The organism is Enterobacter sp. AG326, assembly GCF_004362415.1.
Classification (GTDB): Bacteria; Pseudomonadota; Gammaproteobacteria; order Enterobacterales; family Enterobacteriaceae; genus Enterobacter; species Enterobacter asburiae.
In genome coordinates, this window is record NZ_SNXG01000002.1 from 456,963 (window position 1) to 514,633 (window position 57,671).

A 57,671-nucleotide genomic window follows, 5' to 3' on the forward strand; every position below is an offset into this window, starting at 1 on the left:
CATCCACCCATCCAAAGTTGTTAACGTTGGTGATGTAGTGGAAGTGATGGTTCTGGATATCGACGAAGAACGTCGTCGTATCTCCCTGGGCCTGAAACAGTGCAAAAACAACCCATGGCAGCAGTTCGCGGAAACCCACAACAAGGGCGACCGTGTTGAAGGTAAAATCAAGTCTATCACTGACTTCGGTATCTTCATCGGCCTGGACGGCGGCATCGATGGCCTGGTTCACCTGTCTGACATCTCCTGGAACGTTGCAGGCGAAGAAGCAGTTCGTGAATACAAAAAAGGCGACGAAATCGCTGCAGTTGTTCTGCAGGTTGACGCAGAGCGTGAGCGTATCTCTCTGGGCGTTAAACAGCTCGCAGAAGATCCGTTCAACAACTGGGTTGCACTGAACAAGAAAGGCGCAATCGTAAACGGTAAAGTGACTGCAGTTGACGCTAAAGGCGCAACCGTAGAACTGGCTGACGGCGTTGAAGGTTACCTGCGCGCTTCTGAAGCTTCACGTGACCGCGTTGAAGATGCCACTCTGGTTCTGAACGTAGGCGACGACGTTGAAGCTAAGTTCACCGGTGTTGACCGTAAGAACCGTGCAATCAGCCTGTCTGTTCGTGCTAAAGACGAAGCTGATGAGAAAGATGCAATCGCAACTGTTAACAAACAGGAAGATGCAAACTTCTCTAACAACGCAATGGCTGAAGCTTTCAAAGCAGCTAAAGGCGAGTAATATCAGGTTCTCAGCATCATTTGCGCTGTAACGCATTTACAGCGTGAAGGATGAGGAGCAAACTTGACAGATTGCAGGATTCGTCCTGTAATCAATAACAAAGGGCGGCTACGGCCGCCCTTGTTTAATGAGCTGTTCAGCTAATTGGTTTGAAAGGAACCGGAGGAATCATGACCAAGTCAGAATTGATTGAAAGACTTGCCAGTCAGCAACCGCATATCCCTGCCAAGGCAGTGGAAGATGCCGTAAAAGAGATGCTGGAGCATATGGCCTCCACTCTTGCCCAGGGCGAGCGCATTGAAATCCGCGGTTTCGGTAGTTTTTCTCTGCACTATCGTGCTCCACGTACCGGGCGTAACCCGAAAACTGGCGATAAAGTCGAGCTGGAAGGCAAGTACGTTCCACACTTTAAGCCGGGTAAAGAACTGCGCGATCGCGCCAATATTTACGGCAACTGAGTTTAGCCAGCCGGTTAAACTGGGTTCGAAAGAAAGCACCTGCGGGTGCTTTTTTTGTCTCTGTCGCTTTCATTCTGAAGATACCCCGCATTTTCCGTTTCGTTTTCTGCAAACCGATAAAAACAGCACAGCGCGCGCTGTAAAATGTACTTTTCCCATCTGACAATTCGCTCAGCCTGATTACATACTGCCCCTCTGAAACAGGGAGGTAGCAATGGGAATTCCCGCGCTTAGCATCTGCGCCATTCTGGCGATAGCCCCGTTACTCTGGTTACCTGAACTGCCATCACGTCATACCTTGTGGATAATGATTGTTGGCGGGATCGTGCTGGCCGCACGGCGAAACGTACGACTGAAGTATGCGGGTATCACGCTGTTATGTTGCGTTTGGGGTATTCTGGCTGCGAAGGAGAGCGTCTGGCCGATGCAGCATTTAACCACGGGGGCTGTGCAGGCTGAGGTAGCGATCACCGCCACAGATGGCGCAACGCTGCATCAGGGAAACATTCTCAGCGTAGAGGGCAAGCGCTGGTGGGCCTCCACCGGCGTAACGCTGTATGGCAATTATCTGCCACAGAAAGCGTGTGCCGGTCAGCGCTGGAGCATGACGCTCAGGCTCAGGCCTGTCCATGGCGAACTGAACGACGGCGGATATGATTCTCAGCGCAGCGCCTTTGCCCGTCATCAAACGCTGAGCGGTCACTTCACCCATGCTGAACTCGTCGATGGGCGCTGCAGCCTGCGAGCGCAATACCTGACGTCACTGCAAAACCGACTTTCTGCTTACCGCTGGGGGGCGGTTATCCTCGGACTGGGAATGGGTGAACGTCTGGATGTACCCCAGGAAATAAAAGACCTGATGCGTGAAACCGGGACGCTACATTTGATGGCGATTTCGGGTCTGCATATCGCGCTGGCGGCATCCCTCGCCTGGTTACTCGCGCGTGGGCTTCAGTTTCTATTACCCAGCCACCGGGTCCACTGGCAAATGCCTCTTCTGGCCGGGTTATGCTTTGCCGCTTTCTACGCCTGGCTTACCGGTTTGCAACCACCTGCGCTACGAACGGTCATCGCGCTTGCTGTGCTTGCAATGTTGCGGATCGCTGCCCGGCAATGGTCTCCATGGCAGGTATGGGGTTGCTGTATCGCGGCGATCCTGATAAGCGATCCCTTAGCCATACTCTCGCAGAGTCTGCTTTTGTCTGCATTTGCTGTCGCCGCGCTGATTTTCTGGTTTCAGTGGCTGCCTCTTCCTGGCTGGCACCGGGCACGACGTATACGGCCGCTGCTGAACCTGATCTATCTGCAGGTCGGTATGCTGATGCTGCTGATGCCGCTACAGGTTCTGATTTTCCATGGCTTCAGCATCTCCTCCCTGGTCGCGAATCTCTTTGCCGTTCCCCTGGTGACGTTTGTCTCCGTGCCGCTGATCCTGCTCGGCATGCTGCTTCATCTCCTACCGCTGGCGGCACCGGAAAGCGTGGTCTGGTTCGCAGCCAATAAGTCACTTGCGGGGCTGTTCTGGCTCCTCATGCGCTTGCCTGACGGCTGGCAAAATATCGACCAACGCTGGCAGTACATGACATTACTGCCCTGGCTTATCATCATCGGCTGGCGCTTTCGTGCCTGGAAAATCCTTCCTGCCGTTTGCCTTGCAGGAAGTGTTTTACTCACATTTCCTCTCTGGAGAACGGAAAAAAACGAGAGCTGGACGCTGCATATGCTGGATGTAGGGCAGGGGCTGGCGATGGTCGTTGAACGGCAGGGGAAAGCCATTCTCTATGATACCGGGCTTGCCTGGCCGGGCGGGGATAGCGCTCAGCGGTTAATTATCCCGTGGCTTCGCTGGCATCACCTGCGGCCTGAAGGCGTTATTCTCAGTCATGAACACCTCGACCATGTGGGAGGACTCGCATCGTTGCAAAAAGCGTGGCCGGACGTGTGGGTAAGAAGCCCCCTGCACCAGGCGGGACATCGCCCCTGTTTTCGCGGGCAGAGATGGCGATGGCAGGGACTTACCTTCACCGCCCACTGGCCCCCTGAAAATTACCCGGCTCAGGGGAACAACCATTCCTGTGTGGTAAAGGTGGATGACGGTGAGCAGAGCGTTCTGCTAACGGGGGACATTGAAGCGCAAGCGGAACAGGCTATGCTTAGCCATTACTGGCGTTATCTCACGTCCACGCTCATACAGGTGCCCCATCATGGCAGCAATACTTCTTCTTCATTGCCGCTGGTGCAGCGGGTGGAAGGTCAGATCGCCCTGGATTCAGCGGCCCGCTATAACGCATGGCGATTCCCGTCGGCAAAAGTTGTTCGACGTTATCGAAAAGAGGGGTATATCTGGCACGATACCCCTCATTCTGGACAAATATCGGTGACATTCTCGCAACATCACTGGCAAATCCGGCGCTTGCGAGAGCAATTTTTACCCGTTTGGTATCATCAGTGGTTTGGCGCGCCCGTCGATAACGGGTAGAATATGCGGCTATTTCAACGAATGCTGGTTTTTTGAATGCATAACGACAAAGATCTCTCCACGTGGCAAACCTTCCGCCGACTCTGGCCGATGATTGCGCCCTTTAAAACAGGCCTGATCGTGGCGGGAGTAGCGTTAATCCTCAACGCAGCCAGCGATACTTTTATGCTATCGCTTCTCAAACCGTTACTGGACGACGGTTTTGGTAAAACGGATCGCTCAGTGTTGCTATGGATGCCTCTGGTGGTTATCGGACTGATGATCTTACGCGGCATCACCAGCTATATCTCCAGCTACTGTATTTCCTGGGTATCAGGAAAAGTGGTGATGACCATGCGCCGTCGCCTGTTTAGCCACATGATGGGCATGCCGGTTTCGTTCTTTGACAAGCAGTCTACCGGGACGCTGCTGTCCCGTATTACCTACGACTCAGAGCAGGTTGCCTCCTCGTCCTCAAGCGCGCTGATCACCGTTGTGCGTGAGGGTGCGTCAATCATCGGCCTGTTCGCGATGATGTTCTATTACAGCTGGCAGCTGTCGATCATCCTTATCGTTCTGGCGCCGATAGTTTCTATTGCCATCCGCGTCGTCTCAAAGCGCTTCCGCAATATCAGTAAGAATATGCAGAACACGATGGGGCAGGTGACGACCAGCGCGGAACAGATGCTGAAAGGGCATAAAGAAGTTCTGATTTTTGGCGGTCAGGACGTCGAAACCAAACGCTTTGATAAAGTCAGCAACAAAATGCGTCTTCAGGGGATGAAAATGGTCTCGGCCTCTTCCATCTCTGATCCAATTATTCAGCTGATTGCCTCCCTGGCGCTGGCATTCGTCCTCTATGCGGCAAGCTTCCCGAGCGTGATGGAGACGCTGACGGCGGGTACCATCACCGTGGTCTTCTCCTCGATGATTGCACTGATGCGTCCGCTGAAATCCCTGACGAACGTGAACGCCCAGTTCCAGCGCGGGATGGCCGCCTGTCAGACGCTGTTCAGCATTCTGGATTCCGAACAGGAAAAAGATGAAGGTACACGCGAGATTGAGCGCGCCCGTGGCGACGTTGAATTCCGCAATGTCACTTTCTCCTATCCTGGACGTGAAACGCCGGCGCTGCGTAATATCAACCTGTCCATTCCGGCGGGTAAAACCGTTGCGCTGGTGGGCCGCTCCGGCTCGGGTAAATCGACTATTGCCAGCCTGATGACCCGTTTCTACGACATTAACGAAGGTGAGATCCTGTTAGACGGTCATGACCTACGGGAGTATACCCTGCAGTCGCTGCGTAACCAGGTTGCGCTGGTCTCTCAGAACGTACATCTGTTTAACGATACGGTCGCCAACAACATCGCTTACGCACGCACTGATGAATACAGCCGCGAACAGATTGAGAACGCCGCGCGTATGGCCTACGCGATGGACTTTATCAACAAGATGGATAACGGTCTGGATACGATAATCGGTGAGAACGGGGTACTGCTCTCCGGCGGTCAGCGACAGCGTATCGCCATTGCGCGTGCGCTGCTGCGCGATAGCCCGATTCTGATCCTGGACGAAGCGACCTCTGCGCTGGATACGGAATCTGAACGCGCGATTCAGTCCGCGCTGGATGAGCTGCAAAAGAACCGTACCTCGCTGGTGATTGCGCACCGACTGTCGACTATCGAGCAGGCTGATGAAATCGTCGTGGTTGAGGATGGCGTCATTGTTGAACGCGGAAGCCATGCCGATTTGCTGGAACACCGCGGCGTTTACGCTCAGCTTCATAAGATGCAGTTTGGCCAACAATGATTGCACGCATCTGGTCCGGTGAATCTCCGCTGTGGCTGCTGCTTTTGCCGCTCTCCTGGCTTTACGGCCTGGTGAGCGGCACTATCCGTCTGCTTTACCGTCTGGGGCTGAAGCGTGCCTGGCGTGCGCCGGTTCCGGTTGTGGTTGTCGGTAATCTTACGGCGGGCGGCAACGGTAAAACGCCGGTGGTGATCTGGCTGGTGGAGCAATTGCAAAAACGCGGTATCCGCCCGGGGGTGGTATCGCGCGGATATGGTGGTAAAGCGGCGCGTTATCCGCTGCTGCTGACGGCGGAAACCACGACCGCCGAAGCGGGTGATGAACCGGTATTGATTTTCCAGCGTACCGGCGCACCGGTTGCGGTCTCCCCGGTGCGCAGCGACGCCGTTCAGGCACTGCTTGCCGAACACGCGGTACAAATCATTATCACTGACGATGGCCTGCAGCATTACGCCCTGGCGCGTGATAAAGAGATTGTGGTCATCGACGGTGTTCGCCGTTTCGGTAACGGCTGGTGGCTGCCGGCCGGACCCATGCGCGAACGCGCTTCGCGTCTTAAGTCCGTTGATGCGGTGATTGTTAACGGCGGTGAGGCAAACGCGGGTGAAATCCCGATGTACCTGCAGCCGGGCCTGGCGATCAACCTGGTGACGGGTGAACGCCGGTCGGTTGCTGAGCTGCCTTCACCGGTGGCGATGGCGGGGATTGGCCATCCGCCGCGCTTCTTTGCGACTCTGGAACTGTGTGGTGCCCGACTGGAAAAACGCGTTCCGCTGGCCGACCACCAGGCGCTGGTGGAAGGGCAGGTAGACGCCCTGACCGTACCCGGGCAGTCGCTGATCATGACCGAAAAAGATGCGGTGAAATGCCGTGCCTTCGCGAAAGAAAACTGGTGGTATCTGCCGGTTGACGCTGAACTCAGCGGCGAGCAGCCGGAACGTTTGCTCCAGGAACTGATTGCGTTGGTGAAATAAACGCTTACGCGGTTCTGGTGGTGCTTTGACTGACAGGAAAACGCATGTCTTTACCGCAACTCTCACTTTCAGCCGCACGTCATTTACACCTTGCCGCGCAGGGGCTGCTTAAAAAGCCCCGCCGCCGCGCGCAGCCTGCCGATATTCTCTCGACCGTTCAGCGCATGTCGCTGCTTCAAATCGACACCATTAACATTGTTGCCCGTAGCCCTTACCTGGTCCTGTTTAGCCGTCTGGGAAATTATCCTTCGCAGTGGCTGGATGAGGCGCTCAGCAAAGGGGCGTTAATGGAGTACTGGGCGCACGAAGCCTGCTTCCTGCCCCGCAGCGATTTTGCCCTGGTTCGCCACCGTATGCTTGCCCCGGAAAAGATGGGCTGGAAATACCGTCAGGCGTGGATGCTGGAACATGCGACCGAAATTGAGCAGCTTATCGCGCATATTCAGGATAACGGTCCCGTACGCTCCGCCGATTTTGAACACCCGCGCAAAGGCACCAGCGGCTGGTGGGAGTGGAAGCCGCATAAACGTCATCTCGAAGGGCTGTTTACCTCTGGCAAAGTCATGGTGATTGAGCGGCGTAATTTTCAGCGCGTCTACGACCTGACGCATCGCGTGATGCCGCACTGGGACGACGAGCGTGACCTGCTTACCCAGGAGGCGGCCGAGGCCATCATGCTGGAGAACAGCGCACGCAGCCTGGGGATTTTCCGCACGCAATGGCTGGCAGACTATTACCGCCTTCGCCAGCCCGCGCTGAAACCGCTGCTGGACATCTGGCAACGCGAACAGCGCGTCATTCCCGTCACGGTGGAAACGCTGGGCGAAATGTGGCTGCATGCGGATCTTCTCCCGCTACTGCCTCAGGCCCTGGAGGGGAAACTTCAGGCAACCCACAGTGCGGTGTTGTCGCCTTTCGACCCGGTCATCTGGGACAGAAAACGCGCCGAGCAGCTGTTCGATTTTAGCTACCGGCTGGAATGTTATACCCCGGCCCCAAAGCGCCAGTATGGTTACTTTGTTCTCCCGCTGCTGCATAAGGGGCAACTGGTCGGGCGCATGGACGCCAAAATGCACCGCAAGACCGGCACGCTTGAAATCATTGCGCTTTATCTGGAAGAGGGCATCAGGGTGACGGCGAGCCTGGAAAAAGGGTTAACGTTCGCCATTAGCGAATTCGCGCGCTGGCAGGGTGCCCGCGACGTGACGCTGGGCCGGGTACCCGACGGGCTGTTTACATCCTGTCGAAGTGGCTGGGAAACAGGCACTCCCTGAAAAGGGAATGTGTTAAGCTTTAGCGATTACCCATACGGAGGAACTATGGATCACCGTTTACTTGAAATTATTGCCTGCCCGGTATGCAACGGCAAACTCTACTACAGCCAGGACAAACAGGAGCTGATCTGCAAGCTGGACAGCCTGGCTTTCCCGCTGCGTGACGGCATTCCGGTACTGCTGGAAAATGAAGCTCGTTCCCTGGTGGCAGAAGAGAGCAAACCATGAGTTTTGTTGTCATTATTCCTGCGCGTTATGCCTCAACGCGTCTGCCGGGTAAACCGCTGGTGGATATCAACGGCAAGCCGATGATTGTGCATGTCCTTGAGCGTGCGCGTGAATCCGGTGCCGATCGCGTGATTGTTGCTACCGATCATCCTGACGTCGCCCGTGCGGTTGAGGCGGCAGGCGGTGAGGTGTGTATGACCCGCGCCGATCACCAGTCTGGCACCGAGCGTCTGGCGGAAGTGGTTGAGAAATGTGGTTTCAGTGATGATACGGTCATCGTTAACGTGCAGGGTGACGAGCCGATGATCCCGGCGGTGATTATCCGTCAGGTGGCAGAAAACCTGGCTCAGCGTCAGGTTGGTATGGCAACGCTCGCGGTGCCTATTCACCACGCTGAAGAGGCATTCAATCCGAATGCCGTGAAGGTGGTCATGGATGCCGAAGGCTATGCGCTCTATTTCTCACGCGCCACCATCCCGTGGGATCGCGATCGCTTTGCGCTCTCTAAAGAGACCATCGGCGATACTTTCCTGCGTCATATTGGGATCTACGGCTATCGGGCCGGTTTTATTCGTCGGTATGTTACCTGGGCGCCGAGTCCGCTGGAGCATATCGAAATGCTGGAGCAGCTTCGCGTGCTCTGGTACGGCGAAAAAATTCACGTTGCCGTTGCCAGCGAAGTGCCTGGAACGGGCGTTGATACGCCGGAAGATCTTGAGCGCGTTCGCGCCGAGTTGCGCTGATATCGCCTGCATCCCTCCTGACGGGGGGATGTCCTCTCCCCGTTAATTCCCCTTTCTTTTTCCTAATTGTTCTCTTCCGGGTGACATATCCCTTCAGGACGCTCATTATAAAAGCAGTAGTCTTAATGGGGGTAATCTCATATGGAACAGCTGCGTGCCGAACTTAGCCATCTGCTGGGTGAGAAATTAAGTCGGATCGAATGCGTGAGTGAAAAGGCCGATACCGCGCTTTGGTCGTTGTATGACGGTCAGGGCAACCCAATGCCGCTGATGGCCAGAAGTTTCACCTCGCCGGGCGTTGCCAGGCAGCTTGCATGGAAAATGTCGATGCTGGCGCGGGAGGGAACCGTCCGGATGCCGACGGTGTACGGCGTGATGACCCACGAGGAACATCCCGGCCCGGACGTGCTGCTGATTGAGCGTTTACGCGGCGTGCCCGTTGAAGCGCCCGCGCGCACGCCGGAACGCTGGGAGCAGTTAAAAGACCAGATTGTCGAGGCGCTGCTGGCCTGGCATCGTCAGGATAGCCGCGGGCTTATCGGTCCGGTCGACAGCACTCAGGAAAACCTGTGGCCGCTGTGGTATCGCCAGCGGGTGGAAGTGCTGTGGGGAACGCTTAACCAGTTCAACAATACCGGTTTAACCATGCAGGACAAACGTATTCTGTTTCGCACCCGCGAGTGCTTACCGGCGCTGTTCGACGGTTTTAATGACAACTGCGTGCTGATCCACGGTAATTTCACCCTGCGAAGCATGCTCAAAGACTCCCGTAGCGATCAGCTTCTGGCGATGTTGGGGCCGGGGATCATGCTCTGGGCTCCGCGCGAATATGAGCTGTTCAGGCTCAGCGACAGCGGGGCGGCGGAAGGTTTACTGTGGCACTACCTTCAACGCGCGCCCGTTGCAGAAGCGTTTCTCTGGAGGCGCTGGCTATACCTGCTCTGGGACGAAGTCGCGCAGCTGGTGAATACCGGACGTTTTAATCGCGCAAACTTCGATCTGGCAACAAAATCACTCCTGCCCTGGCTCGCCTGACGATCCTTTCAGCCACTGCCAGAGGCGTCCGAGCGTCTCATAACCGACGCGATCGCTATGCATCAGCCACGCCGGGGATGGGATCGCCCGTTCCCACGGGTTGAGCGGCGCGTCGATGGCCATCTGGTTTGCCGGTGCGGGAAGCGGGTGCAGGCCTTGCTTCTGGAAGAAAATCATCGCGCGCGGCAGGTGTGAGGCGGAGGTCACCAGTAAGAACGGGACATCGCCAATTGCCTGCTTCACTGCGGCAGCCTCTTCTTCGGTATCTTTTGGACTGTCCAGGGTGATAATCGAGGAACGCGGCACGCCGAGTGATTCTGCGACCCTGGCGCCCGCTTCAGCCGTACTCACCGGGTTCGTTTTGGCTGCCGCGCCGGTGAAGATCATTTTTGATCCCGGATTTGCCAGCCAGAGGCGAATGCCTTCGTTTAGCCGTGGCAGGCTGTTGTTGATCAGGTTTGAACTGGGCGCCCAGTCAGGATCCCAGGTATAACCACCGCCCAGCACCACGATGTACGCCACTTTCTGATTTCCCTGCCATGTTGGGTACTTGTTTTCGATGGGTCGTAGCAGACCATCCGCGACCGGCTGCAGGCTCAACAGCAGCATAACAAACCAGCCGAGCGTAATAAGCGTTTTGCCACTCTTCTGAAAGCGACTGAACCACACCAGCGCCAGCCCCAGCGCGATGATGATGAGCAGCAGCGGAAGGGGAAGCATCATCCCTCCAATGTATTTCTTAAGGGTAAAAAGCATCCTTTTTGGTTCCTTTTTTGACCATATAGCAGGTGATTACCCGTGATATTACACCAGAGAGGTTCATTCTCCGCGCGGGTGTGACAAAATAGCGGTTTTGCAGTTAGCGAGTGGAACTCTCCCAATGCGGGATCGCAATTTTGATGACATCGCGGAAAAGTTTTCGCGCAACATTTATGGCACCACGAAAGGGCAGCTCCGTCAGACGATCCTCTGGCAGGATCTGGACACCATCCTGGCTACCTTTGGCGGGCAAACGTTGCGCGTGCTGGACGCCGGTGGCGGTGAAGGGCAGACGGCGATAAAAATGGCCGAGCGCGGTCATCACGTCACGCTTTGCGATCTTTCTGCTGAAATGGTCTCCCGCGCGACGCGTGCAGCAGAAGAGAAAGGTGTGAGCGACAACATGCATTTTATACAATGCGCCGCTCAGGACATCGCGCAGCATTTGGAAACCCAGGTTGATCTGATATTGTTTCATGCGGTGCTGGAGTGGGTTGCCGATCCGCAAAGCGTGTTACAAACCCTGTGGTCGATGTTGCGCCCGGGCGGCACGCTGTCGCTGATGTTCTACAATGCTAACGGCTTCCTGATGCACAACATGGTTGCAGGAAACTTCGACTATGTGCAGGTCGGGATGCCCAAAAAGAAAAAGCGCACGCTTTCCCCGGACTATCCGCGCGATCCACAGCAGGTTTATGGCTGGCTGGAAGCGATTGGCTGGCAGATCGTTGGGAAGACGGGCGTCAGGGTGTTTCATGATTATCTGCGTGAAAAACACAAACAGCGTGACTGTTTTGACACCTTAACAGAATTAGAAACGCGGTATTGCCGTCAGGAGCCTTTTATCAGCCTTGGCCGCTATATTCACGTCACCGCGCACAAGCCGCAGATGCAAGGATAACCTATGAGTGAATTTTCCCAGACAGTCCCCGAACTGGTTGCCTGGGCCAGGAAAAACGATTTCTCCATCTCGCTGCCGGTAGACAGACTCTCTTTCCTGCTGGCGGTTGCCACGCTGAACGGCGAACGGCTGGACGGTGAAATGAGCGAGGGTGAACTGGTGGATGCGTTCCGCCATGTCAGTGATGCGTTTGAGCAAACCAGCGAAACCATTAGCGTGCGTGCCAACAACGCGATCAACGATATGGTGCGTCAACGTCTGCTGAACCGCTTTACCAGCGAGCAGGCGGAAGGAAACGCCATCTATCGCCTGACGCCGCTGGGCATCGGCATTACCGATTACTACATCCGCCAGCGTGAATTTTCCACGCTGCGTCTTTCCATGCAGCTCTCGATCGTGGCGGGTGAGCTTAAGCGCGCCGCCGACGCGGCGGATGAAAACGGTGACGAATTCCACTGGCACCGTAACGTCTACGCGCCGCTGAAATATTCGGTGGCCGAGATTTTCGACAGTATCGATCTCACCCAGCGCCTGATGGACGAACAGCAGCAGCAGGTGAAAGACGATATCGCGCAGCTGCTTAATAAAGACTGGCGAGCGGCCATCTCCAGCTGTGAACTTCTGCTGTCAGAAACCTCCGGCACGCTGCGCGAACTCCAGGATACGCTGGAAGCCGCAGGGGACAAGCTGCAGGCTAACCTGCTGCGCATCCAGGACGCGACGCTGGCGCATGACGATCTGCATTTTATCGACCGCCTGGTGTTCGATCTGCAGAGCAAGCTTGACCGCATTATCAGCTGGGGCCAGCAGTCGATCGACCTGTGGATCGGCTACGACCGACACGTGCATAAATTTATCCGTACCGCGATTGATATGGATAAAAACCGCGTCTTTGCTCAGCGTCTGCGTCAGTCGGTGCAGACCTATTTCGATGCGCCGTGGGCTCTGACCTACGCCAATGCCGATCGTCTGCTGGATATGCGCGACGAAGAGATGGCGCTGCGCGATGAAGAAGTGACCGGTGAACTGCCGCCGGATCTGGAATACGAAGAATTTAACGAAATTCGCGAGCAGCTTGCGGCGATGATCGAAGAACAGCTCGCTGTCTACAAAACCAGACAAGTGCCGCTGGATCTTGGTCTCGTGGTGCGCGACTATCTGGCGCAATATCCACGCGCGCGCCACTTCGACATTGCCCGCATTGTGGTAGACCAGGCGGTGCGCCTGGGCGTCGCGCAAGCAGATTTCACCGGACTGCCGCCGAAGTGGCAGCCAATTAACGATTACGGAGCCAAGGTACAGGCGCATGTCATTGACAAATATTGAACAAGTGATGCCCGTTAAGCTGGCACAGGCGCTGGCGAATCCGTTATTTCCGGCGCTGGACAGCCAGCTGCGTGCCGGTCGTCACATTGGCTTAGACGAGCTGGATAATCACGCCTTTTTGATGGACTTTCAGGAGTACCTGGAAGAGTTTTACGCACGCTACAACGTGGAGCTTATCCGCGCGCCGGAAGGGTTTTTCTACCTGCGCCCGCGCTCCACGACGCTGATTCCGCGTTCCGTGCTCTCCGAGCTGGATATGATGGTCGGCAAAATTCTCTGCTACCTCTACCTCAGCCCGGAACGTCTGGCGAATGAAGGGATCTTCACCCAGCAGGAACTTTACGACGAGCTGTTGACGCTGGCAGATGAAGGCAAGCTGCTCAAGCTGGTGAACAACCGCTCCACGGGGTCGGACCTTGACCGTCAGAAATTACAGGAAAAGGTTCGCTCTTCCCTGAACCGTCTGCGTCGTCTGGGGATGGTCTGGTTTATGGGCCACGACAGCAGCAAATTCCGCATTACGGAATCTGTCTTCCGCTTCGGCGCCGACGTGCGTGCGGGCGATGACGCGCGTGAAGCGCAGCTTCGCATGATCCGCGACGGTGAAGCGATGCCGGTGGAAAACCATTTGCAGCTCAATGACGAGCATGAAGAGAATCTGCCGGATAGCGGGGAGGAAGAGTAATGATTGAACGCGGTAAATTTCGCTCACTGACGCTGATTAACTGGAACGGCTTCTTCGCCCGAACGTTCGATCTGGATGAGCTGGTCACGACGCTCTCCGGCGGTAACGGTGCGGGTAAATCCACCACCATGGCGGCCTTTGTTACGGCGCTGATCCCTGACCTGACGCTGCTTCACTTCCGTAACACCACCGAAGCGGGGGCAACAAGCGGCTCTCGTGATAAAGGTCTGCACGGTAAGCTGAAGGCCGGCGTCTGTTATTCGGTTCTGGACGTCATTAACTCCCGTCATCAGCGCGTGGTAGTGGGTGTGCGCCTGCAGCAGGTCGCCGGTCGCGACCGTAAAGTGGATATCAAACCGTTTGCGATCCAGGGGCTGCCGACCTCCGTGCAGCCGACGGCGCTGCTGACGGAAACCCTGAACGAACGTCAGGCGCGCGTGCTGACGCTGCAGGAGCTGAAAGACAAGCTTGAAGCCATCGAAGGCGTACAGTTCAAGCAGTTCAACTCGATTACCGACTACCACTCGCTGATGTTCGATCTGGGCGTGGTGGCGCGTCGTCTGCGCACCGCATCAGACCGTAGCAAATACTACCGCCTGATCGAAGCGTCTCTGTACGGCGGTATCTCCAGCGCGATTACCCGCTCCCTGCGCGACTACCTGCTGCCGGAAAACAGCGGCGTGCGTAAGGCCTTCCAGGATATGGAAGCGGCGCTGCGCGAAAACCGCATGACGCTGGAAGCGATTCGCGTTACCCAGTCTGACCGCGACCTGTTTAAACACCTGATCAGCGAAGCCACCAACTACGTGGCGGCGGACTACATGCGCCACGCCAACGAGCGCCGGGTGCATCTCGATCAGGCATTAGAATACCGCCGCGAGCTGTTTACCTCCCGTAAACAGCTGGTGGCCGAACAGTACAAGCACGTCGAAATGGCGCGCGAGCTGGGCGAGCACAACGGTGCTGAAGGCGACCTGGAAGCCGATTATCAGGCCGCCAGCGATCACCTGAACCTGGTGCAGACCGCGCTGCGTCAGCAGGAAAAAATCGAGCGCTATGAAGCGGACCTCGATGAGCTGCAGATTCGTCTCGAAGAGCAGAATGAAGTGGTGGCCGAAGCCGCCGACATGCAGGAAGAGAACGAAGCCCGCGCCGAAGCGGCCGAGCTGGAAGTGGATGAGCTGAAAAGCCAGCTTGCCGATTACCAGCAGGCACTTGACGTGCAGCAGACGCGAGCGATTCAGTACACCCAGGCACTGCAGGCATTACAGCGTGCGAAAGAGCTGTGCCATCTGCCTGACCTGACGCCGGACAGTGCCGACGAGTGGCTGGATACCTTCCAGGCCAAAGAGCAGGAAGCCACCGAGAAACTGCTGTCCCTGGAACAGAAAATGAGCGTTGCGCAAACGGCGCACAGCCAGTTTGAACAGGCTTATCAGCTGGTAGTCGCGATTAACGGCCCGCTGGCGCGTAACGAAGCCTGGGACGTTGCCCGTGAACTGCTGCGCGACGGTGTGAACCAGCGCCATCTGGCCGAGCAGGTTCAGCCGCTGCGTATGCGTCTGAACGAGCTGGAGCAGCGCCTGCGCGAGCAGCAGGAAGCCGAGCGTCTGCTGGCGGAATTCTGCAAGCGTCAGGGAAAAAATTACGATTTCGACGAGCTTGAGGCACTGCATCAGGAGCTGGAAGCGCGTATTGCGGCCCTGTCCGATACCGTATCAAACGCCAGCGAACAGCGTATGACCCTGCGTCAGGAGCTGGAGCAGATTCAGTCCCGTTCGAAGACGCTCCTGGAGCGAGCGCCGGTCTGGCTGGCGGCTCAAAGCAGCCTGAACCAGCTCAGCGAGCAGTGCGGCGAGCAGTTCGAATCCAGTCAGGAAGTGACCGAATACCTGCAGCAGCTGCTGGAGCGCGAGCGCGAAGCCATCGTTGAGCGTGACGAAGTGGGCGCCCGCAAGCGCGACGTCGATGAAGAAATTGAGCGTTTAAGCCAGCCGGGCGGGTCAGAAGATCCGCGCCTGAATGCGCTAGCCGAGCGTTTTGGCGGCGTGCTGCTGTCCGAGATTTATGACGATGTTGGCCTTGACGATGCCCCGTACTTCTCCGCGCTGTACGGTCCATCCCGCAACGCGATTGTTGTCCCGGATCTGTCGCTGATTTCTGATCAGCTTGCCGGCCTGGAAGATTGCCCGGAAGATCTCTATCTGATCGAAGGAGATCCGCAGTCGTTCGATGACAGCGTATTCAGCGTCGACGAGCTGGAAAAAGCGGTGGTGGTGAAAATTGCCGACCGTCAGTGGCGTTACTCCCGCTTCCCTGAGCTGCCGCTGTTTGGCCGCGCCGCGCGCGAAAGCCGCATCGAGAGCCTGCACGCCGAGCGTGAAACGCTGTCTGAACGTTTTGCGACACTGTCGTTTGACGTGCAGAAAACCCAGCGTCTGCATCAGTCGTTCAGCCGCTTTATCGGCAGCCATCTCGCCGTTGCGTTTGACGCGGATCCGGAAGCCGAAATCCGCAAGCTAAATACCCGCCGTGGCGAGCTGGAACGTGCGATTGCAAGTCATGAAAGTGATAACCAGCAAAGTCGCGTTCAGTTTGAACAGGCGAAAGAGGGCGTCTCTGCCCTTAACCGCATTCTGCCGCGCCTGAATCTGCTGGCGGATGACACGCTGGCTGACCGCGTGGATGAGATCCAGGAGCGTCTGGATGAAGCGCAGGAAGCCGCGCGTTTCGTTCAGCAGCATGGCAATCAGCTTGCGAAGCTGGAGCCCGTCGTGTCTGTCCTGCAGAGCGACCCGGAACAGTTCGAGCAGTTAAAAGAAGATTATGCCTGGTCGCAGCAGGTGCAGCGCGAAGCGCGTCAGCAGGCGTTTGCCCTGACGGAAGTGGTGCAGCGTCGCGCGCACTTTGGCTACTCCGATTCGGCTGAAATGCTGAGCGGTAACAGCGACCTGAACGAAAAACTGCGTCAGCGCCTTGAGCAGGCGGAAGCGGAACGTACTCGCGCCCGCGAAGCAATGCGCAGCCATTCCGCTCAGCTAAACCAGTACAACCAGGTGCTGGCCTCGCTGAAAAGCTCCTTCGATACCAAGAAAGAGCTGTTAAACGATCTGCAGAAAGAGCTTCAGGACATCGGCGTTCGCGCCGACAGCGGGGCAGAAGAGCGCGCGCGTATTCGTCGTGACGAGCTGCATTCGCAGCTCAGCAATAACCGCGCGCGTCGTAATCAGCTGGAAAAAGCGCTGACCTTCTGCGAAGCCGAAATGGATAACCTGACCCGTCGCCTGCGCAAGCTGGAACGCGACTATCACGAAATGCGCGAGCAGGTCGTGACCGCCAAGGCGGGCTGGTGCGCGGTGATGCGCATGGTGAAAGACAACAACGTTGAGCGTCGTCTGCACCGTCGTGAACTGGCGTACCTCTCTGCCGATGAGCTGCGCTCCATGTCGGATAAGGCGTTGGGTGCGCTGCGTCTGGCGGTGGCGGATAACGAACACCTGCGCGACGTGCTGCGCATGTCGGAGGATCCGAAACGTCCGGAACGTAAAATTCAGTTCTTCGTGGCGGTTTACCAGCACCTGCGAGAGCGTATTCGTCAGGACATCATCCGTACCGACGATCCGGTTGAAGCCATCGAACAGATGGAAATCGAGCTGGGTCGCCTGACGGAGGAGCTGACCTCCCGCGAGCAGAAGCTGGCGATCAGCTCCCGCAGCGTGGCGAACATCATTCGCAAAACCATTCAGCGCGAGCAGAACCGTATCCGCCAGCTGAACCAGGGTCTGCAAAGCGTATCGTTTGGCCAGGTGAACAGCGTGCGCCTCAACGTCAACGTGCGTGAGGCCCACGCGACGCTGCTGGAAGTGCTCTCAGAGCAGCACGAGCAGCATCAGGATCTGTTCAACAGCAACCGTCTGACCTTCTCCGAAGCGCTTGCGAAGCTGTATCAGCGCCTGAACCCGCAGATTGATATGGGGCAACGTACGCCGCAAACCATCGGTGAAGAGCTGCTCGACTACCGTAACTACCTGGAAATGGAAGTTGAGGTAAACCGTGGCTCAGACGGCTGGCTACGTGCGGAATCCGGGGCGCTCTCTACCGGTGAAGCGATCGGTACCGGGATGTCAATTCTGGTGATGGTCGTACAGAGCTGGGAAGATGAAGCGCGTCGCCTGCGCGGCAAAGACATCTCGCCGTGCCGACTGCTGTTCCTGGATGAGGCGGCGCGTCTTGATGCCCGCTCGATTGCCACGCTGTTCGAGCTTTGCGAACGTCTCGATATGCAGCTCATTATTGCGGCGCCGGAGAACATCAGCCCCGAGAAGGGCACCACCTACAAACTGGTGCGTAAAGTGTTCCAGAACAGCGAACACGTTCACGTTGTCGGTCTGCGTGGCTTTGCGCCGCAGCCGCCGGAGTCATTGCCGGAAACCACGGCGGACGCTTCCTGAAGCATGTTCTGACCCGAAGCGGCGCACTGGCGCCGCTTTTTTTTTAAACTTAACTTGTGCTTGGGGCTGCGTTATCTTTAAACTTCTTTACATAAGGTAAGGCAACAGCTTAGCCGTCTACCTATAATGAAAGAAAGCCCCAACGTGATGGGCATGTCGTGAAAACAGGGGGCAAGGGATGTTGCTAAAGAAAGAATGTGGTCGTCAGCTGTCTGCGCTGAGTTTATGCCTGGCAGTGATGTTTGCTCCACTGTTAACCGCCCAGGCCGACGAGCCTGAAATTGTGCCGACTGACAGCTCGGCAACGACAGGCGCGCAGCCAACCTCGTTGTCCCAGCCGCTGGACCAGTCTCCGGCGACGGCTATCATGGCCGGAATTAAACCGCTGCCGGAAGGCATCGACGCGGAATCGCTCAGCCAGCAGCTGCAGTCGGGGCTGCCGTCAGGCTACACGCCTGTCTATATTAATCAGCTCACGCTCCTCTATGCCGCCCGCGATATGAAACCGATGTGGGAAAACCGCGATGCCGTGCGCGCCTTCCAGCAGCAGCTGGCGGAAGTCGCGATTGCAGGGTTTCAGCCGCAGTTTACAAAGTGGGTTGAGCTGTTAACCGATCCTGCCGTCACCGGGCAGGCGCGGGATGTGGTGCTTTCCGATGCCATGATGGGCTACCTGCAGTTCGTGGCGGGTATTCCGGTCAATGGCAACCGCTGGCTGTACAGCGATAAGCCGTACAAGCTGGCGACGCCGGCGCTGTCGGTGATTAACCAGTGGCAGCTAGCGCTGGATAACGGCGAACTGCCGCGCTTTATCGCCAGCCTCGCACCGGCGCACCCACAATATGCCACTCTGCACCAGTCGCTCCTCGCGCTGGTGGGGGACACGCGTCCATGGCCGCAAATGCGCGGTACCGCGACGCTGCGTCCGGGGCAGTGGAGCAGCGATGTTCATGCCCTGCGCGAGATCCTGACGCGTTCCGGTCTTCTTGACGGCGGGCCAAAGATTGCTCTTCCGGGGGATGATCAACAAAACGTCGCCGTCAGACCATCAGCGCCAGTAAAAGAGAAGAAAGCCGTTGTCCTGAGCGACAAACCCGCGGCTTACGATCGCGAGCTGGTTGCGGCCGTTAAACAGTTCCAGGCCGCTCAGGGACTGGGGGCCGATGGCGTCATTGGCCAGACAACGCGCGACTGGCTGAACGTATCGCCTGCGCAGCGGGCAGGGGTGCTGGCGCTCAATATTCAGCGTTTGCGCTTGCTGCCGGGAACGCTCTCTACCGGGATTATGGTTAACATCCCGGCGTATTCCCTGGTCTATTATCAGGATGGTAGCGAAAAACTGGCGTCGCGCGTGATTGTCGGGCGTCCGGATCGTAAAACGCCGATGATGAGCAGCGCGCTGAATAACGTGGTGGTTAACCCGCCGTGGAACGTACCGCCGACCCTGGCGCGAAAAGACATTCTGCCGAAGGTCTGGAACGATCCGGGTTATCTGGAACGCCATGGCTATACGGTGATGCGTGGCTGGAACAGCAAAGAGGCCATCGATCCTTATATGGTCGACTGGTCGACGATCACCGCGTCGAATCTGCCATTCCGTTTCCAGCAGGCTCCAGGGGCGCACAACTCTTTAGGGCGCTACAAATTCAATATGCCGAGTTCGGAAGCTATCTACCTGCACGATACACCGAACCACAACCTGTTCCAGAAAGATACTCGCGCGCTGAGTTCTGGCTGCGTGCGCGTGAACAAAGCCTCGGAGCTGGCCAATATGCTGCTGCAGGATGCGGGCTGGAACGATACTCGCATCTCGGATGCCCTGAAACAGGGGGACACGCGTTACGTTAATATTCGCCACAATATTCCGGTCAATCTTTACTATCTGACGGCGTTTGTGGGCGAAGACGGGCGTACCCAGTATCGTACAGATATTTACAATTATGATCTCACCGCGCGATCCGGCGCACAAATTTTGCCAAAAGCGGAACAATTAATCAGGTAAATGAAGTAGTTCGGGAAAAATGATTGTCGTAAGTTATGGTGAATAAGGGGCTATATCGCTGCAAGCCGCGTATTCACTGGGGTTGGGCGCCTTGACGTACCTGGTTTTGCCAGTTAAGGTGCCCTTCGTGCGCTAAGCATATTACGATTTCTTTTACCTGTAGACCTGATTATCATGGACAAATTTGACGCTAATCGCCGCAAACTGCTGGCGTTAGGTGGCGTTGCGCTTGGCGCAGCTGCCATCCTGCCGACGCCAGCATTTGCCACCCTCTCGACACCTCGTCCGCGAGTTTTAACGCTCAACAATCTTCATACCGGTGAGTCGCTAAAAGCGGAGTTTTTTGATGGCAGAGGCTATATTCAGGATGAATTAGCAAGACTTAACCATTTTTTCCGTGATTTCCGCGCGAATAAAATAAAAGCCATCGATCCAGGACTGTTTGATCAGATTTTCCGCCTTCAGGGCCTGCTGGGCACCAGCAAGCCGGTGCAGCTCATTTCTGGCTATCGCTCAATTGATACCAATAATGAACTGCGCGCCCACAGTCGTGGGGTAGCCAAAAAAAGCTATCACACGAAGGGCCAGGCAATGGATTTCCATATTGAAGGCGTTTCGTTAGCCAATATTCGCAAAGCCGCGTTATCTATGCGCGCAGGTGGTGTAGGATATTACCCCAGCAGCAACTTTGTACATATTGATACCGGTCCGGTTCGGCACTGGTAATAACGAAACACAGGAGCAGTATGAACTATCGTATTATTCCGGTTACCGCGTTCTCCCAGAATTGTTCATTGATCTGGTGCGAACAGACTAAACTGGCCGCGCTTGTCGATCCCGGCGGTGACGCTGAGAAAATCAAGCAGGAAGTCGCAGCAAGCGGCGTCACGCTGATGCAGATTTTGCTCACTCATGGTCATCTTGACCATGTAGGTGCTGCGGCTGAACTGGCTGAACACTACGGTGTGCCGGTGATTGGCCCGGAAAAAGAAGATGAGTTCTGGCTGCAGGGGTTACCCGCCCAAAGCCGCATGTTTGGCCTTGATGAGTGTCAGCCCCTGACGCCCGATCGCTGGCTGAACGAAGGAGAGCGCGTTAACGTAGGGAATGTGACTTTACAGGTGTTGCATTGTCCTGGGCATACGCCAGGCCATATCGTCTTCTTTGATGACCAGTCCCGTCTGCTGATTTCCGGCGATGTGATCTTCAAAGGTGGCGTAGGACGCAGCGATTTTCCGCGCGGCGATCACGGGCAGCTGATTCAGTCGATTAAACAAAAGTTATTGCCGCTGGGTGATGACGTTACGTTTATCCCTGGACACGGTCCGATGTCGACGCTGGGCTATGAACGGCTCCATAATCCGTTCCTTCAGGATGAGATGCCTGTCTGGTAACCAGAATAAAAAAAGCCTGCATAACGCAGGCTTTTTTATGGGCGCAAATTACAGTACGGCGACAATCGCTTCGCACAGTGGCGCCATGTTGTCAGGCGTCATGCCAGCAACGTTCACGCGGCCAGAGGCCACCGCGTACACGCCAAACTCTTCACGCAGACGCAGAACCTGCTCTTTGGTCAGGCCGCTGAACGAGAACATACCGTTCTGTTTGATGATAAAGCTGAAGTCGCGGTCCGCGCCTTTCTCAGCCAGGGTGTTCACAAACAGCAGGCGCATGCGCTGAATACGCTGGCGCATATCGTTCAGCTCTTGTTCCCAGATGGCGCGCAGCGCATCGTTGCTCAGGATAGTGGCAACAACAGACGCACCGTGAGCCGGTGGGTTAGAGTAGTTAGCGCGGATAACCGATTTCATCTGGCTGAACGCACGATCGACAGTCTCTTCGTTAGCGGCAACCAGCGTACAGGCACCCACGCGCTCATTGTACAGACCGAAGTTCTTGGAGTAAGAGCTTGCGACAATCAGCTCCTGATGCACGGCTGCGAACGCGCGCAGGCCTTCGGCATCTTCTTCCAAACCGCGGGCGAAGCCCTGATAGGCGAAGTCAAACAGCGGCAGCCAGCCTTTTTCTACGGACAGCTTCGCCAGGTGTTCCCACTGCTCAAGCGTCGGATCGATACCGGTTGGGTTGTGGCAACAGCCGTGGAACAGCACCACGTCACCTGCCTGCGCTTCGCTCAGGCTCGCCAGCAGGCCGTCAAAGTCGAGAGAGTGGTTTGCTGCGTCGTAGTAGGCGTATTCACGCACTTCCAGACCCGCAGAGTTAAACACGCTCTTGTGGTTCGGCCAGCTTGGGTTGCTTACCCATACGCGCTTAACAGAGGTGTTTTTCGCCAGGAAATCCGCCGCAACGCGCAGCGCGCCGGTACCGCCAGGGGTTTGTGCTGTGCGAGCGCGTTTGCTGCTCACAATTTCGCTGCCTTTACCGAACAGCAGTTCCTGAGTGCAGCGACCAAATTCAGGGATACCATCAATACCGAGGTAGTTTTTGGTGGTTTCGTTTTCCAGCAGATACTGCTCAGCTTTCTTAACGCTGGTCAGTACCGGAGTTTTGCCGGTTTCATCTTTATATACACCAATACCCAGGTTGATTTTGCCAGGGCGGTCGTCGGCACGAAACAGATCGGCCAGGCCCAGAATAGGGTCGGCAGGAGCGGCGGTAATGTTCTCAAACATGACGAAGTTCCATTGTGATTACAGAAGTGAAATCCGCTATCAGGTTAACGGTAGATTTACAAAATGCCAACCGTTTGCGACGAAAAGCGTGCGGCTTTTCAAAAGTCGCCATTATTTTCTGTCACGCATAAAAAAACAGGGCCGAAGCCCTGTTCATTAAGCATATAACAAAGTGGTGTACTGATTAGAACTGGTAGGTTACGCCCACAGCAGCCATATCGTCGTTGCCGTTCAGACCGCCAACAGCTTTCGCGTAGTCGGAGTCTTTGTCCAGCAGGTTGATGTAGTAGTCAGCCCACACGTTGAAGTTCTTGTTGAAGTAGTAAGTGGTACCAACCTGGATGAATTTAGCCAGGTCTGCATCGCCACCGCTGAAGCCATTGACGGCAGCCAGGTCTTTACCTTTGGTCTGCACGTAGGAGATGGCTGGACGCAGGCCGAAATCGAACTGGTACTGAGCAACCACTTCGAAGTTCTGCGTTTTGTTAGCGAAGCCAGCGTCACCGTTAGAACCGGTACGAGTGGTGTTACGGGTTTCTGCATAGGTGGTTGCCAGGTAGATGTTGTTAGCGTCGTATTTCAGACCAACACCCCATGCTTCAGCTTTATCACCTTCCCCATCAGCTTTCTGGTTCAGAGTACGGTTAGCGTTGCTGTAAGATGCGATTGCACCGAAGCCTTCGCCGAAATCGTAGCCCAGGGAGTAGCCTACGCCGTCACCGTTAGAGGTTTTAACGTCAGTACGGTCGTTTTTGCCCTGGTACTGAACGCCCAGGCTCAGACCGTCAACCAGACCGAAGAAGTTGCTGTTACGGTAGGTCAGCAGACCGGTGCTGCGGCTGGTCATAAAGTTATCAACATAGTTACCGCCCCAGGTCATACCAGAGAAGGACGGTGCCATATCGGTGTAAGATTCTACGTCGTAAACGATACCGTAGTTACGACCGTAGTCGATGCTGCCAGCGTCGCCCGCTTTCAGGCCAGCAAATGCCAGACGGTTTTTGTTAGTCTGAGCACCATTTTCAGCCTGGTTGGCCAGGAAACGGTATTCCCACTGGCCATAACCGGTCAGCTGGTCGTTGATCTGAGTTTCGCCTTTGAAACCGATCTGCGCGTAGGTAGCGTCGTTATTGTTGGTGTTATCACCAGAAGTCACGAAATCGTGCTCGGCGTTAACTTTACCGTAGAAGTCCAGTTTGTTGCCGTTCTTGTTATAGATTTCTGCAGCGTTAGCTGCACCGGCTACCAGCAGGGCAGGGATTACCACTGCCAGAATATTGCGCTTCATCATTATTTATTACCCTCATTGGTTTTTTTATGACACTCGCCACTGCCGTCAATAAATTCTGTCAATAAATATTTCCGGAACTATTGATGAGAGTTTGGTGTCTTTATGTATCTGACAGGCATCTTTCCATTCGGCGAAGCGTTTCGCTAGCCTGAAAGTGCTACAATTCTCAAGATTAAGTAACCAAAAGAAATTATGTGTAACTAAATGTGTATTTTTGGGAACTTTGTGAACCACCTCAAACTTCAGACCAACCTGGCGAATTAAACGGCAAAACCTATCCTATATATATGAATTGCTTATGATTAATTGAGATAAAGGTGATTCGTATAAACAGATGTTAAACGACTCTGTTTTTCTTATGACCCCAAAAAGACTTCTGGACGGCTGTAAAAGTGGTTGAAATTTGTGCTATCGCTTGAGGATGTAATAATCGCAATAAGAATGGGGTTTATTTTTTGTGGCTGGATATTTCGCGGAAACAAAACGTAACAGGTAGTGGTTGTGACGGGGTGAAGGTTTAAAGACGCTGACTTTGCGCTGACGAAAACTGACAATACAGAATAAAATAATGGCCAGCAAATGCTGGCCATTTCAGTCTTGTACCGATTAGAAGCTGGCGTTACGTGGAGTGCGTGGGAAAGGAATTACGTCACGTACGTTCTGAACACCGGTAACGTAGGCAATCAGACGCTCGAAGCCTAGACCAAAACCGGCGTGCGGTACGGTACCGTAACGACGCAGATCGCGGTACCAGCTGTAATCAGCTGGGTTGAGCCCCATCTCTTCCATACGCGCGTCCAGCACGTCAAGACGCTCTTCACGCTGAGAGCCACCGATGATTTCACCAATGCCCGGCGCCAGAACGTCCATCGCTGCCACGGTTTTACCGTCTTCGTTAAGGCGCATATAGAAGGCCTTAATGTCTTTCGGGTAGTTTTTAACGACAACCGGCGCTTTGAAATGCTTCTCGGCCAGATAGCGTTCGTGCTCAGACGCCAGGTCAACGCCCCAGTAAACCGGGTTCTCGAACGTCTCACCGCATTTCTCGAGGATCGCCACCGCGTCGGTATAGTCCACCTGCGCAAAGTCGGCAGACACGAAACGCTCCAGACGCGCTACAGCATCGCTGTCTACGCGTTCTGCGAAGAATTTCATGTCGTCAGGACGCTCTTCCAGCACCGCTTTGAACACATACTTCAGCATCGCTTCCGCCAGACCCGCAACATCGTCCAGGTCGGCGAAGGCCACTTCAGGCTCCAGCATCCAGAATTCCGCCAGGTGACGGCTGGTGTTGGAGTTTTCGGCGCGGAAGGTTGGGCCAAAGGTGTAGATCTTAGACAGCGCACAGGCGTACGTTTCGCCGTTGAGCTGACCGGATACCGTCAGGAAGGCTTCTTTACCAAAGAAGTCTTTGTCATAGTCCACTTTACCTTCAGGCGTGCGCGGCAGGTTTTCCATGTCCAGCGTCGAGACGCGGAACATCTCACCCGCACCTTCCGTATCGGAGGCGGTGATCAGCGGGGTAGATACCCAGAAATAACCCTGCTCGTCGAAGAAACGATGCAGCGCCTGCGCCAGCGTATGACGCACGCGCGCCACCGCACCAATCAGGTTGGTACGCGGACGCAGGTGGGCGACTTCACGCAGATATTCGATGCTGTGGCGTTTTGCCGCCATCGGATAGGTGTCCGGATCTTCAACCCAGCCGGTGACTTCAATCGCAGAGGCCTGAATTTCGAAGCTCTGGCCTTGGCCCGGTGATGCCACAACCACGCCGGTAACAATGACGGAGCAACCGGTTGTCAGGCGCAGAACGTCATCATTGTAATTGGGCAGAGAATTATTAATGACGGCCTGTACAGGATCAAAGCAGGAACCGTCATAGACGGCAAGGAAGGAGATGCCAGCTTTAGAATCTCGGCGGGTACGCACCCATCCGCGCACGGTGACTTCCTGGTCAACGGCGACACGGCCCTGGAGTACGTCGGCTACAGGCACAACGCTCATAATATTCTCTCTGTTAATAGTCGGAAAAAATAAACACTTGTCCACCCTTATGGGGGGATATCTATGTTACCTGCCATCCGCTATCAGACAAGTAAATTTCGCAGTCAAAAGAGAAGAATTGAGAAATAAATAAGGAGAAGGGAGCCATAAAGGCTCCCGTAAGCGCTTAACTGGCTTTTTTGATCAAGGGGAGGTCGAACGCTTTACGCAATGCGCGGACAAACGCTTTGTCATGGCAGATGGTTTTACCCGGGCTGTCGGAGAGTTTCGCCACCGGCTTGCCGTTACATTCCACCAGTTTGATGACGATATTCAGAGGTTTTACCTGAGGAATATCGCAGGTCAGACGGGTACCAATCCCGAAGCTCAGGTTCACACGGGTATTGAAATGGCGATAGAGGTCTACCGCTTTCGCCAGGTCGAGATTATCCGAGAAGACCAGCACCTTGCTCATCGGATCAATGCCGAGCTTCTCGTAATGGGCAATGGCTTTCTCGCCCCATTCAACCGGATCCCCGGAGTCGTGGCGTAACCCCTGGTAACGTTCAGCGAACTCGGGACCAAAGTCGCGCAGGAAGGCATCCATCGTAATACAGTCGGTGAGGGCGATCCCGAGCTGATTCGGGTACTCCTCTAGCCATGCGGCCAGTGCCGCGCGCTGGCTGTTAGCCAGATCGGGGCTGATCTGCTGATGCGCCTGGAACCACTCGTGTGCCTGGGTGCCCATTGGCGTCAGGCTGAGGCGACGCGCCAGATCGTAGTTGCTGGTGCCAACGAACCACGGCTCCTGCTGCAGACGTTTAACGATGGCCTCCTGAACGTCACGCGAGAAACGGCGACGCGTGCCAAAGTCCATCAGGCGGAAGCGGGACATGTCCAGCCCTTCGGTCAGCGTAGAGAAGGCTGCGAGTTTATTTTCCAGCGCGGCGACCGCCTGCTCGACGCCTGTTTCAGGCGAACGGTAGCGGTGAGCCAGTTCACTGATCACCGCCAGAAGCGGCACTTCCCACATGATCACTTCCCGCCACGGACCTTCAAGGCGAATATCCAGCTTGCCGTTATCGTTAAGCACGGTGACCTGCTCCGGCTTATAGCGGAAATCGCGCAGCCAGTTCAGGTAGTCGGCTTTGAAGAAAGGCAGGCCAGAAAGCCACTGATATTCCTCGTCCTGCAGCGTCAGATGCTGCATAGCATCGACCTGTTCACGAATGGCGTCTGCGTAGATACCGAGCAAGTCGTCGCCACGACAGCGGAATTCCGCCGCGACGTGAACGTCATAATAGTGGTGGAAAACGGCTTGCTGCATATGCAGTTTATACGCGTCGGTATCCAGCAACGTATGCAGAACTGGAGAAGCGAATTGAGTCATAGGTGCGCAGTAGCATCCTCTCACAGGAGCGTTTAGTACAATAAACAACTCCGGAGTATACCTTGTTTAGTGATTTATTGAACCCCGATCACAACATAAGCGCGTTTTATGGTCGAGGGCATTTTGTGCCCCGTGTTATACAAATGTAGCAAAAAAAGGTTTTGACCCTGAAAAGATGAACATTCTGCATAGCGCGATTTGCGCAACAGGAATATATTGAAACGTTACTCGACAAACGATGCATAAGGTTTTCTATGACACAACAGCCACAAGCCAAATACCGCCACGACTACCGTGCGCCGGATTACCTGATTAGCGAAATCGATCTGACTTTTGACCTGGATGCCACTAAAACCGTTGTTACGGCGGTAAGCCAGGTGACGCGCCATAGCGCAACTGCGGTGCCGCTGCGTCTGGATGGTGAAGACCTGACGCTGGTCTCCCTGCATATTAATGATGAAGCCTGGTCGGACTATAAAGAAGAAAACAACCAGCTGGTCATCGACAACCTGCCGGAACAGTTTACGCTGCGCATCGTGAATGAAATCAGCCCGGCCGCCAACACCGCGCTGGAAGGGCTTTACCAGTCGGGTGTGGCGCTGTGTACCCAGTGTGAAGCGGAAGGGTTCCGCCATATAACCTGGTATCTCGACCGTCCGGACGTCCTGGCGCGCTTCACCACCAAAATCATCGCCGATAAAACCCTGTATCCCTTCCTGCTCTCCAACGGTAACCGCGTAGGCGAAGGCGAGCTGGAGAATGGCCGTCACTGGGTGCAGTGGCAGGATCCCTTCCCGAAACCGTGCTACCTATTTGCGCTGGTGGCGGGGGATTTCGACGTGCTGCGCGACACCTTCAAAACGCGTTCAGGCCGCGAAGTGGCGCTGGAGCTGTTTGTTGACCGCGGCAACCTTGACCGTGCGCCGTGGGCAATGACCTCTCTCATCAACTCCATGAAGTGGGACGAGGAGCGCTTTGGCCTCGAGTATGACCTCGACATCTATATGATCGTCGCCGTCGATTTCTTCAACATGGGCGCAATGGAGAATAAAGGCCTTAACGTCTTTAACTCCAAATACGTGCTGGCGCGTACCGATACCGCAACGGATAAAGACTACCTCGATATCGAACGCGTCATCGGCCACGAATATTTCCACAACTGGACCGGTAACCGCGTCACCTGCCGCGACTGGTTCCAGCTGAGCCTGAAAGAGGGCCTGACCGTCTTCCGCGATCAGGAGTTCAGCTCCGACCTGGGTTCACGCGCGGTGAACCGCATCAATAACGTGCGTACCATGCGTGGTCTGCAGTTTGCGGAAGATGCCAGCCCAATGGCGCACCCGATCCGCCCCGATAAAGTCATCGAGATGAACAACTTCTACACTCTGACGGTGTACGAGAAGGGCGCTGAAATTATCCGCATGATCCACACCCTGCTGGGCGAGGAGAACTTCCAGAAAGGGATGCAGCTGTACTTCGAGCGTCATGACGGCAGCGCGGCCACCTGCGACGATTTTGTGCAGGCGATGGAGGATGCCTCTAATGTCGATCTTTCTCACTTCCGCCGCTGGTACAGCCAGGCCGGGACGCCGGTTGTCACCGTCAAAGACGATTACAATCCGGAAACCGAGCAGTACACCCTGACCATCAGCCAGCGCACGCCGCCGACGGCGGAGCAGGAAGAGAAATATCCGCTGCATATTCCGTTCAGCATTGAGCTGTACGATAACGAAGGCAAAGTCATTCCGCTCCAGAAGGGAGGCCACCCGGTACACCACGTGCTGAACGTGACCCAGGCCGAACAGACCTTTATCTTCGATAACGTCTACTTCCAGCCGGTGCCTGCGCTGCTGTGTGAATTCTCCGCGCCGGTGAAGCTGGAGTATAAGTGGAGCGATCAGCAGCTGACGTTCCTGATGCGTCACGCGCGTAACGACTTCTCCCGCTGGGATGCGGCGCAAAGCCTGCTGGCGACCTACATCAAGCTCAACGTAAACCGCCATCAGCAGGGCCAGCCGCTGTCGCTGCCTGTCCATGTGGCTGACGCGTTCCGCGCCATCCTGCTGGATGAGAAGATTGACCCGGCCCTGGCCGCTGAAATTCTTACCCTGCCGTCAGCGACTGAAATCGCCGAGCTGTTTGACATCATCGACCCGATTGCGATCGTGGCGGTGCGTGAAGCGCTGACCCGTACGCTGGCTGCTGAGCTGGCCGATGAGTTCCTCGCCATTTATAACGCCAATAAGCTTGACGCTTATCGCGTTGAGCACGCGGACATTGGTAAACGTTCTCTGCGCAATACCTGCCTGCGCTATCTGGCGTTTGGTGAAACCGAGCTGGCGAACACCCTGGTGAGCAAGCAGTATCACGAAGCGGATAATATGACCGACGCCCTGGCCGCGCTGGGCGCAAGCGTTGCCGCCGAACTGCCGTGCCGCGATGCGCTGATGCAGGAGTACGACGACAAGTGGCATCAGGATGGCCTGGTGATGGACAAGTGGTTCATCCTGCAGGCGACCAGCCCGGCGGCCGATGCGCTCAGCAACGTGCGCAGCCTGCTGAAGCATCGCTCCTTTACCCTGAGCAACCCAAACCGCGTGCGTTCTCTGATTGGCGCGTTTGCCAGCAGCAACCCGGCCGCGTTCCACGCCGAAGACGGCAGCGGGTATCAGTTCATGGTGGAAATGCTGACCGAGCTGAACAGCCGTAACCCGCAGGTGGCGTCGCGCCTGATTGAGCCGCTGATCCGTCTGAAACGCTACGATGCGAAGCGTCAGGCGAAGATGCGTGCCGCGCTTGAGCAGCTGAAAGGGCTGGAAAATCTTTCTGGTGACTTGTACGAGAAGATTGCTAAGGCACTGGCCTGATAGAAAGCTTAACCCTCCCTCTCCCTGTGGGAGAGGGCCGGGGTGAGGGCATCAGGCATTAGCCTTAGCTCGTTCTAACTCCGTACCCCCACGCTTCATCACCCGATCCAACACCTCAGCTTCCAGCTCAGCCAGCCTTGCCGAGCCCACGCGGCGAGGGCGCGGAAGGTCCACCGTCAGATCCAGACCTATTTTCCCGTCCTCTATTAACAGCACCCGGTCAGCCATCGCGACGGCTTCGCTCACGTCATGCGTTACCAGCAGTACCGTAAAGCCGTGCGCCTGCCACAGGGATCCAATCAAATCCTGCATTTCGATCCGCGTCAGGGCGTCGAGCGCGCCGAGCGGTTCATCAAGCAACAGCAGGCCCGGACGGTGAATTAGCGCACGCGCCAGCGCCACGCGCTGCTTCTGCCCGCCCGAGAGGGCTGCCGGCCATTCGCCCGCACGATTTTCCAGCCCAACGGCGGCCAGCGCCTGGCGGGCTTCATCCCGCCAGCTGCCCTTAAGACCGAGCCCGACGTTGTCGATAACCGTTTTCCACGGCAGCAGGCGTGCATCCTGAAACATCATGCGGGTATCGTCCTGAATATTCGAAAGCGGCGTCGTTCCTGCCAGAATGTCACCGCCGTTGGGGGCTTCCAGCCCGGCTAGAAGGCGTAGCAGGGTACTCTTGCCGCCGCCGCTGCGACCAACAACGGCCACAAATTGTCCGGCGGGAATATGCAGATCCAGCCCGTTAAGAATGGTGTTTTCGCCGTAGCGTTTGGTCACGCCGTTCAGCAGTAACGGTGTTCCCTGGTTCAGTCGTGCAGTATTCATGCTTTCGCCTCCTGAAGGGTGTAGGCCGGGTTCCAGCGCAGCCAGCTGCGCTCCAGCCGCTGGGCGCTGACGTCGGCGAGTTTACCGAGCAGGGCATACAGAATGATGGCAACCACCACCACGTCCGTTTGCAGGAACTCGCGGGCGTTCATTGCCAGGTAGCCAATGCCTGAGTTGGCCGAGATGGTCTCCGCCACAATCAGCGTCAGCCACATCAGGCCGAGCGCAAAACGCACCCCGACCATAATGGAGGGCAGGGCGCCCGGCAGGATCACGTGTATAAAGAGAGAAAAACCTGATAAGCCGTAGCTGCGCGCCATCTCGACCAGACCGCGATCGATATTGCGGATGCCGTGCCAGGTGTTGATGTAGATCGGGAACAGTATGCCCAGCGCCACGAGGAAGATCTTGGCGCTCTCATCAATACCAAACCACAGGATAACCAGCGGGATCAGCGCCAGATGCGGCACGTTGCGCAGCATCTGAATGGAGGTATCCAGCAGCCGCTCGCCCCAGCGGGAAAGGCCGCTGATCAAGCCCAGAACCAGACCGATGCTGCCGCCGATGGAAAACCCAATCACGGCGCGCCAGGAGCTGATCGCCAGATGCTGCCACAGCTCGCCGCTCACGCTCAGCGACCAGAACGCTTCTACGACGCCCTCCGGAGAGGGCAGAATGCGGCTCGACAGCCAGCCGGTGGAAGATGCGAGCTGCCAGAGAGCCACAATGCCGACGGGTAAAAACCACGGTGCGGCGCGCAGCAGCCATTTTTGGGAGGTGGCAGACATGGTCACTCCTTAGCTCTGCGCGGCTTTGCGTGGAATAAACTCGTTCGCCACGGCTTCGCCCTGAAGCTGAAGCCGCTGCGGCTGCGGAATTTCCGGAATGGCGACATCCAGATGCGGGAATAACAGCTCGCCCACCTTGTACGCCTCTTCCAGATGCGGATAACCGGAGAGAATAAAGCTGTCGATACCCAGGTCAGCGTATTCATTAATCCGGGCGGCTACGGTCGGTCCGTCGCCGACCAGCGCCGTGCCCGCACCGCCGCGCACCAGGCCAACGCCCGCCCACAGGTTCGGGCTGATCTCCAGGTTCTCGCGCTTGCCGTTGTGCAGGGACGCCATTCGGTGCTGTCCGACGGAGTCGGTTTTGGCAAACGCGGCCTGCGCCTTCGCGATGGTCTCATCGTCCAGGTGGGAAATCAGGCGGTCGGCGGCCTGCCAGGCTTCTTCATTGGTTTCGCGCACAATCACGTGCAGGCGAATGCCGAAGCGCACCTTGCGGCCATGGGCGGCCGCTTTAGCGCGTACCTGGGCAATTTTTTCTTTCACCAGCTCAGGCGGTTCGCCCCAGGTCAGGTAGAGATCGACCTGCTCAGCCGCCAGATCCTGGGCCACATCCGACGATCCGCCAAAATAGAGCGGCGGGCGCGGCTGCTGCACCGGCGGGAAGTAGAGTTTCGCGTCACGTACGTGAATATGCTTGCCTTCGAAGGTGACGGTTTCACCTTCCAGCAGACGTCGCCAGACGCGGGTGAACTCGGCGGAGGCTTCATAGCGCTCGGTATGGTCGAGGAACACCCCGTCGCCCGCCAGCTCCTGCGGGTCGCTGCCCGTCACCAGGTTAAACAGGGCGCGGCCGTTGGACAGCCTGTCCAGCGTTGCCGCCTGACGCGCCGCCACGGTGGGGGAGACGACGCTCGGGCGTAACGCCACCAGGAACTTCAGACGCTGGGTGACCGGGATCATCGACGCGGCCACCAGCCACGCATCCTCGCACGAACGTCCGGTCGGGATCAGCACCCCGGTGAAACCGATTCGGTCCGCCGCCAGCGCAATCTGCTGCAGGTAGCCGTGATCAACCGGGCGCGAGCCCTCTTCTGTACCAAGATAGTGTCCATCACCGTGGGTGGGTAAAAACCAGAAAAGATTCAGACTCATGATTTAGCTCCTTCTTTGCCTGCGGGCTGCCAGATGCGTTCGCGAATAGTGACCTGTTTTGGTACCAGGTGGTTTTGATAGAAAAGGTCAGCCGTTTGTTGCTGAAGCGCGGCGACGTGGGCGTCCACGGGCGTAATGGTGGTCGGCGGACGGTGGTTGAGATAGCTCGCGATCACCGGCTCAGGTAAGCCCATGGTTTTCGCCAGCAGGGCAATGCTCTCCTGACGCTGGGTCTGGGTCAGCGCGTCGGCCTGGGTAAAGGTATCCAGTACGCCCTGAATAAATGCGCCGTTCTTTTCCGCATAAGGACGGGCGGCCAGGTAGAACGAGCCGGTCTGCTTCAGCGTGGTACCGTCTTTCAGCACGCGAACGCCGCCCTGCAGTAATGCGGCGGAGTAGTACGGATCCCAGATGGCCCAGGCATCAACGTTCTTCTGCTGGAACGCGGCGCGGGCGTCGGCAGGCGTCAGGTAAACAGGCTGAATGTCAGTGAACTTCAGCCCGGCTTCTTGCAGGGCGCGCAGCAGCAGGTTGTGCGAGCTGGAACCTTTCTGGAAAGCCACTTTATGCCCTTTGAGGTCGGCGACGCTTTTAATGCCGCTGTTTTCAGGCACCAGAATCACTTCGGCCTTCGGTTTGGGCGGCTCAACGCCAACATAGACGAGGTCCGCTCCCGCCGCCTGGGCGAATATCGGCGGAATATCACCCGTGCTGCCCAGATCGATACTGCCGACGTTCAGGGCCTCCAGCATCTGCGGGCCAGCCGGGAACTCCACCCACGAGAATTTGGTGTCCGGGAAGCGTTTTTCCAGAAGCTGATGGCTTTTCGCCAGCACCATGCTGACGCTGCCTTTCTGATAGCCAATGCGCAAACTTTCCGGGGCCGTTTCTGCGGCATGGGCCAGCGAGGTAAGCGCCATCAGACCTGCCAGGCCGATGCGGGTTAACGTTTTAAACATGTGCGACTCCTTGAGGCTGACCAAACGCCGGGGCCTGGATATCCCGGCGGTGCAGGGCATGCCAGAAGGTTTCCAGGGCGTTATCGAGGCGGGTTTGCAGGTTCGGCGTAAAATGAGGTTTATGTTGATAATCGATAACCTGGGAGTCATCTGCGAAAACGCCGTGGAGGATCTCCTGCGCTTTCAACGCGTTCAGCACCGGCTTCAGGGCATAATCCACGGCCAGTAAATGGGCCACCGTACCGCCTGTTGCCAGCGGCAGCACAACTTTGCCGTCCAGGGCGCGCTCCGGAAGCACATCGAGCAGAGTTTTCAGCGCCCCGGAAAAAGAGGCTTTATAAATAGGTGTTGCCACAATTAAGCCGTCAGCGCCGTTAAGCTGCTCGATGAGCGTTTTAAGCGCAGGGCTGTCGAAACGGGCATAGAGCAGATCTTCAGGTTCGAAGTTATGCAGGTTCCAGTGGCACACTTCCACATCCAGGGCATTGAGTTTTTCGCGGGCATATTCCAGCAGGGCGCTGGAGCGCGAAGGGAATCGTGGACTTCCGGCCAGGGTAATGACGCGCATACTTCCTCCTTATAACCAATTGTTTGCTTTTATCTAACATTCATAACAATTTTCAGGAGTGTGACACCGCGCGGTTATTCCACTAAATGATTTATCTGCAATTAAAATGCGAAAAAGTGCATAAGAAATAGACTGGGAGGTAAACGATTGCGTTTTGCGCTGATTTTTTGCCGCAGGTCAATTCCCTTTCGCGCGTGGATCGCCCATAATCCCCTCCCGGTTTGCACACCGGGAATCCAGGAGAGTTCATGTACTACCCCTTCGTTCGTAAAGCCCTTTTCCAGCTCGACCCTGAGCGCGCTCATGAATTTACATTCCAGCAATTACGTCGTATTACCGGAACGCCGCTGGCCGCTCTGGTGCGTCAGAATGTGCCGGAAAAACCTGTGCAGTGTATGGGTCTGACCTTTAAAAATCCGCTGGGGCTGGCGGCAGGTCTGGACAAAAATGGCGAGTGCATTGATGCCCTGGGCGCGATGGGCTTTGGCTCCATTGAAATCGGCACCGTCACGCCGCGTCCGCAGCCGGGAAATGACAAGCCGCGCCTGTTCCGCCTGGTTGAAGCCGAAGGGCTGATCAACCGCATGGGCTTTAATAACCTCGGTGTTGATCACCTGGTTGAGAACGTAAAAAAAGCCCATTTTGACGGGATATTAGGCATCAATATCGGCAAAAATAAAGACACGCCGGTTGAGCAGGGTAAAGATGACTATCTGATTTGTATGGAAAAAGTCTACGCCTATGCCGGTTATATCGCGGTGAATATTTCTTCACCCAATACCCCGGGTCTGCGTTCCTTACAATATGGCGAAGCGCTGGACGATCTTCTGAGTGCCATTAAAAATAAACAAAATGAACTCCAGACGATCCACCATAAATATGTTCCGGTCGCGGTTAAGATCGCCCCGGATCTTTCTCCTGAAGAATTGATCCAGGTTGCCGACAGTTTGGTTCGCCATAATATTGATGGTGTTATTGCGACCAATACCACCCTCGATCGTTCCCTCGTGCAGGGAATGAAAAACTGTGACGAAGCGGGTGGGTTAAGTGGACGTCCGGTGCAATTAAAAAGCACCGAAATTATTCGCGCCCTGTCTGCGGAATTAAAAGGACGTCTGCCAATTATTGGCGTCGGCGGCATTGACTCAGTGATTGCTGCGCGCGAGAAGATGGCGGCGGGTGCATCACTGGTGCAAATCTATTCCGGCTTTATTTTTAAAGGACCGCCGCTGATTAAAGAAATCGTTACTCATATCTAATCTTTTCTCTTAATCAGACAACCAGGGCTTTATTTCCAGCCCTGGTTGTTTTATATTCCGTCACTGTTGCTTATTTAGTCATTATAGTCTTTTATTAATGGTGTTATAAACGAGGCGGCAAACAGGACATTTTTAGTACAGGACGTTTGGGGACGGGAGAGACACATGCGAATTAAACCTGACGATAACTGGCGCTGGTATTTTTGCGACGAGCATGACCGAATGATGCTCGATTTAGCCAATGGCATGTTGTTTCGTTCTCGTTTTGCCCGCCGAATGTTAACCCCGGATGCATTTTCCCCGTCGGGCTTTTGCGTTGACGATGCGGCCCTTTATTTCTCCTTTGAAGAAAAATGCCGCGATCTGGTGCTCTCTAAAGAGCAGCGTGCCGAGCTGGTATTAAATGCGCTGGTGGCTATTCGCTTCCTGAAACCACAAATGCCAAAAAGCTGGCATTTTCTTGCGCATGGTATGAGCTGGACCCCGGCAACGGGTGACGCGGCCAGCGTCAATCTGAGCGATACCGCAGAAGAGGTGAGCCTGCTGGTGGTTGAGCCAGGCGAAAATGCTGCACTCTGCCTGCTGGCACAGCCCGGCGTAACCATTGCCGGGCGGACGATGCAGCTTGGCGATGCCATTAAAGTGATGAACGACAGGCTGAAGCCGCAGCTGCGCGTAGATTCCTTCAGCCTTGAACAGGCGGTTTAAGCTTCCAGCTGTACGGACGTTTTCGGTATGCAGCTACAGCACAGAATTGTGCCGTCATTTCCAATTGCCGATTTTTTCAGCGCACTGACCTCGCCATCCACCAGCTTGATGCGGCAGCATCCGCAAATGCCTGCGCGACAGGAATAGGGTACGCGAATACCTGCCTGCTCCAGTTGCTCCAGTAATACCTGCTGGTTGTTGCCACGGATGACGTTGCCCTGCCAGTGAATATCTACCGCAGAGGCGACATTCGTCACAACGTCGACCATTTCTTCTTCCTGACCTGAGCCGTACGCTTTTGCAGGCCCTCGGGCAAGAATTTCTACCTCATCACCGACGCGGATTGCGCCGCTGGAGCGCGGGATCAGGTTCTGGCCGAAATCCACATCGCCGTTGTCCTGCGCGGTGCGGAACGACTGCAGCGTCTTAAGCGGTTCGCCGGAAGGGTGCTTCTGGCCTTTCTCAGGGCTCACCGTGGTGAAAATGCAGCGGCTGCAGGGTTTTACGACATCAAAGATGACGCTACCGATGCGGATCACTTTCCAGGTGTCTTCTTCCCAGGCGTCGGCGCCCGTGACCACCAGGTTCGGACGGAACTGTTCCATCTGAACGCTGGCCTTGCAGCGGCCTTGTAAATCACGCAGCGAGGCTTCGTTAGTCAGCAGGAACGGGAAACCATCGGCGAAGGAGAGAGGAACGGCGTCATGGCGCTTCACGCGACGCGTCAGTTCAGGACCTACCCAGCGCAGCTGCACGTCGCGAGAGAAGAAACCGCTCAGCCAGCGGTTAATCTCATCCGGGGCGATGCGCGCGGTAAAATGATTGCCCCACACTTCCGTTGGCGCATCGACAGGCGCAAAATCAGCAAAGCGAATGACCGCACTGGAACCGTCCGGCGCGGTAAGGTGCAAACCGTCATGAAGCGGGGAAGGGGTAAAGCGAACCATCTGCGGGAACTGGCGTGCGGTAATGAACGTGCCGTCAGGCTCGGTGACCATAAAAATACGATCGAAGGCGAATCCGCTCATGTCGGCCAGCGCGTGAGAGACGCCGATGCCGCGCATGGATTTCACCGGATGGATAAAAAGCCTGGATAACGTCGCCACTGCACACTCCCACAAATGAAAATAAGCCTTCAACTTTATGACATACACGCCATATTAGCTATAATGCGCGACAATTTTCTAAGAGTAAAAGTGACGATATGAATTCTCTGTTTGCCAGTACGGCCCGTGGGCTGGAAGAGCTGTTAAAAACTGAACTGGAAAGCCTGGGTGCACAAGAGTGCCAGGTGGTTCAGGGTGGTGTCCATTTTGAGGGCGACACGCGGCTTATTTACCAGAGCCTGATGTGGAGCCGTCTGGCGTCGCGCATCATGCTGCCGATGAAGGAGTGCAAGGTCTATAGCGACCTGGACCTCTATACCGGCGTACAGATGATCGACTGGACAGAGATCTTCACGCCCAATGCCACCTTTGCGGTGCATTTCAACGGCGTGAACGACGAGATCCGCAACAGCCAGTACGGTGCCCTTCGTGTAAAAGACGCCATTGTGGACTGCTTCACGCGTAAAAATAAGGAACGTCCGAACGTCGATCGCGAAAATCCGGATCTGCGTATTAACGTCTGGTTGAACGGCGACACGGCGAGTATTTCTCTCGATCTGAGCGGCGCAGGCCTGCACCTGCGCGGCTACCGCGATCGTACCGGTATGGCGCCAATTAAAGAAACGCTGGCTGCCGCCATCGTCATGCGCTCCGGCTGGCAGCCGGGCACGCCGCTGCTCGATCCGATGTGTGGTTCCGGTACGTTGCTGATTGAAGCGGCAATGCTGGCAACCGACCGCGCGCCGGGCCTGCATCGCGGCCACTGGGGCTTTAAAGGCTGGGCGCAGCACGACGAAGCGATCTGGAAAGAGGTCAAAGACGACGCGCAGACCCGCGCGCGCAAAGGTCTGGCGGAGTACACCTCCCACTTCTACGGTTCGGACAGCGACCCGCGCGTTATTGAACGCGCGCGCAGCAACGCCCGTCGCGCCGGTATCGGCGAGCTGGTCACCTTCGAGGTGAAAGACGTGGCGAACCTGACTAACCCGCTGCCAAAAGGCCCGTACGGAACCGTGATCAGCAACCCGCCATACGGCGAGCGTCTGGACAGCGAACCGGCGCTGATTGCCCTGCACAGCCTGCTGGGCCGCAATATGAAGGACTACTTCGGCGGCTGGAACCTGTCTCTATTTAGCGCCTCGCCGGAGCTGCTGAGCTGCCTGCAGCTGCGTGCCGATCGCCAGTTTAAAGCGAAAAACGGCCCGCTGGACTGCGTGCAGAAAAACTACCATCTGGCGGAGAAAGCGGCGGACAGTAAGCCATCCGGCGTGGCGGAAGATTACGCCAACCGCCTGCGCAAGAACCTGAAAAAATATGAGAAGTGGGCGAAGCAGGAAGGGATTGAATGTTACCGCCTTTACGACGCCGACCTGCCGGAGTACAACGTGGCCGTTGACCGCTACGCGGACTGGGTGGTGATTCAGGAATATGCGCCACCGAAAACCATCGATGCGCAAAAAGCGCGTCAGCGCATGCTGGACGTCATTGCGGCGACCATCGCCGTGCTCGGCATCACGCCGAACAAGCTGGTGCTGAAAACCCGCGAGCGCCAAAAAGGGAAAAACCAGTACCAGAAGATGAATGAGAAGGGCGATTTTATCGAAGTGGGCGAGTACAACGCCCGCCTGTGGGTAAACCTGACCGACTATCTGGATACCGGCCTGTTCCTTGACCACCGTATCGCCCGTCGCATGCTGGGCCAGATGAGCAAGGGCAAAGATTTCCTCAACCTGTTCTCCTATACCGGCAGCGCGAGCGTGCATGCGGGTCTGGGCGGCGCGCGGAGCACCACCACGGTGGATATGTCCCGCACCTATCTGGAGTGGGCGGAGCGCAACCTGCGTCTTAACGGGCTGACCGGACGTCAGCACCGACTGATGCAGGCCGACGTGCTGGGCTGGCTGCGTGATACTGACGAGCAGTTCGACCTGATCTTTATCGATCCGCCGACCTTCTCCAACTCCAAGCGTATGGAAGACAGCTTTGACGTACAGCGCGATCATCTGCGCCTGATGACCGACCTGAAGCGCCTGCTGCGCAAGGGCGGCACCATTATGTTCTCGAACAACAAACGCGGCTTCCGTATGGATCATGACGGCTTAGCTGCCCTGGGACTGAAAGCACAAGAAATCAGCCAAAAAACGCTGTCTCAGGACTTTGCCCGTAACCGTCAAATTCATAACTGCTGGTTGATTACCGCGGTCTGAAAGGAAAAATAAATGTCATTAATTAGCATGCACGGCGCGTGGCTCTCTTTTAGCGATGCGCCACTTCTCGATGATACTGAACTGCATATTGAAGACAACGAACGCGTCTGTCTTGTAGGCCGTAACGGCGCGGGTAAATCCACGCTGATGAAAATCCTCAACCGTGAACAGGGCCTGGATGACGGGCGCATTGTTTACGAACAGGATCTGATTGTTTCCCGTCTGCAGCAGGATCCTCCTCGTAACGTGGCGGGTACCGTTTATGATTTCGTTGCAGAAGGGATTTCTGAGCAGGCTGAATACCTGAAGGGCTATCACGAAATTTCACATCTGGTGATGACCGACCCAAGTGAAAAAAATCTCAATGAGATGGCGCGCCTGCAGGAGCTTCTGGATCATCACGGTCTGTGGCAGCTTGAAAGCCGCATCACCGAAGTGCTGGATCAGTTAGGTCTGGATGCGGATATGGAGCTGTCGGCGCTTTCCGGCGGCTGGCTGCGTAAAGCGGCGCTTGGCCGCGCGCTGGTCAGCGGCCCGAAGGTGCTGTTGCTGGATGAACCGACCAACCACCTGGATATCGAAGCGATTGACTGGCTGGAAGGGTTCCTGAAGACCTTTAACGGTACCATTATTTTCATCTCACACGACCGTTCGTTTATCCGCAACATGGCGACGCGTATTGTCGATCTCGATCGCGGCAAGCTGGTCACCTATCCTGGCGATTACGATACCTATCTGCTGGAAAAAGAAGAAAACCTGCGCGTGGAAGAGCTGCAAAATGCGGAGTTTGACCGCAAGCTGGCACAGGAAGAGGTCTGGATCCGTCAGGGTATTAAAGCCCGCCGTACCCGTAACGAAGGCCGCGTGCGTGCACTGAAGGCGATGCGTAACGAGCGCAGCGCTCGCCGTGAAGTGATGGGAAGTGCAAAGATGCAGGTCGAAGAGGCATCCCGCTCCGGTAAGATTGTCTTTGAAATGGAAAATGTCGATTACCAGGTCGATGGAAAAGTTCTGGTGAAAGACTTCTCCGCTCAGGTGCAGCGTGGCGATAAAATTGCCCTCATTGGCCCGAACGGCTGTGGTAAAACCACGCTGCTCAAGCTAATGCTCGGTCAGCTGCAGGCTGACAGCGGCCGTGTTCACTGCGGGACTAAGCTGGAAGTGGCCTATTTTGACCAGCACCGTGCGGAGTTGGATCCGGACCGCACGGTGATGGACAACCTCGCCGAAGGCAAGCAAGAGGTGATGGTAAACGGCAAGCCGCGCCACGTGCTGGGCTATCTGCAGGACTTCCTGTTCCATCCGAAACGCGCGATGACACCTGTGCGTGCGTTATCTGGCGGAGAGCGTAATCGTCTGCTGCTGGCGCGTCTGTTCCTGAAACCAAGTAACCTGTTGATTCTCGATGAACCAACGAACGACCTGGATGTCGAAACGCTGGAATTACTCGAAGAACTGATTGACGGTTATCAGGGGACCGTGATGCTGGTTAGCCACGATCGTCAGTTTGTAGATAACACCGTAACCGAATGCTGGATCTTCGAAGGTGAAGGGCTAATTGGACAATACGTAGGCGGTTATCACGATGCAAAAGGACAGCAATCGCAGTCTCTGGCGCAGAAACAGTCAAAGTCCAAAATAAGTTCAGAACCTGCTGTAACAAAAGCAGAAACTGTCAAGAAAACCTCGGCTAAACTAAGCTATAACCTGCAGCGCGAACTGGAGGGGCTACCGCAGCGTCTTGAAGAGCTGGAGGCCGCGCTTGAGGATCTGCAAAAACAGGTTGCTGATGCGTCATTCTTTAGCCAATCGCATGACTATACTCAGAAAGTACTGGCTGAACTGTCCGCGGCTGAAAAAGCCCTGGAAGAAGCATTTGAGCGCTGGGAGTACCTTGAGTCTCTGAAAAACGGCGCATAAACAGGGATAACATATGTGTGACCAGCACCATGCCGACAGGCATATTTTATGCTCGCAATGCGATATGCTCGTGGCGTTGCCAGAGCTTGGTCACGGACATAAAGCCCTGTGTCCACGTTGCGGCGCAACGTTGACAACCGAGTGGGACTCGCCGCGGCAGCGTCCCACTGCTTACGCTCTTGCAGCGCTGTTCATGCTGCTGCTCTCCAACCTCTTCCCCTTCATCTATATGAAGGTGGGGGGGATAACCAGCCAGGTGGATTTGCTTGAAATCCCGGGCGTGATGTTCTCGGAAGATTACGCCAGCCTCGGCACCTTTTTTCTCCTGTTTGTCCAGATAGTCCCGGCTTTTTGCCTGGTCGTTATCCTTTTGCTGGTCAACCGCGTCAGGATGCCCTCATCACTGAAAATCCGGCTTGCGCGTATCCTTTTTCAGCTCAAAAGCTGGGGCATGGCCGAGATCTTTCTGGCGGGCATTCTGGTCAGTTTCGTGAAGCTCATGGCGTACGGCGACGTGGGGATCGGCAGCAGCTTTATTCCGTGGTGCCTGTACTGCGTCCTGCAGCTGCGCGCGTTCCAGTGCGTGGACAGGCGCTGGGCGTGGGATGATATCGCCCCGGCACCGACGCTTGCGCAGACGGTAAAAGTCGGCGTGCCCGGTATTCGTCAGGGGCTGCGTTCCTGCCCATGCTGTACCGCCGTGCTGCCCGCCGATCTCGACGTTTGTCCGCGCTGCGAAACGAAAGGTCACGTACGCCGTAAAAATAGCCTGCAGTGGACGATGGCGCTGCTGGTCACCTCCATCATGCTGTATCTGCCTGCCAATATTCTACCGATCATGATCACCGATTTGCTCGGCGACAAAATGCCCTCGACGATCCTGGCCGGGGTGATACTGCTGTGGGGCGAAGGTTCCTATCCTGTCGCCGGCGTGATCTTTATCGCCAGTATTATGGTGCCAACCTTAAAAATGATCGCCATCGCCTGGCTCTGTTGGGATGCGAAGGGGCATGGAAAACGCGACAGCGAACGCATGCACCTGATTTATGAAGTGGTCGAGTTTGTCGGACGCTGGTCAATGATTGACGTGTTTGTCATCGCCGTTCTCTCTGCACTGGTGCGGATGGGCGGTTTGATGAGTATTTATCCCGCGATGGGGGCTTTAATGTTTGCACTGGTCGTGATTATGACCATGTTTGCGGCCATGACCTTCGACCCTCGTTTATCGTGGGATCGTGAGCCTGAATCAAGCCATGAGGAAGAGTAAGAGCATGGAAAATAAGAGTGGAGAGGCGAAAGTGCAGAAGGTCAAAAACTGGTCGCCGGTGTGGATTTTCCCCATCGTGACCGCGCTGATCGGTGCATGGATCCTGTTTTATCATTACAGCCATCAGGGACCGGAAGTCACGCTGATAACCACCAATGCCGAGGGGATTGAGGGCGGTAAAACGACCATCAAAAGCCGTAGCGTGGATGTGGGCGTGGTCGAAAGCGCAACCCTGACCGACGATTTAACCCATGTGGAAATTAAGGCGCGCCTTAATGCCGGCATGGAAAAACTGCTGCATGGCGATTCCGTTTTCTGGGTCGTTAAACCGCAGGTGGGACGTGAAGGGATCAGCGGCTTAGGGACGCTGCTCTCCGGGGCCTATATTGAACTGCAGCCCGGCACGAAGGGTAGCCAGCCGGGAAAATACCAGCTTCTGGATTCACCGCCGCTTGCGCCGCCTGATGCCAAGGGTATCCGCGTGATCCTCGACAGCAAAAAAGCGGGCCAGCTCACGGCGGGCGATCCGGTACTGTTCCGCGGCTACCGCGTCGGTTCCGTTGAAACCAGCACCTTCGATGCGCAAAAGCGTACTATTAGCTATCAGCTTTTCATCAATGCGCCAAACGATCGTCTGGTGACCAGCAACGTTCGCTTCTGGAAGGACAGCGGGATCGCGGTAGATCTTACGTCGGCGGGGATGCGCGTAGAGATGGGATCATTAACCACGCTGTTTGGCGGCGGGGTGAGCTTTGATGTGCCGGAAGGGCAGGATCTCGGGCAGCCGGTTGCGGAGAAAACGGCGTTCAGACTCTTTGACGATCAGCGAAGCATTCAGGACGCGCTCTATACCGATCACATTGACTTCCTGATGTTCTTTAAAGACTCCGTTCGCGGCCTGCAGCCGGGCGCGCCCGTTGAGTTCCGCGGTATTCGTCTTGGTACGGTTGGACAAGTTCCGTTCTTTGTCCCGGGCCTGAGCCAAATGCTGGACGATGATTATCGTATTCCGGTGCTGATTCGCATCGAGCCGGAGCGTCTGCTGAACCAGATTGGCGAGAACCAGGATATCGCGGCGCATATTAACGAACTGATGAACCGTGGTCTGCGCGGGTCGCTGAAAACGGGTAACCTGGTGACGGGGGCGCTGTATGTGGATATGGACTTCTACCCGAAAGCACCGCCGATTACCGGTATTCGTGAATTCGGTGGCTACAAGATCATCCCAACGGTGAGCAGCGGGCTGGCTCAGATCCAGCAGCGCCTGATGGAGACGCTGGATAAGATCAACAATCTGCCACTGAATCCGATGATTGAAGCGGCGACGAACTCTCTGAGCGAAAGCCAGGCAACGATGCGTCGTCTGCAAACCACGCTGGATAATATCAACAAGATCACGGCGAGCCAGAGTATGCAGCAGCTGCCGCAGGATATGCAGAAAACGCTGCGTGAGCTGAACCGCAGTATGCAGGGCTTCCAGCCGGGTTCAGCGGCCTACAACAAGATGGTGGCAGATATGCAGCGTCTTGATCAGGTCTTGCGTGAACTGCAGCCGGTGCTGAAAACGCTCAACGAGAAGAGCAACGCGCTGGTGTTCGAAGCGAAAGATAAAAAGGATCCTGAGCCGAAGAGGGCAAAAGAATGAAAAAGTGGCTATTGATGGTTGGCGCTCTGCTGTTAACGGCGTGCAGTTCAGGGGTAGATAATAAAAGCTACTATCAGCTGCCTGTGGCTACCCACAGCGGTGGGCAAAGCACGGCCAGCCAGGGAAGCCGCCAGCTGTGGGTTGAGCAGGTTGCCGTGCCGGATTATCTGGCAGGAAACGGCGTGGTCTATCAGACCAGCGACGTTAAATATGTGATTGCGACGAACAACCTGTGGGCCAGCCCGCTGGATCAGCAGCTGCGCAACACGCTGGTGGCCAATCTGGGCAGTCAGCTTCCGGGCTGGGTTGTCGCGTCGCAGCCGCTGGGTAACGACCAGGACACGCTTAACGTCACGGTAACGGGCTTCCACGGCCGTTATGACGGTGCGGTGGTGATTAGCGGGGAGTGGTTGCTGAACCATCAGGGACAGCTGATTAAGCGTCCTTTCCATCTGGAGCTGAAGCAGCAGAAAGATGGCTATGACGAAATGGTGAAGGTTCTGGCTCAGGGTTGGGCACAGGAGTCGGCCAGCATCGCGAGAGAAATTTCCCGGCTGCCATAAGTAAAATTCATCATCAAAAACCGCAGTTGGCCTGTTGCTGATTGCGGTTTTTTTTCGTTTTCAGTTCAGTTTGTTACTTGTGCCACGTCACAATTTTTGTACAAATGAACTTCCAGCTAGCTCACAAATATGACACCCGTATGAATTTTGAACATTGACGATGCGACTAATTCGGGGTATTCGTTATCTGTGCCTGTGCATTTAGTGCAGACACTGTTTTCTTTCCACCAGACAAAAGAATGAGGGAAACGAGGCATGAAGAGACAGAAACGAGATCGCCTGGAACGGGCTCATCAACGTGGTTATCAGGCCGGCATCGCTGGACGTTCTAAAGAAATGTGTCCTTATCAGACGATAAATCAAAGGTCACAATGGCTTGGAGGCTGGCGAGAAGCCATCGGCGACAGGGCACTCATAGCCTGATAACGTCTCTTTCAAAAAAGAAACCTCCGCAATGCGGAGGTTTCGCCTTTCTGGGGGTGCCAAAAGCACGATCAGAAAGCTGAAGTGTCCTGGAACAGGCCAACTTTCAGGTCGCTTGCGCTATAGATCAGACGACCGTCGACCAGCACTTCGCCATCTGCCAGGCCCATAATCAGGCGGCGGTTAACGATGCGCTTGAAGTGAATACGATAGGTCACTTTCTTCGCCGTAGGCAGAACCTGGCCAGTGAATTTTACTTCGCCCACGCCCAGCGCGCGGCCTTTACCTTCGCCGCCCAGCCAGCCCAGATAGAAGCCAACCAGCTGCCACATGGCATCCAGGCCCAGACAGCCAGGCATTACCGGATCGCCAATAAAGTGGCAACCGAAGAACCACAGGTCCGGGTTGATATCGAGTTCTGCTTCTACGTAACCCTTATCAAAGTTGCCGCCGGTTTCGGTCATTTTCACGACACGGTCCATCATCAGCATGTTCGGGGCCGGTAACTGTGGGCCTTTAGCGCCAAACAGTTCACCGCGACCAGAGGCAAGAAGATCTTCTTTTGTATAGGATTCGCGTTTATCTACCATGTTCTCAGTAAGCCTTATTTTAGTGAAGGACGCAGGATAGCTAACACGTGTACGCTGAACAAGTCCGATCAGTTCGAACTAAACCAGCCCAGCCAGCGTAACGGCCATGGATAACGATGGCGAGCATCCTGCTGTGTCGCCTGAGCTATGCGCTCCTGGATAGTCTGCATCAGGGTAGTTTGCCCTTCGCCATCCCAAACCAGATTTGTCAGTAAGGGTAGCGCATCCTCAATCCCTTCGATGGCCCAGATGGCGAATTGCTCTTGCTCAACCGCATCCAGAATATCCTGACTGAGGCTCAAATGGCGTGCGTTGGGAGCAGGAATAATCACACCCTGTTTGCCGTTTAAACCGCGCTGCTGACAGATAGAGAAGAAGCCTTCAATTTTTTCGTTGAGGCCTCCCACTGGCTGTGCACGACCGAACTGATCCACCGAACCGGTGATCGCGATGTTCTGATTGATGGGCACTTCCGCCAGGGCGCTGATTAAGGCGCACAGCTCGGCCATAGAGGCGCTATCGCCATCCACTTCGCTGTAAGACTGCTCAAACGTCAGCGAGGCGGAGAAGGGGATCTGTTGCTCAAGCTGCAGCTCTGACATCAAAAACGCCTGCATGATCATCATGCCTTTCGCGTGAATGTTGCCGCCCAGCTCGGCTTTCCGTTCAATATCGGTGAACTCGCCATCGCCAATATGCACAACGCAGCTGATACGGGACGGCTCCCCGAATGCGCGCGGATGGCCAGGAAACTCAATCACCGACAGGGCGTTGATCTGCCCGACGCGTTCGCCTTCGGTTTCCACCAGAATTTGTTCCAGCAGAATTTCATCCTGCATACGGTCGGCAAGATAGCCTTCTCGCCACTCACGCTGAGCCAGCATCTGAGTGAGCTGTTCGCCGGTGAACGCCCCGTTACCGCTGATCACACCCACTTCACGCAGCTGTTTGCCGATCCAGAGCGGGCAAAGCGGCAGCGTTTCCTGGTCACCGGTGTAGCGTACCGCTTCGCGGATTAAGCCCGGCCACGCGTCAGCCGCAGGGGTTGGCAGCGCAAAACGTTCAGCAACGGCCATAACCCACTGGCACCACTGCGCCATATCGTCGGCGTCAGCAATTTGGGTGTTGTCTTCGTATTCGCTATACACCGCCTGCTCAGCGAGTTCTGGCTCCATTTCCTGGAAGTCCGCCAGCGATTCACGGTCGCCCGTCAGTACGACGGTCAGCGACAGCGGCATAGACGGAACAGAGACAGGCAGAGGACGAGACTCATCGTAGCCGACCCAGTCGAAACGCTGCTGGTGGACGATGGTTTTCAGACGCATCCACAGCAGCGGCTGCGAGAGCAGGGTACGCAGTGAGATGATGAGAACACCGCCATTTGCGCGATGTACCAGCCCCGGCTGCAGCGAAAGTTCGCCATTAAACTGGCGCAGACAACCAAAGAGTTGTTCCGCCTCGACCCAGTTAGCGGTAATCACTTCGCCCTTAGCGGCAAAACGGCCATCGACCTGCGCCGCCGGTTCGAAAGTGACATCATGTCCCTCAATACGATACTGGCCGCCAAAAACTGCGTTCGCTTCCGGCTTCAGCTGGCGCACGGCATCACCGAGCAGCGTCAGGTATTCCGCTTCTTCCGGGGCCTTGAGCAGCATGAAGGGCGCTGTTGCCCATGGGCTTAACACCTGCTCCAGCGCATAATGCAAACGAGGCTGCGTATCGCTAAGGATGAATTCGTGTTCTTTTGCGAGTTCGGGCTGTGCAAACAGTTCCTGGTAACTTTCGGTATCCGGAACAAGGTCACGCCATGCAAGTTTCGTAATGGTCAAAGTTGATGTTTTTTAGTCAGATGTAAAAGCGTGGAGTATACCGTAAGCGGGGGGCTGTACCCAAGCAGGATTGGGGATTTCGACAGGGCGATTGGATGCATTCACTCACAGGATATGATTTCTTTTCAGCAGATTGCTAAAAAACTGATATTCTGAACAGAGTTACGTGGTAACACTGAGATCGCAATGAAATATCAACAACTGGAAAATCTCGAAAGCGGCTGGAAATGGAAGTACCTGGTCAAAAAGCACCGTGAAGGGGAGCTGATCACCTGCTACGTCGAAGCCAGCGCTGCGCAAGAAGCCGTGGATATTTTGCTGACCCTCGAAAATGAACCGGTACAGGTTAACGGCTGGATTGAGAAACACATCAATCCCGCGTTGTTAAACCGGATGAAGCAAACTATCCGCGCGCGACGCAAACGGCATTTTAATGCTGAGCATCAGCACACTCGCAAAAAATCAATCGACCTGGAGTTTGTTGTCTGGCAACGCCTGGCTGGTCTGGCACAACGACGGGGCAAAACGCTTTCGGAAACCATCGTGCAGCTGATTGAGGATGCCGAACATAAAGAGAAGTACGCCAACCAGATGTCGACGCTGAAGAACGACCTTCAGGCTCTGTTGGGTAAAAAATAGATTTTTCTTTTCTTCAGACAATAAAAAACCCCGCATGGCGGGGTTTTTTTATAAGACGATAACTTATGCCGCTGGCTGAGTTACAACGTCTTTGATGCCTTTAACTTCGATCTCTACGCGACGATCTGGAGCCAGGCAGTCGATCAGTGCAGCGCGAGCTTTCACGTTGTCACAGGTGTTGCCAGTAACTGGGTTAGATTCGCCCATACCACGTGGGGAGATCTTGTTAGCTGGGATACCTTTAGAGATCAGGTAATCAACAACAGACTGAGCACGTTTCTCAGACAGTTTCTGGTTGTAAGCGTCAGAACCGATACGGTCGGTGAAGCCCAGAACCACTACGGAACCGTCTTTAGGATCCAGGTTGCTCAGCTGAGAGTACAGCTGATCCAGTGCCTGCTGGCCTTCTGGTTTCAGAGTCGCTTTGTTGAAGTTGAACAGAACGTCAGATTTCAGAGTGAAGTGCTTGGTCTGTACTTCTGGAGCTGGAGCCGGCGCTGGAGCAACAACTGGAGCTGCTTCTTCCTGCTGGCCGAAACGGTAGGAAACACCTACGCTCAGCATGCCGTTGTCTGGACGAACACCAACGGTGTTGCCGTCGCCGATGTTGTTAACCCACTGGTATTCCAGACGGGTTGCGATGTCACGGGTCATAGCCCACTCAACGCCACCAGCGAATACTGGGGAAACACCGGTGTCATGGTTGTCACCAGAGATGTTGTTGCTGGAATCTGCGCGCCATACCATGCCGCCCAGACGGGTGTACACGTCCAGATCGTCAGTGATTGGGTAGCCCAGTTTAGCGGTCAGCTGAACGCCCTGTGCTTTGAAAGCGCCGTTGATGGTGTCGCCTTTGTATGGCATACGACCTAACCAGTCGTAACCCATTTCAAAACCAACATACGGGTTAACCTGATAGCCACCGAACGCACCTGCACCAAGCTGGCTCTCGTGAGTTGGGCCATCATTGTTCAGGCTGCTGTTGTACCAGCCGGTGTCGTGGAACTGAGACCAGCCCAGTTTACCACCTGCATACCAGGTATTATCTTTCGGAGCGGCCTGCGCTACGGTAGCGAAGCCAGCCAGTGCCACTGCAATCGCGATAGCTGTCTTTTTCATTTTTTGCGCCTCGTTATCATCCAAAATTCGCCATGAAAGTCTCAGGAGAGAATCACGGTTAAATCCTTCACCGGGGGGCGTGGTCAAATATAAATCTACCGATATCTTCGGCTTAGGCCGAGCACCCCTGGCGATGTAAAGTCTACAACGTAGCTGAAAACTTACAAGTGTGAAGTCCGTCAGGCATATGAAAAAAAAAGTTCCGTATACCGATTATTTAACATTTTTCGAACGAATTTTGTGCAATAAAATTAAGGAGAACCGCACCAGACAAGCCTTGCCGCGATTTTCAGGCCAGGAACTTTAATGCCATCTTGTGGTCAAAAAAAATTCCAGGAAAAATCTTAATTTCACTCAATGATATAAATTTGAGTGAATTTTTAGCCCAGAAAGTTGTCCTCTGCGGTAAGAATCCGATCGAACCGGACGCATAATGAACCCGATCGCACTTCCTTCTTCGGCTGCTTCAGTCAGACGGAAATGTTCCTCTTCCGTCAATTCTTCTGGTAACCATCCAATCACCACGCTGTAATTTCCGGTGCGTAACGCGCGGATCATCGACTCAACGGTATCGCACGGCGGGAGCTGATTAATTTGCATGACCTTGGTAAGCGGAAGGCCTGCGGACTGAACCCACTCACGGCTCAGTTTTTGCTGAGGCGTGAGCCAAAGCTGCCAGCGCGATTGCTGACCAAGCTGTTGTAATAACGGCAGCAACAGAAGTTGCGTCAACAGGGGCTGGTCTTCACGATAAACCACTTCACTGATTAGCCCCGTGGAAACACGCTCGACGGAATTCTGCGCGACATTGCCTGCGGTAGAAGAGAGAGAGGTTGAGCGATTTGCATAGCCTGAAGTGTGCATATTCATTCCAGCCCTGTAGTTACTGTATGGATATACAGTAGCCCCTGTATGCATAAAGATCAACCTCATTTTCGGAAAGCGACTCGCAAAATTCATTCAATGTTGATGTCCCTCGAAAAATCATCTTGCTCATCGGCGATAAGTTGCCTATTTTCCTGCTAACGGATCCGCTAGTAAGAATTTTCGCTGTTACTTTATGATTTTGAAGGGAAATATCATGAAAAAGATATCTTATGAACGGATTTATAAATCTCAGGAATACCTCTCCCCGTTGGGCGAGATTCATCACCGCGCGCTGTTTGGAGGCTATACCCTGGCGGTGGATGATGCGGTTTTTGCCATGGTGTCAGACGGCGAGCTTTATCTCCGCGCCTGTGAGGAGAGTGCGAAATACTGTGTAAAAAATGCCTCATCTTTTTTGACGTTGATGAAGCGAGGCCGCCCGGTGCTGCTCAACTATTATCGTGTGGATGACGGATTATGGCAGGACAGGGAGCGGTTGCTTCAGCTCTCCTCGTTTGCGCTCAGTGCGGCAAGAAAAGAACGCTATCAGCGCCATCAACGAAACCGACTTAAGGATCTGCCAAACCTGACCTTTCAGCTTGAGGTTTTGCTCTTTGAAGCTGGCATTACCAATGAGGAAACGCTGCGGGCGCTGGGTGCAAGAGCGAGCTGGCTAAAGATGCGGGCAAAAAACAAAGCGCTCAGTATTAAAGTTCTCTTCGCGCTGGAAGGGGCTATCGAGGGGCTGCATGAGGCGGCACTCCCGGCGGGCATTCGCCGGGAGCTAACGGAGTGGTTTAATGCGCTGCCTGAGCCACAGGAGAATCACTCCTCCAGGTAGCGATTTGCTGTTGCAGCCGGCAAATTTCAGGCAGCAGAGCGATAAGCAGGCCTATCTGCTGAAGTACCAGCGGCGCTTTGCTGTCGTTTCCAGGATCAAGATGCGCAATGCGTTGAGCCAGTTCATTCAGCGCCTGTTGAACGCGCGGCTCATCGGCTGGTCGGTGATGAAGCGCGTCATCGACATAACAGACGGCGTCATCAAGCAGATTGAGAATGCCCGGGTTGGTGAGTTTCTCACGGTGGGCACCGAGCGTCGAAATATAGCTGGTGAACGTATGGTTGAGGCAGAGCAGGCGGAACGCAGTCTCACGAATCTCCGCCGTGGCGCGAGGCTCCGTTGACATGTTAGAGACAACAGAGGCCAGTTCTGCGTCACTGTTATGCGCGTCGCGACGGGCTATCCGGTAAGCCAGGCGGTTATCGCGCCCCTGGTGGTACTGCTCCAGGATTGCGTCAAGGTATCTGCAGTTGGCGTTCATCGCCCTGTCCACCACGCGCGGCAAATTGCGGAAACGCCAGTCCGGCCAGATAAAGCTGACCGCGGCCCAGGCAATCGCACAGCCAATCAGGGTATCGATCACGCGGGGCAGTGCAACTTCAAACCCTTCACCCAGCAGGTTAAAGCAGAGCAGCACCAGCAGCGTAATGAACATGGTGGCGTGGGCATACTGCACGTTGCGAAACGCGAAGAACAACACGCCGGTGATCACGATCAGAATCAATTGACCTTCAACGGAGGGCACGAAATAGAGCACCGGAAGGCCGATCGCGACGCCGACCAGCGTGCCGATAATACGCAGCGCAAGACGGTGCCGGGTGGCGTTATAGTTTGGCTGGCAGACGAACAGGCTGGTCAGCAGGATCCAGTAGCCGTGGTGCAGCCCGGTTATCTGGATAAAGGCATACCCCACGCACAGCACCAGCGACATTCTCACCGCGTGGCGAAAGAGAGCCGACTCCGGCGTAAAGTTACGGCTCAGCCGTAGCCACATATCGCTAACGCTGTGCACGCTGTCATCAGCAAGCTGATTTTCCACCTCACTGCCCGGCAGCGCCATCGCCTGTTCGGACTCAATTGTTGCCAGCTGAGCATCAATTGCCCGCAGGTTGTTCAGCAGAAAGCCCAGCGCTTTGATGTGCTCCGGTGACGTTCCGCTGGCCTGAACGCGGTCGAGCGCCGCATCAAGATGGCTGAATACGCGTTCAAAGCGGGGGTCATGCTGATAGGGCGTACGCAGCAGAATGGAGCGCGAGAGCTGCTGGCAGGCCTGGGACTGCATGGACAGCAGGCGCTGGAAGCGGAACATCACGTCGCTGTAGCGGAACTTCTCGCGCAGGGCAGCATACTGAACGTGCGAGGAACTGGCGCGTTCATGGATGTCCTGGGCGGCAAAATAGTAGTGTAAGGTCCTTCGCGTTCCGCGCTGACCGCGATCGCCGCGCAGACGGGTAAGCAGAGAGGCTTTTGTCTGGTTAAGGGTGGCGACCAGCTGGCCGTTTGCCAGCGCCAGATCGTAGAGCGGAGCCTGGCTTTCTTCCTCGATATCCGGGTCGAACAGCCGGGATTTCAGTTCCAGATAGTGGGCTAGCTGCTCAAAGCTGCGGGCAAGGTTATCCTGCAGCGGGCGAACCGGGAAGATCAGATGACCGGTTAGCGTCAGCAGGTTATACCAGATGGCGCCCAGCAGAAGGAGAACCGGCTGCTGGTACCACTGGTCGTACAGGGAAACGCCCAGCATGGTGTAGATGGCGATCAGCAATGCACCAAACGCGATGGTGGCATAGCGCTGCCCGAGGCCCCCCAGCAAAATAAACCCGCTGGTTGAGAGCGTAAGGCCCAGGGCAAACAGCCAGGGCCACGGGAAAAGCAGCTCAACGGACGCTGAAGCAATGAAAAAGCAGACGAGCGTAATGACCAGGTTACGTAAGCGCCCGGCCAGACGATCGTCCAGGTCCGCCAGCGCCCCGGCAACCACCCCCAGCGTGAGCGGAATGGTGAGCTTGACATCATTCAGCCACCAGGGCAGGGCAACCGTGCCGCAAAGCGCGATAAATATCCTGACGTTGTATAGCCAGGTGCTGTTCCAGGTATAACGGCGAAGCAGTGGGCTTAGCATAAACGCGGCCGGTCCTTATTTACTGAAAACGACGACGCGCGTTAGCTTCACGCGCCGCCTGGGCCACTTCTACCGGAACAACCCTGCGACCGACGGGCCAAAGGGCGATGGCGGCGATCTTAAAGTTCGCTATCCCCACCGGAATACCAATAATCGTGATGCACTGTGCAATACCGGCAAAAATATGCATGATGCACAGCCACCAGCCGAAGAAAATCAGCCACAGAATGTTCAGCAGGGTTCCGCCCGTATTCATCAGGGCGTTTTTGCTCTCCGGATTCAGCTCGTTAACGTGGATGGCTTCATTCCCATAAGGAATTAAGGAGAGCTTTGTGATTTCCCAGCAGGAACGGGTCAGGGGAAGCGTGAAAATCAGGACGATGCTCACCAGCGTGGCAAAAAGCCAGGAAAGGGTGGTGGCAAAACCGCCCAGCACAAAATTCAACACATTCAGAACGGTACGCATAAACCCTCACTTCCTTTCGATAAAATTAACGCCCAATGATTGTAACGTTTTTTTAGGCTGGAGCACCTTAAAACTGGCAGTTAAACTGTCAGGTAAATTATCTCTTCGTGGATTTGGCGGAACATGGAACTGAAAGCAACCTCGTTAGGCAAACGCCTGGCGCAACACCCTTACGACAGGGTGGTTCTCCTTAATGCCGGGGTGAAAGTCTCCGGGGAACGCCACGAATACCTTATTCCGTTTAATCAGCTTCTGGCTATCCACTGCAAACGCGGGCTGGTGTGGGGCGAGCTGGAGTTCGTTCTGCCTGACGATAAAGTCGTGCGTCTTCACGGCACCGAGTGGGCTGAAACCCAGCGTTTCCATCATCACCTGAACGCGCTCTGGCAGCAGTGGAGCCAGGATATGAGCGTGATTGCTGCCCAGGTGCTCCAGCAGGTGCTGGACGATATCGCGCAGAGCAACGCGCAGCACGCGTGGCTGACCCGTCAGCAGACCGCCGGGTTGCAGCAAAAGATCCGACAGGCACTCTCGGCGCTGCCGCTCTCCGTGACGCGTCTCGACGAGTTTGACAACTGTCGCGACGCCTGGCACCAGTGTCAGGCCTGGCTGAATGATAAGGATAAAAGCCGTCTCGCCCATAACCAGGCCTGGACGGACGCCATGCTCACCCAATACGCCGACTTTTTTAGTACGGTGGAATCTTCACCGCTCAATCCGGCCCAGGCGCGCGCGGTGGTCAACGGCGAGCAGTCGCTGCTGGTGCTGGCGGGGGCCGGTAGCGGTAAAACGTCGGTGCTGGTGGCGCGTGCTGGCTGGCTGCTGACGACCGGAGAAGCGGTAGCCGATCAAATTCTGCTTCTGGCCTTTGGCCGCAAGGCTGCCCAGGAGATGGACGAACGTATCCAGGAGCGCCTGCACACCCGGGACATCACGGCCAGAACCTTCCATGCCCTTGCGCTGCATATTATTCAGCAGGGCAGTAAAAAAGTGCCTTCCATCAGTAAGCTGGAAAACGACGCGCAGGCGCGTCAGGCGCTGTTCATCAAAACGTGGCGCCAGCAGTGCAGTGAGAAAAAGGCGCAGGCGAAAGGGTGGCGTCAGTGGCTGGAGGAGGAGCTCAGCTGGGAGGTGCCAGAGGGCAGCTTCTGGCAGGACGATAAGCTGGCGCGTCGTCTGGGTTCGCGACTTGACCGCTGGGTCAGCCTGATGCGAATGCACGGTGGAACACAGGCAGAGATGATTGAAAGCGCGCCTGAGGCGATCCGCGATCTGTTTTCGAAGCGGGTCAAGCTGATGGCTCCGCTGCTGAAAGCCTGGAAAACCGCGCTGAAAGAGGAAAATGCCGTCGATTTCTCCGGTTTAATCCATCAGGCCATCATCATTCTTGAGAAGGGGCGTTTTGTCAGCCCGTGGAAACATATTCTGGTGGATGAGTTCCAGGACATCTCGCCGCAGCGTGCTGCACTGCTCTCGGCACTACGGGCGCAAAATAAACATACGTCGCTGTTTGCGGTGGGGGACGACTGGCAGGCCATCTACCGCTTCAGCGGGGCGCAGCTCTCCCTGACGACCGCGTTCCACCACTATTTTGGCGAAGGGGATCGCAGCGATCTGGACACCACCTACCGCTTCAATTCACGCATTGGTGAGATCGCCAACCGCTTTATCCAGCAGAACCCGCATCAGCTGGCCAAGCCGCTCAACAGCCTGCGTCCAGGGGATAAAAAAGCCGTCACCCTGCTGGCGGATGACCAGCTGGAGCCGCTGCTGGACAAGCTCAGCGGCTACGCGAAGCCCGATGAACGTATTCTGGTGCTGGCCCGCTACCATCACCTTAAGCCCGCGGCGCTGGAAAAAGCCGCCACCCGCTGGCCGAAACTGCAGCTTGAATTTATGACCATTCACGCGAGCAAAGGGCAGCAGGCTGACTATGTGATTGTGGTGGGGCTCAAAGAGGGGAGCGACGGTTTCCCGGCTCCGGCCCGCGAGTCGGTGATGGAAGAGGCCCTGCTTCCGGTGCCGGAAGATTTCCCGGATGCCGAAGAGCGGCGTTTGCTGTATGTGGCCCTCACCCGCGCGCGGCATCGCGTGTGGCTGCTGTTTAATAAAGAGGAGCCATCCGTGTTTGTCGATATCCTGAAGAGTATTGATGTGCCGGTAGCGCGTAAACCATAAAGATGTCAGGCAAGATTTTCAAGGCCGGGTAAGGCGTAGCCGCCACCCGGCAAAAAAGCTACTTCAGTCTGTCGGAAAGATAACGCTGATAGTCCGGAATAAGGATATCAACCGGCGAGTTAAACTGCGGCGATTCGATGATGAAATCCGCCGTCGACAGGTTCGTCGCCACCGGAATATTCCACACCGTCGCCAGGCGCAGCAGCGCTTTGACATCCGGATCGTGCGGAACCGCGTTCAGCGGGTCCCAGAAGAAGATCAGCACATCAATTTTCCCTTCGGAAATCTGCGCGCCGACCTGCTGATCGCCGCCCATCGGACCGCTCAGCATGGCATTCACCTGCAGACCCGTTTCGCGCTGGATCAGGTTACCGGTGGTGCCTGTCGCCGACAGGGCGTGCTTTTCCAGCGAAGACTGATGGCGGCGAACCCAGTTAAGCAGCATTTGTTTACAGTGATCGTGCGCCACAAGAGCAATGTGTTTGCGCTCAGGCAGCGTGCGTGTTGTCAATTCCATAATCATATCCATCAGGTTAACTGACTACACGATGACGGGAACCGCCTGACGCTGCAAGAGAAAGGCGTAAAAAATGTGGCTTATGATGAAGGTTGTTGTTTTGCCCACTGTAAAAATCGGGCCCGCGTGTCGGGATCGGCCTGCTGGAACCAGAATTTAAGGCGCTGTTCCGTCAGGGTCTGGGACTGGGGAGGAATAACGTCCAGTTCAGAGACGCCGGATAAAAGCGTACTGTCGTCCGCCATCATGGTGGCAAACTGGGGAAGCGAGGCGCGTTTTCCCGCTTTATTATAGGTCTGGGTCGCAGCCTCGTAATCCGGGCCTTTCGGTGAGGTGGTTAACGCCAGAATATCCAGCTTCACCGGAATCGGCATCGCATCCCCGTCCAGCAGTTCAACGCGGGGTGACGCGTCGAAGGCCGCAGATTCCTTCTCCGTTTCAAGGCGAGGCAGGGTGATATTCACCTGACTGATTTGTCGGGTATTAAAGCTGACGATCAGCGGCGGGGAGATGTACATCCGTTGCTCGTGATTAGCCAGACCGATCGGCTTTTCTATCCGGAAGACCAGCTGATGCGGCCCGTTATCTAACTCGATGCTGTCTGCACCGCGCAATAACGAGCTGGAGACCTTTTTTCCGTCCAGTACAAGGAGATCAATGTCGGTAGAGAGCCGGAGCGTGGTAGCAAAAACGCAGACCGGCATCACTAACGCAATCAGAGCAGTGGCAATACCGGTTTTCATAGAAGGCTCCCGTCAGAAATCCTGTCGCCGCATTAATGTATCTAAATTTTTCGATAATCACGTTTACTAACATATAGACATATTTCGCCGTTTTGCCCTCATGCATCTGTATGGGATGGATGGTTGAGATGTGCGGTTTGGCGTACACTTTCAAAAAAGCCAGGAGAAAAACCATGAAAGAGAACGATATTGCCGAGATTCTGACATCCACGCGTACCATTGCGCTGGTGGGCGCGAGCGATAAACCCGATCGTCCAAGCTATCGGGTAATGAAATACCTTCTCGATCAGGGCTATCACGTTATCCCGGTCTCGCCAAAAGTGGCGGGGAAAACATTGCTGGGCCAGCAGGGTTACGCCACGCTCGCTGACGT

Annotated in this window: 48 protein-coding genes (2 of these 48 cut by a window edge); 29 read left to right on the forward strand and 19 right to left on the reverse strand. The window is 55.6% G+C overall.

Features of this window, described 5'->3' with window-relative positions:
* The 9 genes from rpsA to DFO52_RS09175 form a co-directional block, all read left to right on the forward strand.
* Window positions 1–730: the 3' portion of a 30S ribosomal protein S1 gene (gene rpsA / locus DFO52_RS09135; protein ID WP_014169387.1), read on the forward strand. Its footprint begins 944 nt before the window's first position; only the last 730 of its 1,674 coding nucleotides appear in the window; its start codon lies beyond the left edge, outside the window; the stop codon is at window positions 728–730.
* Between the two features lie 170 nt (window positions 731–900).
* Entirely contained in the window at window positions 901–1,188 is a 288-nt protein-coding gene (gene ihfB / locus DFO52_RS09140) for an integration host factor subunit beta (protein ID WP_008499965.1), read from the forward strand.
* Between the two features lie 214 nt (window positions 1,189–1,402).
* The gene (locus tag DFO52_RS09145; protein WP_133550198.1) at window positions 1,403–3,667 is read left to right on the forward strand and encodes a ComEC family protein; all 2,265 of its coding nucleotides are present in this window, start codon (window positions 1,403–1,405) and stop codon (window positions 3,665–3,667) included.
* A 36-nt stretch (window positions 3,668–3,703) separates the two neighbouring features.
* Entirely contained in the window at window positions 3,704–5,455 is a 1,752-nt protein-coding gene (msbA, locus tag DFO52_RS09150; protein WP_029739500.1) for a lipid A ABC transporter ATP-binding protein/permease MsbA, read from the forward strand.
* Window positions 5,452–6,429 (forward strand): tetraacyldisaccharide 4'-kinase, encoded by a 978-nt coding sequence (gene lpxK / locus DFO52_RS09155; protein WP_133550200.1) that lies wholly within the window; start codon window positions 5,452–5,454, stop codon window positions 6,427–6,429. The genes msbA and lpxK overlap by 4 nt, the downstream gene beginning before the upstream one ends.
* Window positions 6,430–6,473: 44 nt before the next feature.
* A complete protein-coding gene (locus DFO52_RS09160) occupies window positions 6,474–7,703 on the forward strand; it encodes a winged helix-turn-helix domain-containing protein (protein ID WP_133550202.1) in 1,230 nt (409 codons plus the stop codon).
* A 45-nt stretch (window positions 7,704–7,748) separates the two neighbouring features.
* Window positions 7,749–7,931: a protein YcaR gene (gene ycaR, locus DFO52_RS09165; protein ID WP_006174474.1), complete on the forward strand. Its 183-nt coding sequence runs from the start codon at window positions 7,749–7,751 to the stop codon at window positions 7,929–7,931.
* Window positions 7,928–8,674, forward strand: coding sequence for a 3-deoxy-manno-octulosonate cytidylyltransferase (gene kdsB / locus DFO52_RS09170; RefSeq protein WP_023311001.1), 747 nt, complete (start codon window positions 7,928–7,930; stop codon window positions 8,672–8,674). The genes ycaR and kdsB overlap by 4 nt, the downstream gene beginning before the upstream one ends.
* 141 nt (window positions 8,675–8,815) lie before the next feature.
* A complete protein-coding gene (locus DFO52_RS09175; protein ID WP_133550204.1) occupies window positions 8,816–9,709 on the forward strand; it encodes a YcbJ family phosphotransferase in 894 nt (297 codons plus the stop codon).
* On the opposite strand, the gene elyC is transcribed toward DFO52_RS09175, so the two are convergent.
* Window positions 9,686–10,465, reverse strand: coding sequence for an envelope biogenesis factor ElyC (gene elyC / locus DFO52_RS09180; protein WP_047648170.1), 780 nt, complete (start codon window positions 10,463–10,465; stop codon window positions 9,686–9,688). The genes DFO52_RS09175 and elyC overlap by 24 nt on opposite strands.
* Before the next feature lie 124 nt (window positions 10,466–10,589).
* Here elyC and cmoM point away from each other — a divergent pair, with 124 nt between their 5' ends.
* From cmoM to DFO52_RS09215, 7 genes are all read left to right on the forward strand, one after another.
* Window positions 10,590–11,369, forward strand: a complete 780-nt coding sequence (gene cmoM, locus DFO52_RS09185) for a tRNA uridine 5-oxyacetic acid(34) methyltransferase CmoM (protein WP_047648169.1) — start codon at window positions 10,590–10,592, stop codon at window positions 11,367–11,369.
* Between the two features lie 3 nt (window positions 11,370–11,372).
* Window positions 11,373–12,695, forward strand: coding sequence for a chromosome partition protein MukF (mukF, locus tag DFO52_RS09190; protein WP_023311005.1), 1,323 nt, complete (start codon window positions 11,373–11,375; stop codon window positions 12,693–12,695).
* Window positions 12,676–13,380 carry a chromosome partition protein MukE gene (mukE, locus tag DFO52_RS09195; protein WP_021240871.1) on the forward strand — a complete coding sequence of 235 codons (705 nt, stop codon included), beginning with the start codon at window positions 12,676–12,678 and terminating at the stop codon, window positions 13,378–13,380. Before mukF ends, mukE begins: the two co-directional genes overlap by 20 nt.
* Complete coding sequence (gene mukB, locus DFO52_RS09200; RefSeq protein WP_133550206.1) at window positions 13,380–17,831, forward strand: chromosome partition protein MukB; 4,452 nt, start codon at window positions 13,380–13,382, stop codon at window positions 17,829–17,831. Before mukE ends, mukB begins: the two co-directional genes overlap by 1 nt.
* Window positions 17,832–18,009: 178 nt before the next feature.
* The gene (gene ldtD, locus DFO52_RS09205; protein ID WP_133550208.1) at window positions 18,010–19,833 is read left to right on the forward strand and encodes a L,D-transpeptidase; all 1,824 of its coding nucleotides are present in this window, start codon (window positions 18,010–18,012) and stop codon (window positions 19,831–19,833) included.
* Window positions 19,834–20,007: 174 nt separating this feature from the next.
* A complete protein-coding gene (locus DFO52_RS09210; protein WP_023335137.1) occupies window positions 20,008–20,559 on the forward strand; it encodes a YcbK family protein in 552 nt (183 codons plus the stop codon).
* Window positions 20,560–20,579: 20 nt separating this feature from the next.
* The gene (locus DFO52_RS09215; RefSeq protein ID WP_023311009.1) at window positions 20,580–21,227 is read left to right on the forward strand and encodes an MBL fold metallo-hydrolase; all 648 of its coding nucleotides are present in this window, start codon (window positions 20,580–20,582) and stop codon (window positions 21,225–21,227) included.
* A 48-nt stretch (window positions 21,228–21,275) separates the two neighbouring features.
* Here DFO52_RS09215 and DFO52_RS09220 read toward each other — a convergent pair whose 3' ends face one another.
* The 4 genes from DFO52_RS09220 to pncB all read right to left on the reverse strand — a co-directional run bounded on the left by DFO52_RS09220 (window position 21,276) and on the right by pncB (window position 27,133).
* Window positions 21,276–22,466 carry an amino acid aminotransferase gene (locus DFO52_RS09220; RefSeq protein WP_047648166.1) on the reverse strand — a complete coding sequence of 397 codons (1,191 nt, stop codon included), beginning with the start codon at window positions 22,464–22,466 and terminating at the stop codon, window positions 21,276–21,278.
* 184 nt (window positions 22,467–22,650) lie between these two features.
* Complete coding sequence (locus tag DFO52_RS09225) at window positions 22,651–23,757, reverse strand: porin (RefSeq protein WP_029739508.1); 1,107 nt, start codon at window positions 23,755–23,757, stop codon at window positions 22,651–22,653.
* A gap of 606 nt (window positions 23,758–24,363) precedes the next feature.
* Complete coding sequence (asnS, locus tag DFO52_RS09230) at window positions 24,364–25,764, reverse strand: asparagine--tRNA ligase (RefSeq protein ID WP_029739509.1); 1,401 nt, start codon at window positions 25,762–25,764, stop codon at window positions 24,364–24,366.
* 166 nt (window positions 25,765–25,930) lie between these two features.
* Complete coding sequence (gene pncB, locus DFO52_RS09235) at window positions 25,931–27,133, reverse strand: nicotinate phosphoribosyltransferase (protein ID WP_047648165.1); 1,203 nt, start codon at window positions 27,131–27,133, stop codon at window positions 25,931–25,933.
* Between the two features lie 254 nt (window positions 27,134–27,387).
* On the opposite strand from pncB, the gene pepN reads away from it, so the two are divergent.
* Window positions 27,388–30,000, forward strand: coding sequence for an aminopeptidase N (pepN, locus tag DFO52_RS09240; protein WP_023311014.1), 2,613 nt, complete (start codon window positions 27,388–27,390; stop codon window positions 29,998–30,000).
* 51 nt (window positions 30,001–30,051) lie between these two features.
* Here pepN and ssuB read toward each other — a convergent pair whose 3' ends face one another.
* The 5 genes from ssuB to ssuE are packed head-to-tail and all read right to left on the reverse strand — an operon-like array spanning window position 30,052 to window position 34,292.
* Window positions 30,052–30,822 (reverse strand): aliphatic sulfonates ABC transporter ATP-binding protein, encoded by a 771-nt coding sequence (gene ssuB, locus DFO52_RS09245; protein ID WP_023311015.1) that lies wholly within the window; start codon window positions 30,820–30,822, stop codon window positions 30,052–30,054.
* Window positions 30,819–31,610, reverse strand: a complete 792-nt coding sequence (ssuC, locus tag DFO52_RS09250; protein ID WP_133550211.1) for an aliphatic sulfonate ABC transporter permease SsuC — start codon at window positions 31,608–31,610, stop codon at window positions 30,819–30,821. Before ssuC ends, ssuB begins: the two co-directional genes overlap by 4 nt.
* A gap of 9 nt (window positions 31,611–31,619) precedes the next feature.
* Complete coding sequence (ssuD, locus tag DFO52_RS09255; protein ID WP_133550213.1) at window positions 31,620–32,765, reverse strand: FMNH2-dependent alkanesulfonate monooxygenase; 1,146 nt, start codon at window positions 32,763–32,765, stop codon at window positions 31,620–31,622.
* The gene (locus tag DFO52_RS09260; protein WP_133550215.1) at window positions 32,762–33,724 is read right to left on the reverse strand and encodes a sulfonate ABC transporter substrate-binding protein; all 963 of its coding nucleotides are present in this window, start codon (window positions 33,722–33,724) and stop codon (window positions 32,762–32,764) included. The genes ssuD and DFO52_RS09260 overlap by 4 nt, the downstream gene beginning before the upstream one ends.
* Window positions 33,717–34,292, reverse strand: a complete 576-nt coding sequence (gene ssuE / locus DFO52_RS09265) for an NADPH-dependent FMN reductase (RefSeq protein ID WP_133550217.1) — start codon at window positions 34,290–34,292, stop codon at window positions 33,717–33,719. The genes DFO52_RS09260 and ssuE overlap by 8 nt, the downstream gene beginning before the upstream one ends.
* Window positions 34,293–34,540: 248 nt before the next feature.
* Here ssuE and pyrD point away from each other — a divergent pair, with 248 nt between their 5' ends.
* Entirely contained in the window at window positions 34,541–35,551 is a 1,011-nt protein-coding gene (gene pyrD / locus DFO52_RS09275) for a quinone-dependent dihydroorotate dehydrogenase (protein ID WP_023311019.1), read from the forward strand.
* 165 nt (window positions 35,552–35,716) lie between these two features.
* On the forward strand, window positions 35,717–36,259 hold the full coding sequence (zapC, locus tag DFO52_RS09280) for a cell division protein ZapC (protein ID WP_023311020.1): 543 nt from the start codon (window positions 35,717–35,719) through the stop codon (window positions 36,257–36,259).
* Here zapC and DFO52_RS09285 read toward each other — a convergent pair.
* The gene (locus DFO52_RS09285; RefSeq protein WP_047648160.1) at window positions 36,256–37,365 is read right to left on the reverse strand and encodes a YcbX family protein; all 1,110 of its coding nucleotides are present in this window, start codon (window positions 37,363–37,365) and stop codon (window positions 36,256–36,258) included. The two genes, zapC and DFO52_RS09285, sit on opposite strands and share 4 nt — an antisense overlap.
* A 98-nt stretch (window positions 37,366–37,463) precedes the next feature.
* On the opposite strand from DFO52_RS09285, the gene rlmKL reads away from it, so the two are divergent.
* The 6 genes from rlmKL to rmf all read left to right on the forward strand — a co-directional run bounded on the left by rlmKL (window position 37,464) and on the right by rmf (window position 45,390).
* On the forward strand, window positions 37,464–39,572 hold the full coding sequence (rlmKL, locus tag DFO52_RS09290) for a bifunctional 23S rRNA (guanine(2069)-N(7))-methyltransferase RlmK/23S rRNA (guanine(2445)-N(2))-methyltransferase RlmL (RefSeq protein ID WP_029739516.1): 2,109 nt from the start codon (window positions 37,464–37,466) through the stop codon (window positions 39,570–39,572).
* Between the two features lie 12 nt (window positions 39,573–39,584).
* Window positions 39,585–41,492 carry an ABC transporter ATP-binding protein gene (locus tag DFO52_RS09295; RefSeq protein ID WP_133550219.1) on the forward strand — a complete coding sequence of 636 codons (1,908 nt, stop codon included), beginning with the start codon at window positions 39,585–39,587 and terminating at the stop codon, window positions 41,490–41,492.
* Window positions 41,493–41,505: 13 nt separating this feature from the next.
* Complete coding sequence (pqiA, locus tag DFO52_RS09300) at window positions 41,506–42,759, forward strand: membrane integrity-associated transporter subunit PqiA (protein ID WP_133550221.1); 1,254 nt, start codon at window positions 41,506–41,508, stop codon at window positions 42,757–42,759.
* Between the two features lie 4 nt (window positions 42,760–42,763).
* Entirely contained in the window at window positions 42,764–44,404 is a 1,641-nt protein-coding gene (gene pqiB / locus DFO52_RS09305; protein WP_023311025.1) for an intermembrane transport protein PqiB, read from the forward strand.
* Window positions 44,401–44,967: a membrane integrity-associated transporter subunit PqiC gene (gene pqiC, locus DFO52_RS09310; protein WP_023311026.1), complete on the forward strand. Its 567-nt coding sequence runs from the start codon at window positions 44,401–44,403 to the stop codon at window positions 44,965–44,967. The genes pqiB and pqiC overlap by 4 nt, the downstream gene beginning before the upstream one ends.
* A 255-nt stretch (window positions 44,968–45,222) precedes the next feature.
* A complete protein-coding gene (rmf, locus tag DFO52_RS09315; protein WP_013097261.1) occupies window positions 45,223–45,390 on the forward strand; it encodes a ribosome modulation factor in 168 nt (55 codons plus the stop codon).
* Window positions 45,391–45,461: 71 nt separating this feature from the next.
* Here the strand turns inward: rmf and fabA are convergent, their stop codons facing one another.
* A complete protein-coding gene (fabA, locus tag DFO52_RS09320) occupies window positions 45,462–45,980 on the reverse strand; it encodes a 3-hydroxyacyl-[acyl-carrier-protein] dehydratase FabA (RefSeq protein WP_008499931.1) in 519 nt (172 codons plus the stop codon).
* Window positions 45,981–46,048: 68 nt separating this feature from the next.
* Window positions 46,049–47,809, reverse strand: a complete 1,761-nt coding sequence (locus DFO52_RS09325; RefSeq protein ID WP_133550223.1) for a Lon protease family protein — start codon at window positions 47,807–47,809, stop codon at window positions 46,049–46,051.
* A 186-nt stretch (window positions 47,810–47,995) separates the two neighbouring features.
* On the opposite strand from DFO52_RS09325, the gene matP reads away from it, so the two are divergent.
* On the forward strand, window positions 47,996–48,448 hold the full coding sequence (gene matP / locus DFO52_RS09330) for a macrodomain Ter protein MatP (protein ID WP_032658161.1): 453 nt from the start codon (window positions 47,996–47,998) through the stop codon (window positions 48,446–48,448).
* Window positions 48,449–48,511: 63 nt separating this feature from the next.
* Here the strand turns inward: matP and ompA are convergent, their stop codons facing one another.
* Entirely contained in the window at window positions 48,512–49,567 is a 1,056-nt protein-coding gene (gene ompA / locus DFO52_RS09335) for a porin OmpA (RefSeq protein WP_115504044.1), read from the reverse strand.
* 354 nt (window positions 49,568–49,921) lie between these two features.
* Complete coding sequence (gene sulA, locus DFO52_RS09340; RefSeq protein ID WP_038417560.1) at window positions 49,922–50,431, reverse strand: SOS-induced cell division inhibitor SulA; 510 nt, start codon at window positions 50,429–50,431, stop codon at window positions 49,922–49,924.
* A gap of 217 nt (window positions 50,432–50,648) precedes the next feature.
* On the opposite strand from sulA, the gene DFO52_RS09345 reads away from it, so the two are divergent.
* Entirely contained in the window at window positions 50,649–51,275 is a 627-nt protein-coding gene (locus DFO52_RS09345; RefSeq protein ID WP_023311030.1) for a TfoX/Sxy family DNA transformation protein, read from the forward strand.
* Here DFO52_RS09345 and yccS read toward each other — a convergent pair.
* Together yccS and DFO52_RS09355 are read right to left on the reverse strand one after the other, a co-directional pair.
* Window positions 51,232–53,394: a YccS family putative transporter gene (gene yccS / locus DFO52_RS09350; protein ID WP_038417559.1), complete on the reverse strand. Its 2,163-nt coding sequence runs from the start codon at window positions 53,392–53,394 to the stop codon at window positions 51,232–51,234. The genes DFO52_RS09345 and yccS overlap by 44 nt on opposite strands.
* Before the next feature lie 19 nt (window positions 53,395–53,413).
* Window positions 53,414–53,860 carry a YccF domain-containing protein gene (locus tag DFO52_RS09355; protein WP_038417558.1) on the reverse strand — a complete coding sequence of 149 codons (447 nt, stop codon included), beginning with the start codon at window positions 53,858–53,860 and terminating at the stop codon, window positions 53,414–53,416.
* A gap of 123 nt (window positions 53,861–53,983) precedes the next feature.
* Between DFO52_RS09355 and helD the strand changes: the two genes are divergently transcribed.
* Window positions 53,984–56,038, forward strand: a complete 2,055-nt coding sequence (gene helD / locus DFO52_RS09360) for a DNA helicase IV (protein ID WP_133550225.1) — start codon at window positions 53,984–53,986, stop codon at window positions 56,036–56,038.
* Between the two features lie 58 nt (window positions 56,039–56,096).
* Here the strand turns inward: helD and mgsA are convergent, their stop codons facing one another.
* Entirely contained in the window at window positions 56,097–56,555 is a 459-nt protein-coding gene (gene mgsA / locus DFO52_RS09365) for a methylglyoxal synthase (RefSeq protein ID WP_023311034.1), read from the reverse strand.
* Window positions 56,556–56,635: 80 nt separating this feature from the next.
* Window positions 56,636–57,298 (reverse strand): DUF2057 family protein, encoded by a 663-nt coding sequence (locus DFO52_RS09370; RefSeq protein ID WP_133550227.1) that lies wholly within the window; start codon window positions 57,296–57,298, stop codon window positions 56,636–56,638.
* Between the two features lie 173 nt (window positions 57,299–57,471).
* Here DFO52_RS09370 and DFO52_RS09375 point away from each other — a divergent pair, with 173 nt between their 5' ends.
* Window positions 57,472–57,671 carry the beginning of a CoA-binding protein gene (locus tag DFO52_RS09375; protein ID WP_028012609.1) on the forward strand. It continues 214 nt past the right edge of the window, so 200 of the gene's 414 nt are visible here — the first part of the coding sequence; it begins with the start codon at window positions 57,472–57,474; the stop codon falls past the right edge of the window.

Bases quoted from the DNA above. Each gene is read 5' to 3' on its own strand.
- DFO52_RS09345 (WP_023311030.1), top strand. From the start codon at position 50,649: ATGAAAAAGATATCTTATGAACGGATTTATAAATCTCAGGAATACCTC.
- DFO52_RS09260 (WP_133550215.1), bottom strand. From the start codon at position 33,724: ATGTTTAAAACGTTAACCCGCATCGGCCTGGCAGGTCTGATGGCGCTT.
- DFO52_RS09225 (WP_029739508.1), bottom strand. From the start codon at position 23,757: ATGATGAAGCGCAATATTCTGGCAGTGGTAATCCCTGCCCTGCTGGTA.
- DFO52_RS09370 (WP_133550227.1), bottom strand. From the start codon at position 57,298: ATGAAAACCGGTATTGCCACTGCTCTGATTGCGTTAGTGATGCCGGTC.
- DFO52_RS09175 (WP_133550204.1), top strand. From the start codon at position 8,816: ATGGAACAGCTGCGTGCCGAACTTAGCCATCTGCTGGGTGAGAAATTA.
- ssuE (WP_133550217.1), bottom strand. From the start codon at position 34,292: ATGCGCGTCATTACCCTGGCCGGAAGTCCACGATTCCCTTCGCGCTCC.
- pepN (WP_023311014.1), top strand. From the start codon at position 27,388: ATGACACAACAGCCACAAGCCAAATACCGCCACGACTACCGTGCGCCG.
- ompA (WP_115504044.1), bottom strand. From the start codon at position 49,567: ATGAAAAAGACAGCTATCGCGATTGCAGTGGCACTGGCTGGCTTCGCT.
- ssuD (WP_133550213.1), bottom strand. From the start codon at position 32,765: ATGAGTCTGAATCTTTTCTGGTTTTTACCCACCCACGGTGATGGACAC.
- cmoM (WP_047648169.1), top strand. From the start codon at position 10,590: ATGCGGGATCGCAATTTTGATGACATCGCGGAAAAGTTTTCGCGCAAC.
- DFO52_RS09215 (WP_023311009.1), top strand. From the start codon at position 20,580: ATGAACTATCGTATTATTCCGGTTACCGCGTTCTCCCAGAATTGTTCA.
- msbA (WP_029739500.1), top strand. From the start codon at position 3,704: ATGCATAACGACAAAGATCTCTCCACGTGGCAAACCTTCCGCCGACTC.
- ycaR (WP_006174474.1), top strand. From the start codon at position 7,749: ATGGATCACCGTTTACTTGAAATTATTGCCTGCCCGGTATGCAACGGC.
- DFO52_RS09145 (WP_133550198.1), top strand. From the start codon at position 1,403: ATGGGAATTCCCGCGCTTAGCATCTGCGCCATTCTGGCGATAGCCCCG.
- kdsB (WP_023311001.1), top strand. From the start codon at position 7,928: ATGAGTTTTGTTGTCATTATTCCTGCGCGTTATGCCTCAACGCGTCTG.
- yccS (WP_038417559.1), bottom strand. From the start codon at position 53,394: ATGCTAAGCCCACTGCTTCGCCGTTATACCTGGAACAGCACCTGGCTA.
- DFO52_RS09220 (WP_047648166.1), bottom strand. From the start codon at position 22,466: ATGTTTGAGAACATTACCGCCGCTCCTGCCGACCCTATTCTGGGCCTG.
- pyrD (WP_023311019.1), top strand. From the start codon at position 34,541: ATGTACTACCCCTTCGTTCGTAAAGCCCTTTTCCAGCTCGACCCTGAG.
- matP (WP_032658161.1), top strand. From the start codon at position 47,996: ATGAAATATCAACAACTGGAAAATCTCGAAAGCGGCTGGAAATGGAAG.
- ihfB (WP_008499965.1), top strand. From the start codon at position 901: ATGACCAAGTCAGAATTGATTGAAAGACTTGCCAGTCAGCAACCGCAT.
- asnS (WP_029739509.1), bottom strand. From the start codon at position 25,764: ATGAGCGTTGTGCCTGTAGCCGACGTACTCCAGGGCCGTGTCGCCGTT.
- fabA (WP_008499931.1), bottom strand. From the start codon at position 45,980: ATGGTAGATAAACGCGAATCCTATACAAAAGAAGATCTTCTTGCCTCT.
- DFO52_RS09160 (WP_133550202.1), top strand. From the start codon at position 6,474: ATGTCTTTACCGCAACTCTCACTTTCAGCCGCACGTCATTTACACCTT.
- rlmKL (WP_029739516.1), top strand. From the start codon at position 37,464: ATGAATTCTCTGTTTGCCAGTACGGCCCGTGGGCTGGAAGAGCTGTTA.
- DFO52_RS09355 (WP_038417558.1), bottom strand. From the start codon at position 53,860: ATGCGTACCGTTCTGAATGTGTTGAATTTTGTGCTGGGCGGTTTTGCC.
- sulA (WP_038417560.1), bottom strand. From the start codon at position 50,431: ATGCACACTTCAGGCTATGCAAATCGCTCAACCTCTCTCTCTTCTACC.
- DFO52_RS09295 (WP_133550219.1), top strand. From the start codon at position 39,585: ATGTCATTAATTAGCATGCACGGCGCGTGGCTCTCTTTTAGCGATGCG.
- mukE (WP_021240871.1), top strand. From the start codon at position 12,676: ATGTCATTGACAAATATTGAACAAGTGATGCCCGTTAAGCTGGCACAG.
- DFO52_RS09210 (WP_023335137.1), top strand. From the start codon at position 20,008: ATGGACAAATTTGACGCTAATCGCCGCAAACTGCTGGCGTTAGGTGGC.
- ldtD (WP_133550208.1), top strand. From the start codon at position 18,010: ATGTTGCTAAAGAAAGAATGTGGTCGTCAGCTGTCTGCGCTGAGTTTA.
- zapC (WP_023311020.1), top strand. From the start codon at position 35,717: ATGCGAATTAAACCTGACGATAACTGGCGCTGGTATTTTTGCGACGAG.
- pqiB (WP_023311025.1), top strand. From the start codon at position 42,764: ATGGAAAATAAGAGTGGAGAGGCGAAAGTGCAGAAGGTCAAAAACTGG.
- ssuB (WP_023311015.1), bottom strand. From the start codon at position 30,822: ATGAATACTGCACGACTGAACCAGGGAACACCGTTACTGCTGAACGGC.
- rmf (WP_013097261.1), top strand. From the start codon at position 45,223: ATGAAGAGACAGAAACGAGATCGCCTGGAACGGGCTCATCAACGTGGT.
- mgsA (WP_023311034.1), bottom strand. From the start codon at position 56,555: ATGGAATTGACAACACGCACGCTGCCTGAGCGCAAACACATTGCTCTT.
- lpxK (WP_133550200.1), top strand. From the start codon at position 5,452: ATGATTGCACGCATCTGGTCCGGTGAATCTCCGCTGTGGCTGCTGCTT.
- mukF (WP_023311005.1), top strand. From the start codon at position 11,373: ATGAGTGAATTTTCCCAGACAGTCCCCGAACTGGTTGCCTGGGCCAGG.
- helD (WP_133550225.1), top strand. From the start codon at position 53,984: ATGGAACTGAAAGCAACCTCGTTAGGCAAACGCCTGGCGCAACACCCT.
- pqiA (WP_133550221.1), top strand. From the start codon at position 41,506: ATGTGTGACCAGCACCATGCCGACAGGCATATTTTATGCTCGCAATGC.
- mukB (WP_133550206.1), top strand. From the start codon at position 13,380: ATGATTGAACGCGGTAAATTTCGCTCACTGACGCTGATTAACTGGAAC.
- pncB (WP_047648165.1), bottom strand. From the start codon at position 27,133: ATGACTCAATTCGCTTCTCCAGTTCTGCATACGTTGCTGGATACCGAC.
- elyC (WP_047648170.1), bottom strand. From the start codon at position 10,465: ATGCTTTTTACCCTTAAGAAATACATTGGAGGGATGATGCTTCCCCTT.
- ssuC (WP_133550211.1), bottom strand. From the start codon at position 31,610: ATGTCTGCCACCTCCCAAAAATGGCTGCTGCGCGCCGCACCGTGGTTT.
- pqiC (WP_023311026.1), top strand. From the start codon at position 44,401: ATGAAAAAGTGGCTATTGATGGTTGGCGCTCTGCTGTTAACGGCGTGC.